Source organism: Rhodococcus sp. OK519, assembly GCF_003051005.1.
In the GTDB taxonomy this organism is placed as follows: Bacteria; Actinomycetota; Actinomycetes; order Mycobacteriales; family Mycobacteriaceae; genus Prescottella.
On the sequence record NZ_QAOW01000001.1, the window covers coordinates 510620 to 566962 of the forward strand.

At 68.7% G+C, this 56343-nt stretch carries 54 protein-coding genes (2 of these 54 only partly in view); 30 read left to right on the forward strand and 24 right to left on the reverse strand.

Translation table 11 applies throughout. The features are described from left to right. Nucleotides 1–1115, forward strand: the 3' portion of a protein-coding gene (locus tag C8K36_RS24655; protein ID WP_181319327.1) for a hypothetical protein. The gene continues 379 nt to the left of window position 1, outside the view; 1115 of the gene's 1494 nt are visible here — the last part of the coding sequence; its start codon lies off the left edge, out of view; its stop codon occupies nt 1113–1115. A 10-nt stretch (nt 1116–1125) separates the two neighbouring features. Here C8K36_RS24655 and C8K36_RS02445 read toward each other — a convergent pair whose 3' ends face one another. Then, entirely contained in the window at nt 1126–2001 is an 876-nt protein-coding gene (locus C8K36_RS02445; protein WP_107983702.1) for a hypothetical protein, read from the reverse strand. Between the two features lie 67 nt (nt 2002–2068). Here C8K36_RS02445 and glmS point away from each other — a divergent pair, with 67 nt between their 5' ends. After that, nucleotides 2069–3937, forward strand: a complete 1869-nt coding sequence (gene glmS / locus C8K36_RS02450) for a glutamine--fructose-6-phosphate transaminase (isomerizing) (RefSeq protein ID WP_107982844.1) — start codon at nt 2069–2071, stop codon at nt 3935–3937. Nucleotides 3938–3979: 42 nt separating this feature from the next. Here the strand turns inward: glmS and C8K36_RS02455 are convergent, their stop codons facing one another. Next, the gene (locus C8K36_RS02455) at nt 3980–4351 is read right to left on the reverse strand and encodes a cupredoxin domain-containing protein (protein ID WP_258194774.1); all 372 of its coding nucleotides are present in this window, start codon (nt 4349–4351) and stop codon (nt 3980–3982) included. A gap of 73 nt (nt 4352–4424) precedes the next feature. Between C8K36_RS02455 and C8K36_RS02460 the strand changes: the two genes are divergently transcribed. From C8K36_RS02460 to tsaE, 5 genes are all read left to right on the forward strand, one after another. Next, nucleotides 4425–5201, forward strand: a complete 777-nt coding sequence (locus C8K36_RS02460) for a VOC family protein (RefSeq protein ID WP_107982846.1) — start codon at nt 4425–4427, stop codon at nt 5199–5201. A gap of 2 nt (nt 5202–5203) precedes the next feature. Beyond that, on the forward strand, nt 5204–6655 hold the full coding sequence (locus tag C8K36_RS02465; protein ID WP_107982847.1) for an NAD(P)H-hydrate dehydratase: 1452 nt from the start codon (nt 5204–5206) through the stop codon (nt 6653–6655). 100 nt (nt 6656–6755) lie between these two features. Further along, nucleotides 6756–7934: an alanine racemase gene (alr, locus tag C8K36_RS02470; RefSeq protein WP_181319437.1), complete on the forward strand. Its 1179-nt coding sequence runs from the start codon at nt 6756–6758 to the stop codon at nt 7932–7934. Continuing rightward, on the forward strand, nt 7931–9025 hold the full coding sequence (locus C8K36_RS02475; protein WP_107982849.1) for an alpha/beta fold hydrolase: 1095 nt from the start codon (nt 7931–7933) through the stop codon (nt 9023–9025). The genes alr and C8K36_RS02475 overlap by 4 nt, the downstream gene beginning before the upstream one ends. Further along, entirely contained in the window at nt 9015–9524 is a 510-nt protein-coding gene (tsaE, locus tag C8K36_RS02480) for a tRNA (adenosine(37)-N6)-threonylcarbamoyltransferase complex ATPase subunit type 1 TsaE (RefSeq protein ID WP_107983703.1), read from the forward strand. The genes C8K36_RS02475 and tsaE overlap by 11 nt, the downstream gene beginning before the upstream one ends. Nucleotides 9525–9528: 4 nt before the next feature. On the opposite strand, the gene C8K36_RS02485 is transcribed toward tsaE, so the two are convergent. Then, a complete protein-coding gene (locus tag C8K36_RS02485; protein WP_107982850.1) occupies nt 9529–10407 on the reverse strand; it encodes an oxygenase MpaB family protein in 879 nt (292 codons plus the stop codon). A gap of 174 nt (nt 10408–10581) precedes the next feature. On the opposite strand from C8K36_RS02485, the gene tsaB reads away from it, so the two are divergent. Genes tsaB through tsaD form a run of 3 tightly spaced genes read left to right on the forward strand, consistent with a single transcriptional unit; the run spans nt 10582 to nt 12751 of the window. Next, nucleotides 10582–11238, forward strand: a complete 657-nt coding sequence (gene tsaB, locus C8K36_RS02490) for a tRNA (adenosine(37)-N6)-threonylcarbamoyltransferase complex dimerization subunit type 1 TsaB (protein WP_107982851.1) — start codon at nt 10582–10584, stop codon at nt 11236–11238. Then, complete coding sequence (gene rimI / locus C8K36_RS02495; protein WP_107982852.1) at nt 11235–11705, forward strand: ribosomal protein S18-alanine N-acetyltransferase; 471 nt, start codon at nt 11235–11237, stop codon at nt 11703–11705. Before tsaB ends, rimI begins: the two co-directional genes overlap by 4 nt. Nucleotides 11706–11710: 5 nt before the next feature. After that, entirely contained in the window at nt 11711–12751 is a 1041-nt protein-coding gene (gene tsaD / locus C8K36_RS02500) for a tRNA (adenosine(37)-N6)-threonylcarbamoyltransferase complex transferase subunit TsaD (protein WP_107983704.1), read from the forward strand. On the opposite strand, the gene C8K36_RS02505 is transcribed toward tsaD, so the two are convergent. After that, nucleotides 12696–14084, reverse strand: a complete 1389-nt coding sequence (locus C8K36_RS02505) for an exopolyphosphatase (RefSeq protein ID WP_107982853.1) — start codon at nt 14082–14084, stop codon at nt 12696–12698. The genes tsaD and C8K36_RS02505 overlap by 56 nt on opposite strands. 234 nt (nt 14085–14318) lie before the next feature. On the opposite strand from C8K36_RS02505, the gene C8K36_RS02510 reads away from it, so the two are divergent. Then, nucleotides 14319–14909, forward strand: coding sequence for a potassium channel family protein (locus tag C8K36_RS02510; protein ID WP_107982854.1), 591 nt, complete (start codon nt 14319–14321; stop codon nt 14907–14909). Here the strand turns inward: C8K36_RS02510 and C8K36_RS02515 are convergent. Further along, nucleotides 14906–16642: a TIGR03767 family metallophosphoesterase gene (locus C8K36_RS02515; protein ID WP_107983705.1), complete on the reverse strand. Its 1737-nt coding sequence runs from the start codon at nt 16640–16642 to the stop codon at nt 14906–14908. The two genes, C8K36_RS02510 and C8K36_RS02515, sit on opposite strands and share 4 nt — an antisense overlap. 85 nt (nt 16643–16727) lie before the next feature. Next, a complete protein-coding gene (locus C8K36_RS02520) occupies nt 16728–17324 on the reverse strand; it encodes an XRE family transcriptional regulator (RefSeq protein ID WP_107982855.1) in 597 nt (198 codons plus the stop codon). A gap of 283 nt (nt 17325–17607) precedes the next feature. Between C8K36_RS02520 and C8K36_RS02525 the strand changes: the two genes are divergently transcribed. From C8K36_RS02525 to C8K36_RS25025, 3 genes are all read left to right on the forward strand, one after another. Next, on the forward strand, nt 17608–18339 hold the full coding sequence (locus C8K36_RS02525; protein ID WP_420910852.1) for an IclR family transcriptional regulator: 732 nt from the start codon (nt 17608–17610) through the stop codon (nt 18337–18339). 49 nt (nt 18340–18388) lie between these two features. Continuing rightward, nucleotides 18389–19321: a 3-carboxyethylcatechol 2,3-dioxygenase gene (locus C8K36_RS02530; protein WP_107982856.1), complete on the forward strand. Its 933-nt coding sequence runs from the start codon at nt 18389–18391 to the stop codon at nt 19319–19321. A gap of 78 nt (nt 19322–19399) precedes the next feature. Continuing rightward, nucleotides 19400–21001 (forward strand): alpha/beta fold hydrolase, encoded by a 1602-nt coding sequence (locus C8K36_RS25025; protein ID WP_258194784.1) that lies wholly within the window; start codon nt 19400–19402, stop codon nt 20999–21001. Here C8K36_RS25025 and C8K36_RS02540 read toward each other — a convergent pair. From C8K36_RS02540 to C8K36_RS02585, 10 genes are all read right to left on the reverse strand, one after another. Next, nucleotides 20971–21972, reverse strand: a complete 1002-nt coding sequence (locus C8K36_RS02540; protein WP_107983707.1) for an endonuclease/exonuclease/phosphatase family protein — start codon at nt 21970–21972, stop codon at nt 20971–20973. The two genes, C8K36_RS25025 and C8K36_RS02540, sit on opposite strands and share 31 nt — an antisense overlap. A 36-nt stretch (nt 21973–22008) precedes the next feature. Beyond that, complete coding sequence (locus tag C8K36_RS02545) at nt 22009–22833, reverse strand: class I SAM-dependent methyltransferase (RefSeq protein ID WP_107982857.1); 825 nt, start codon at nt 22831–22833, stop codon at nt 22009–22011. Between the two features lie 156 nt (nt 22834–22989). After that, a complete protein-coding gene (locus C8K36_RS02550; RefSeq protein WP_107982858.1) occupies nt 22990–23388 on the reverse strand; it encodes a hypothetical protein in 399 nt (132 codons plus the stop codon). Then, nucleotides 23385–24986 (reverse strand): acyl-CoA synthetase, encoded by a 1602-nt coding sequence (locus C8K36_RS02555; protein ID WP_107982859.1) that lies wholly within the window; start codon nt 24984–24986, stop codon nt 23385–23387. Before C8K36_RS02555 ends, C8K36_RS02550 begins: the two co-directional genes overlap by 4 nt. After that, nucleotides 24983–25819 (reverse strand): 3-(cis-5,6-dihydroxycyclohexa-1,3-dien-1-yl)propanoate dehydrogenase, encoded by an 837-nt coding sequence (hcaB, locus tag C8K36_RS02560; protein WP_107982860.1) that lies wholly within the window; start codon nt 25817–25819, stop codon nt 24983–24985. The genes C8K36_RS02555 and hcaB overlap by 4 nt, the downstream gene beginning before the upstream one ends. Further along, nucleotides 25816–26697, reverse strand: coding sequence for an alpha/beta fold hydrolase (locus C8K36_RS02565; protein ID WP_107982861.1), 882 nt, complete (start codon nt 26695–26697; stop codon nt 25816–25818). Before C8K36_RS02565 ends, hcaB begins: the two co-directional genes overlap by 4 nt. A 49-nt stretch (nt 26698–26746) precedes the next feature. Beyond that, a complete protein-coding gene (locus C8K36_RS02570; protein ID WP_107982862.1) occupies nt 26747–27316 on the reverse strand; it encodes an aromatic-ring-hydroxylating dioxygenase subunit beta in 570 nt (189 codons plus the stop codon). A gap of 8 nt (nt 27317–27324) precedes the next feature. After that, nucleotides 27325–28551, reverse strand: coding sequence for an NAD(P)/FAD-dependent oxidoreductase (locus C8K36_RS02575; RefSeq protein WP_107982863.1), 1227 nt, complete (start codon nt 28549–28551; stop codon nt 27325–27327). A 7-nt stretch (nt 28552–28558) separates the two neighbouring features. Beyond that, nucleotides 28559–28906 (reverse strand): bifunctional 3-phenylpropionate/cinnamic acid dioxygenase ferredoxin subunit, encoded by a 348-nt coding sequence (locus C8K36_RS02580; protein ID WP_107982864.1) that lies wholly within the window; start codon nt 28904–28906, stop codon nt 28559–28561. Further along, on the reverse strand, nt 28903–30240 hold the full coding sequence (locus tag C8K36_RS02585; protein ID WP_107983708.1) for an aromatic ring-hydroxylating dioxygenase subunit alpha: 1338 nt from the start codon (nt 30238–30240) through the stop codon (nt 28903–28905). Before C8K36_RS02585 ends, C8K36_RS02580 begins: the two co-directional genes overlap by 4 nt. 259 nt (nt 30241–30499) lie before the next feature. Between C8K36_RS02585 and C8K36_RS02590 the strand changes: the two genes are divergently transcribed. The 4 genes from C8K36_RS02590 (at nt 30500) to groL (ending at nt 34131) form a co-directional block, all read left to right on the forward strand. Further along, the gene (locus C8K36_RS02590) at nt 30500–31471 is read left to right on the forward strand and encodes a zinc-binding dehydrogenase (RefSeq protein WP_107983709.1); all 972 of its coding nucleotides are present in this window, start codon (nt 30500–30502) and stop codon (nt 31469–31471) included. Beyond that, entirely contained in the window at nt 31468–31902 is a 435-nt protein-coding gene (locus C8K36_RS02595; protein WP_107982865.1) for a hotdog fold thioesterase, read from the forward strand. Before C8K36_RS02590 ends, C8K36_RS02595 begins: the two co-directional genes overlap by 4 nt. Before the next feature lie 197 nt (nt 31903–32099). Further along, nucleotides 32100–32402, forward strand: a complete 303-nt coding sequence (gene groES / locus C8K36_RS02600; protein WP_031938674.1) for a co-chaperone GroES — start codon at nt 32100–32102, stop codon at nt 32400–32402. Between the two features lie 115 nt (nt 32403–32517). After that, entirely contained in the window at nt 32518–34131 is a 1614-nt protein-coding gene (groL, locus tag C8K36_RS02605) for a chaperonin GroEL (RefSeq protein WP_107982866.1), read from the forward strand. Between the two features lie 69 nt (nt 34132–34200). Here groL and C8K36_RS02610 read toward each other — a convergent pair whose 3' ends face one another. From C8K36_RS02610 to C8K36_RS02625, 4 genes are all read right to left on the reverse strand, one after another. Next, nucleotides 34201–34905, reverse strand: coding sequence for an anti-sigma factor (locus C8K36_RS02610; protein WP_107982867.1), 705 nt, complete (start codon nt 34903–34905; stop codon nt 34201–34203). A 1-nt stretch (nt 34906) separates the two neighbouring features. After that, entirely contained in the window at nt 34907–35572 is a 666-nt protein-coding gene (locus tag C8K36_RS02615; RefSeq protein WP_107982868.1) for a sigma-70 family RNA polymerase sigma factor, read from the reverse strand. A gap of 39 nt (nt 35573–35611) precedes the next feature. Continuing rightward, nucleotides 35612–36280, reverse strand: a complete 669-nt coding sequence (locus tag C8K36_RS02620; RefSeq protein ID WP_107982869.1) for a fasciclin domain-containing protein — start codon at nt 36278–36280, stop codon at nt 35612–35614. A 142-nt stretch (nt 36281–36422) separates the two neighbouring features. Further along, the gene (locus tag C8K36_RS02625; protein WP_107983710.1) at nt 36423–36713 is read right to left on the reverse strand and encodes a WhiB family transcriptional regulator; all 291 of its coding nucleotides are present in this window, start codon (nt 36711–36713) and stop codon (nt 36423–36425) included. Between the two features lie 483 nt (nt 36714–37196). On the opposite strand from C8K36_RS02625, the gene C8K36_RS02630 reads away from it, so the two are divergent. The 3 genes from C8K36_RS02630 to C8K36_RS02640 all read left to right on the forward strand — a co-directional run bounded on the left by C8K36_RS02630 (nt 37197) and on the right by C8K36_RS02640 (nt 39663). Beyond that, the gene (locus C8K36_RS02630) at nt 37197–37991 is read left to right on the forward strand and encodes a hypothetical protein (protein ID WP_107982870.1); all 795 of its coding nucleotides are present in this window, start codon (nt 37197–37199) and stop codon (nt 37989–37991) included. Nucleotides 37992–38120: 129 nt separating this feature from the next. Next, nucleotides 38121–38699, forward strand: coding sequence for a sigma-70 family RNA polymerase sigma factor (locus C8K36_RS02635; protein ID WP_107982871.1), 579 nt, complete (start codon nt 38121–38123; stop codon nt 38697–38699). Beyond that, nucleotides 38692–39663: an anti-sigma-D factor RsdA gene (locus tag C8K36_RS02640; protein ID WP_107982872.1), complete on the forward strand. Its 972-nt coding sequence runs from the start codon at nt 38692–38694 to the stop codon at nt 39661–39663. The genes C8K36_RS02635 and C8K36_RS02640 overlap by 8 nt, the downstream gene beginning before the upstream one ends. Before the next feature lie 122 nt (nt 39664–39785). On the opposite strand, the gene C8K36_RS02645 is transcribed toward C8K36_RS02640, so the two are convergent. Then, on the reverse strand, nt 39786–40190 hold the full coding sequence (locus tag C8K36_RS02645; RefSeq protein WP_107982873.1) for a DUF5319 domain-containing protein: 405 nt from the start codon (nt 40188–40190) through the stop codon (nt 39786–39788). A gap of 195 nt (nt 40191–40385) precedes the next feature. On the opposite strand from C8K36_RS02645, the gene guaB reads away from it, so the two are divergent. The 4 genes from guaB (at nt 40386) to guaA (ending at nt 46619) form a co-directional block, all read left to right on the forward strand. Continuing rightward, on the forward strand, nt 40386–41909 hold the full coding sequence (guaB, locus tag C8K36_RS02650; protein ID WP_107982874.1) for an IMP dehydrogenase: 1524 nt from the start codon (nt 40386–40388) through the stop codon (nt 41907–41909). 30 nt (nt 41910–41939) lie between these two features. After that, nucleotides 41940–43079, forward strand: a complete 1140-nt coding sequence (locus C8K36_RS02655; RefSeq protein ID WP_107982875.1) for a GuaB3 family IMP dehydrogenase-related protein — start codon at nt 41940–41942, stop codon at nt 43077–43079. Between the two features lie 175 nt (nt 43080–43254). Beyond that, entirely contained in the window at nt 43255–45006 is a 1752-nt protein-coding gene (locus tag C8K36_RS02660; RefSeq protein WP_107982876.1) for a GMC family oxidoreductase, read from the forward strand. A gap of 41 nt (nt 45007–45047) precedes the next feature. After that, nucleotides 45048–46619: a glutamine-hydrolyzing GMP synthase gene (gene guaA, locus C8K36_RS02665; protein ID WP_107983711.1), complete on the forward strand. Its 1572-nt coding sequence runs from the start codon at nt 45048–45050 to the stop codon at nt 46617–46619. Between the two features lie 65 nt (nt 46620–46684). Here the strand turns inward: guaA and C8K36_RS02670 are convergent, their stop codons facing one another. Continuing rightward, on the reverse strand, nt 46685–46948 hold the full coding sequence (locus C8K36_RS02670) for a hypothetical protein (RefSeq protein ID WP_107982877.1): 264 nt from the start codon (nt 46946–46948) through the stop codon (nt 46685–46687). Continuing rightward, nucleotides 46941–48227, reverse strand: coding sequence for a PspC domain-containing protein (locus C8K36_RS02675; RefSeq protein WP_107982878.1), 1287 nt, complete (start codon nt 48225–48227; stop codon nt 46941–46943). The genes C8K36_RS02670 and C8K36_RS02675 overlap by 8 nt, the downstream gene beginning before the upstream one ends. Nucleotides 48228–48340: 113 nt before the next feature. Between C8K36_RS02675 and C8K36_RS02680 the strand changes: the two genes are divergently transcribed. Both C8K36_RS02680 and C8K36_RS02685 read left to right on the forward strand, forming a co-directional pair. Then, complete coding sequence (locus C8K36_RS02680; RefSeq protein WP_107982879.1) at nt 48341–49702, forward strand: PspC domain-containing protein; 1362 nt, start codon at nt 48341–48343, stop codon at nt 49700–49702. Nucleotides 49703–49711: 9 nt separating this feature from the next. Beyond that, on the forward strand, nt 49712–50386 hold the full coding sequence (locus tag C8K36_RS02685; RefSeq protein WP_107982880.1) for a response regulator: 675 nt from the start codon (nt 49712–49714) through the stop codon (nt 50384–50386). A gap of 13 nt (nt 50387–50399) precedes the next feature. Here the strand turns inward: C8K36_RS02685 and C8K36_RS02690 are convergent, their stop codons facing one another. Then, nucleotides 50400–51638 (reverse strand): serine/threonine-protein kinase, encoded by a 1239-nt coding sequence (locus C8K36_RS02690; RefSeq protein WP_107982881.1) that lies wholly within the window; start codon nt 51636–51638, stop codon nt 50400–50402. A gap of 164 nt (nt 51639–51802) precedes the next feature. On the opposite strand from C8K36_RS02690, the gene C8K36_RS02695 reads away from it, so the two are divergent. The 3 genes in view from C8K36_RS02695 to C8K36_RS02705 are tightly spaced (at most 43 nt apart) and all read left to right on the forward strand, a layout consistent with a single transcriptional unit that may run on beyond the window. Beyond that, complete coding sequence (locus C8K36_RS02695; protein ID WP_107982882.1) at nt 51803–52582, forward strand: hypothetical protein; 780 nt, start codon at nt 51803–51805, stop codon at nt 52580–52582. Nucleotides 52583–52620: 38 nt separating this feature from the next. Beyond that, a complete protein-coding gene (locus tag C8K36_RS02700; protein WP_107982883.1) occupies nt 52621–54180 on the forward strand; it encodes a DNA polymerase Y family protein in 1560 nt (519 codons plus the stop codon). Between the two features lie 43 nt (nt 54181–54223). Beyond that, nucleotides 54224–56343, forward strand: the 5' portion of a protein-coding gene (locus C8K36_RS02705) for a heavy metal translocating P-type ATPase (RefSeq protein ID WP_107982884.1). It continues 49 nt past the right edge of the window; only the first 2120 of its 2169 coding nucleotides appear in the window; the start codon lies at nt 54224–54226; the stop codon falls past the right edge of the window.

Here is a 56343-nt window from a genome sequence, read left to right on the forward strand (position 1 = left end):
TCCTGCGGGACGTGGCCGCCGGCAAGGCCGAGTGGCTCGCGAGCCTCGACGCGACTCGCGTCTGCGGCCGCACTGTGGCCGAGGTCGACGGCATCATCGAGACCGCGGTGACATTCGGTTCCGCCGCCGACGACGCCGCAGCCTGGGCGGTGGACGTGTTCCTCGCCCGGGTCCGGGACACCACCGCGCAGTTCGTCGAGCTGTGCGACGACGCGGAAGCCACCGTGGAGGAGGTCTTCCGGAATCTGGATGCCGCGTTCTGCGGCATCGACGACAGCGCCTGTCCGGCACCCACCCGTCTCGAGCAGGTGTGTTCCGGCTCGCTGCCGATACCGGCGCAGACGTGCCCGCAGTCGCCCACTCCGGCCGTGACGACCCCGGCGGCAGCGACGGCTCCCGCGGTCACCGCATCCGGCAGTCTGGCCGGGTTGGCTGCGACAGTTGCTGCAGCGTCGGCCGGCAGCGTGGCGCCCGCACCGATCATGTCGATGCCGCCCAATCCGCCGGCTCCGATGCCCGGCGTCGCGATCGGATCGGGGGGATCGCTCGCGATCGAGGGGACGGTCCGTGCAGTCGGGGCGATTGTCGGAGCGGTGGCCCAGATCGCAGTCGACATCGTCGGTGACGTGGTCGTCGAGGTGACGGAGGCCGTCCGGCAGCCAGGCAGCCTCAACCTGGACTCGGGCGCGGAGTGTGAATGCGACTGCGAGTGCAGTTGCGAGGTTGCGGCGTCCGCGCCGCCGCCGGAGACCAGTGCGCCGCCGGCGGAGGCGCCGCTGCCCGAGCCCGAGCCCACGCCCGCGGTGACCGAACCCGAACCCGAACCCGAACCTCAACCCGAGCCCGAACCTCAACCCGAGCCCGAGCCGCCGTGTCCGGAACCGCCGACACCGGCCCCGGTGCCCGCGGAGGTTCCCGAGCCGCCGGCCGACTACTGCGCACCGAGCGAGGACGGGGCCCCTGCCGCGTCACCGATCCCGGGTGCCTCGGCGTCGAACCCGGTGCGCGGCTCCAAGCCGTCGTCCACCGTGGACCCGACTCTCACCGAACTGGGACCGCAGCTCCCTCAGGCCGAGAACCCGGATGTCGCGCTCGCCGAACTGGGCGCGATGTGACGAGGCGAGGTCAGCTGCCGAGCAGCCTGCTGGCGCGGGTGCCGGCACGGTGCGCGGCGACGTCGCTGGGATCGAGGGGATGGTCGGCATCCTCGCGGACTGCGGGATGTGTGCCGGGGAAGTGGGTCTCCGTGTCCGAGAAGGCGGCGTACGACTTGTCGCCGGTGAGGCGGTGCAACAGGAACCCGGTGACCAGCGCGCGGCTGACGCGCTGGGCGTGATGCTCGGATCCGCCGATGCCGAGGAAACCGAGTAGGCGCCGACCCTCGACGAGCCCGGAATTCGATGCCTTGTCGACGACGCGCAGCAGGTGCTGGCCCCTCCAGGCGTCGTCGAGGGCGAGGCCATCGTTATTGAGGGAGTCGATGTCCTTCGCCCCGGCGAGGATCAGGCCCGCCGCCGAGACTCGGCCTGCCGCGACGGCCGCGGACGGTGACGTAGGCGCCGGGAACAGCGCGGCGACGGCCTTGATCGTCGTGTTCTGTGCGGCCGCGAGGACGGCGGCACCGGCGCCCATGCCGTGACCGGCGACAGCGATGCGTTCGGGCTGGACGCTGATCCGGCCGGGGCCCAACCGCACTCCGGTGCAGATGTCGAGCGCTGTGACGAGATCGGCGGCGAGGCCGAGATGTGAGGGCACCGGGCCGCGTTCGGTGCCGGGCGCCGCCACGACGATGCCCCACGAGGCGAGGTGTTCGAAGGTGCCCTTGTAGCTGTCGGGGCTCACCATCCAGTCGTGACCGAAGGCGACTGCGGGAAGGTTGAACCCCTCCGCGGGCGTGTAGACGACGCCGGGCTGCCCCGCGAGCGCGAGATCACCGCGCAGCACCTTGTGCGGGCCACGCTTGGACAGCTTGGATACCAGGGACTTCGGTGTCTGCGCCACGGGTGTGACGTTATCCGATCGTGGACCGAGTTCGCTCCACACGGTCACCCAAGTACCCTGGTGAACCATGTGCGGAATCGTGGGGTACGTGGGCCACCGCCAGGCTCTGGATGTCGTGGAGAAGGCGCTGCAGCGGATGGAATACCGCGGCTACGACTCCGCCGGTGTCGCGGTCCTGGACGGCGAGGGTGGCTTGGCGACCGAGCGCAAGGCGGGACGTCTCGACAATCTGAAGGCCGAGCTCGACGAGATCGGGCGGGGCTCGTTCGTCGGCACCACAGGCATGGGCCACACGCGGTGGGCGACCCACGGCAAGCCCACCGACCGCAACGCGCACCCCCACAGGGACGCGAGCGGCAGGTTCGCTGTCGTCCACAACGGCATCATCGAGAACTTCGCCCCGCTGCGCGGCGAACTCGAGGCGGCCGGTGTGGATCTGCTCAGCGACACCGACTCGGAGGTCGCCGTCCATCTCGTCGCCAAGGCGTACGAGTCCGGTGCCACGGCGGGCGACTTCCTGCAGAGCACGCTGTCGGTCCTGCGCCGTCTCGAGGGCGCGTTCACGCTGGTGTTCACTCATGCCGACCACCCCGACATGATCATCGCGGCGCGCCGGTCGACGCCTCTCGTCATCGGTGTCGGTGAAGGCGAGATGTTCGTCGGCTCCGATGTCGCGGCGTTCATCGAGCACACCCGGGACGCGGTGGAGCTGGGCCAGGACCAGGCCGTCGTGATCACCGCGGACGGCTATTCGGTCACCGACTTCTTCGGAAACGATGCGGCCGCCCAGACTCGCGCCTTCAGGATCGACTGGGACCTGCAGGCCGCAGAGAAGGGAGGCTACGACTACTTCATGCTCAAGGAGATCCAGGAGCAGCCGCAGGCCGTGGCCGACACCCTGCGCGGCCATTTCGTCGACCGGACGATCGTCCTCGACGAGCAGCGGCTGTCGGATCAGGAGTTGCGCGACGTCGACAAGGTCTTCGTCGTGGCGTGCGGCAGCGCGTACCACTCGGGCCTGCTCGCGAAGTACGCGATCGAGCACTGGACGCGGCTGCCCGTCGAGGTGGAACTCGCCAGCGAGTTCCGATACCGCGACCCGGTGCTGGACCGCTCGACGCTCGTCGTCGCCATCTCGCAGTCCGGTGAGACCGCGGACACGCTCGAGGCCGTCAAGCACGCCAAGGACCAGAAGGCCCGGGTGCTGGCGATCTGCAACACCAACGGTGCGCAGATTCCGCGCGAGGCCGACGCCGTCCTCTACACGCGGGCCGGTCCGGAGATCGCCGTGGCCTCCACCAAGGCTTTCCTCGCCCAGGTGACCGCGAACTACCTGGTGGGTCTGGCATTGGCGCAGGCGCGTGGCACGAAGTACCCGGACGAGGTGGCACGCGAGTATGCGGACCTCGCGGCGATGCCGGGCCTGGTCTCCCGCGTGCTCGAGACCGTCGAGCCGGTGCGTGCCCTGGCACGCCAGTTCGCGGACTCGTCGGCTGTGCTGTTCCTGGGTCGCCACGTCGGCTACCCGGTGGCGCTCGAGGGTGCGCTCAAGCTCAAGGAACTGGCGTACATGCATGCCGAGGGCTTCGCGGCGGGTGAGCTCAAGCACGGCCCGATCGCGCTGATCGAGGAGGGCCTGCCGGTCATCGTGGTGATGCCGTCGCCGAAGGGGCGTGCGGTGCTGCACTCGAAGCTGGTGTCGAACATCCAGGAGATCAAGGCGCGCGGTGCGACGACGATCGTCATCGCGGAGGAGGGCGACGAGGCGGTGCGGGCGCACGCCGACCACCTCATCGAGATCCCGGCGGCGCCGACGCTGCTGCAGCCGCTGCTCTCGACGGTTCCGCTGCAGGTGTTCGCGGCTGAGGTCGCGGTCGCTCGCGGGCTGGACGTCGACAAGCCGCGCAACCTCGCGAAGTCCGTCACCGTCGAATAGCCCGACGACTGCTCGGTGCGGTCGCGGTGGTCGGACAGCGAGTCAGATCACCACGACCACACCGAGCATGTCCGGGTGCAGCGAGCACGTGTAGTTGTAGGTGCCCGGTTCGGTGAACGTGAACTGCCACGTCCCGGTCTTGAGCAGCGGGCTGCGCAGGACGGGCTTCGCATTGCCGAGTCCGACGACGTCGTGGGCGACGCCTCGGTCGTCGAACACCCAGGTCACCGTCTGCCCGGCCTGGATCGTGATCGACGACGGCGAGTACGCCATGTTTTTCACCTCGACGGTGAGTTCTTTGTCCGACTTCCCCGGGCCGTCGGTCGGAGCTCCGCCTCCCGGATCGGAGGTGCAGCCGGAAAGGGTTGCAGCCAAAGCGATTCCGATGGCCATCGCGGTTGCCCGTACTCTCATGCAATTCAGCGTAGTCTGACGGCGAGTGTGTCCTCCGACACCTCCGTGACCTCGAATCGCACGAGGAGTTGCCATGCCTACCCGTGAATCCGCGCCGCTCGGTGCCCCTTGCTGGATCGATCTGCAGTCGTCCGACATCGACCGTGCCGCCGAGTTCTACGATGCTCTGTTCGGCTGGACCCACGAGGCGTCGGCGGAGGAGTACGGCGGCTATGTCATGTTCCATTCCGGCGGCAAGCCGGTGGCCGGGGCGATGCCGGGGCAGCCCGGTAATCCCTACGTGAACGTGTGGACGACCTACCTGGCGACCGCCGACGCGGATGCGACCGCCGAAGCCGTCCCGAAGGCCGGCGGCCAGGTGATGATGGAGCCGATGACGGTTCCGCAGCAGGGGCGGATGGCGATGTTCCTGGATGCGTCGGGTGGTGTGGTGGGCGCGTGGCAACCCGCCGAGCACAAGGGCTTCGGCGTGATCGGCGAGACCGGCACTCCCGCGTGGTTCGAACTGGTCAGCAAGAACTACGACGCCGCGCTGCCGTTCTACCGGGACGCCTTCGGCTGGGACCTCGCCACGCTGAGTGACACCGACGAATTCCGCTACTCCACAGGGAAGTTCGGTGGCGAGGACCTGGCGGGGATCTTCGATGCGAGCAAGGCTCTGCCTGACGAGGTTCCGTCGCACTGGCAGGTATTCGTCCAGGTAGACGACACCGACGCCGCCATCGCACGCGTCCGGGAACTCGGCGGGGCGGTCCTCACCCAGCCCTGGGACACCGAGTACGGCCGGATGGCGCAGGTGGCCGATCCGAACGGCGCGCGTTTCATGATCTCGGGCCCGGTGGCAGCCTGACGATGCGGCACTACTACACGACACAACAGGTCAAGGACGCGGAGGCGCCATTGCTCGCGAGCCTGCCCGACGGCACGCTCATGGGCCGTGCCGCCTACGGGCTGGCGCGGATCGCGGCCGACGAATTGCGGGCACGGACCGGGGGAGTGGTCGGGCGGCGTGTGACGCTGCTCGTCGGTTCCGGCGACAACGGCGGTGACGCCCTGTGGGCGGGTGCGCTCCTGCGCCGCCGGGGGGTCGCGGTCACGGCGGTACTGCTGAATCCGGAACGAGCGCACGAGGCCGGACTGGCCGCGCTGACGGCCGCGGGCGGACGGATCTCGCCGGACCCGGGCGATCCAGACTTGGCGCTCGACGGCATCGTCGGGATCTCGGGGAAGGGGCCGCTGCGTCCGGCGGCGGCCGCGATCGTCGCGAAACTCGATGCCCCGATCGTGGCGGTGGATCTGCCCAGCGGCGTCGATCCCGACACGGGGGCGGTGGACGGTCCCGCGGTGACGGCGGCGGTCACGGTCGCCTTCGGCGCGCTCAAACCGGTGCACGCTCTCGCGGCGGCGCGGTGCGGTCGCGTCGAACTGGTGACGATCGGCCTCGATCTGCCGGAACCCGATCTGCAGGCCCTCGATCCGTGGGAGGTGGGCGGGCTGTGGCCGGTTCCCCGCGCGAGCGACGACAAGTACACGCAGGGCGTCGTCGGTGTGGTGGCGGGCAGCGGACGTTATCCCGGGGCGGCGGTGCTCGCGTCGGGTGCGGCGGTGACCGCGACGGCCGGGATGGTCCGCTACGCCGGCCGGGCCGCCGCAGAGGTCCTCGGCCACTGGCCCGAGGTGGTCGCGGCACCATCGCCCGCGGACGCGGGACGGGTCCAGGCGTGGGTCGTCGGACCGGGCATCGGCACCGACGACACCGCGCTCGATGAAGTGCGGACCGTGCTCGCGTCGGATCTGCCGGTCCTGGTCGACGCCGACGGCCTCAACCTGCTGGCCGAGCACCCCGAACTCGTCAAGAACCGCACCGCTCCGACGCTGCTGACGCCGCACGCGGGCGAGTTCGAGCGACTCACCTGGGTCGCGCCCACGCCGGACCGGGTCGCGGCGACTCGGGCGCTGGCTGCGGAGTGGGGTGTGACGGTCCTGTTGAAGGGGCGGGCGACCGTCGTCGCGGATCCGACCGGCAAGGCGTTCGTCAACGACGCGGGCAGTTCGTGGGCGGCGACGGCAGGGTCGGGTGACGTCCTGTCCGGCGTGATCGGTGCGCTCCTGGCGACCGGGCTCGAGCCGGCGGTGGCGGCGGCCGTCGGTGCGCGGGCGCATTCCCTCGCGGCCAATCTGGGGGCACGGGAGGGCTCCGTCGAGACGGGCGACGCCGGCCTCGCTCCCATCTCCGCATCGACGCTGCTCGCGCATCTGCGATCGGCGATTCGGATACTTCGCTCACATGTGCCTGAATCGTGACTGGTCGGGTTGTACCCGTGCAGGCGTTTCGTCCTGACGAGTGGCAGGATCGAAGTTCGTGACTACTACCGCACAGGAGCCCGATTCCGCCCCGACCACGATGAGCGCTGCCTCTGCGGCGGATACGCCGCCACATGCGGCGGCGCCTCAGGCGGAAGCTGTGATCGACCTCGATGCGGTGGCCCACAACGTCGGTATCCTGCGCGAGCACGCGGGCGATGCCACGGTCATGGCGGTCGTCAAGGCCGACGCCTACAACCACGGTGCGGTCCCGGTCGCGCGCGCTGCGCTGGCAGCGGGGGCAGGCGAACTCGGTGTCACGACGCTCGCCGAGGGTCTCGAACTCAAGAACGCAGGCATCACGGCGCCGGTGCTGTCGTGGTTGCACACTGCGGACTCCGACTATGCCCCCGCCGTGGCCGCGGGGGTTGAACTCGGTCTTTCGTCGCCCCGGCATCTTGCCGCGGTCGCAGCGGCGGCCCGTCAGGCCGGGACGGCGGCCACCGTGACGATCAAGGTCGACACGGGGCTCAACCGCAACGGCGTCTCCCGTGAGGAGTGGACCGACTTCCTGAAGGACCTCGCCCGGGTCGAGGCGGAGGGTGCGATCAGGTTCAAGGGCGTCTTCTCGCATCTCGCACACGCCGATGAACCACACCACCCGGTCATCGACGAGCAGCGCGAGCGGTTCACGGGCGCGCTCGCGGACGCCAAGCGGCTCGGGCTGGTACCGGAGGCGGCACACCTGTCGAACTCGGCGGCCACCCTCACCCGCGCTGACCTGCGATTCGACATGGTTCGCCCCGGAATCGCGATATACGGACTGTCCCCGGTTCCGGATCTGGGGACGTTCGGCCTACGGCCGGTCATGACGTTCCGATCGAGGGTGGCTCTGGTGAAGAAGGTGGCGGCCGGAGACGGCGTTTCCTACGGGCACACGTGGGTGGCCCCACACGACACGACGGTGGCGTTGCTGCCGGTCGGGTACGCGGACGGCATCCCGCGAGCTCTGGGCGGGCGGTTCGACGTGCGGCTCGGCGCCGACCTGCGCCCCGGAATCGGCAGGGTCTGCATGGACCAGGTCGTGGTCGACCTCGGCCCGGACGGCGCCGGGGTCCGGGAAGGCGACACCGCCGTGTTCTTCGGCAACGGCGAGCACGGTGAGCCGCACGCGCAGGACTGGGCGGACGCCCTCGACACCATCCACTACGAGGTGGTGACGTCGGTGCGCGGACGCACGGTCCGAACCTATGTCGGAGGACCGGGCGGTCGATCGTGAACATCCTGAACCGGCTGGGCCTGTTCGGGGGTGTGGCGGGGGTCGCGGCCATCGGCACGCTCGCGGGACTGAACGTGGTGAAGGCCGCGACGACGCGCCGCGGGCCGGAGATCTACGCGTCCGAGGACTTCGCAGTGATGTCCCGCGACCGAAGTCGGGTCGTCGTGACCGAGGACGACGTGCCGTTGCTCGTCCGCGAGGTGGGCCCCGAGGACGCACCGTTGACCGTGATCTTCGTGCACGGATACTGCCTGCGGATGGAGTCGTGGCACTTTCAGCGGACCCAGCTCGCGGAGCGGTGGGGCGGCGCGGCGCGGATGGTGTTCTACGACCAGCGAGGGCACGGCGAGGCGGGGATACCGACCGCGGAGAGCTGCACCATCGCGCAGTTGGGCCGCGACTTGGAGGCCGTGATCGAGGCGACGGCGCCGTCGGGTCCGGTGGTACTCGTCGGGCATTCGATGGGCGGAATGACGATTCTTGCGATGGCCCGCCAGTTCCCGGAGTTGTTCGACGACAAAGTGATCGGTGTCGGACTGCTCGCGACGACAGCCGCGGGCCTGAACCAGTCGGGGCTCGGACGAAACCTCGACAATCCGGTGATCGATGCCTTCCGGCTCGCGGTGCGTACCGCGCCCGGCGTCGTGCAGCAGGCGCGCGGCGCGGCGCGGGCAATCATCTCGCCGATCCTGCGGGCGGCGTCGTACGGCACCGAGGTGAGCCCGCGGCTCGTCACGTTCTCCGAGGGCATGCTCAACGACATCTCCGTCGTGACGATCGTCAACTTCCTCGAATCCCTCGAACTGCACGACGAGTCCGAGGCGCTGCCCGTGCTGGGCGACATTCCGGCGCTGGTGCTGTGCGGTGACGCCGACATGATCATTCCGTTCACGAGTTCGAAGGCGCTCGCCGCGGCGCTGCCCCGCGCGGAGCTGGTGCGCGTGCGGGACGCGGGCCATCTCGTCGAGCTCGAATTCCCGCAGGTAACCTCCGATGCGATCGATCGGTTGGTCCGGCGCGCCGTGTCGAGACGCGAGGATCGCGTGAATTCGGCGCTGGTGGGTGGACTGGAGCGAACAGATGTCGGCTGACACGGGGACCGGGCGGGGCGAGGCGACGCTGCCGACGACCGAGGACACCGAAGCGCTGGGACGGGCGTTCGCCCGCGACCTCGGTGCGGGCGACCTCGTCGTCCTCGACGGTCCGCTCGGCGCCGGGAAGACCGCGTTGACCCGTGGCATCGCGGCCGGTCTCGGTGTCGAGGGACGCGTGACGTCGCCGACGTTCATCATTGCGCGCGAGCACCGTCCGGGAACGCGTCCGGACGGCGGAATCCCCGTCTCCCTCGTCCACGTGGACGCCTACCGTCTCGGAGAGGCCGGTGGCGGCGGCGCCGTGGACATGCACGATCAGCTCGACGCGCTCGACCTCGACACCGATCTCGCGAACGCGGTGGTCGTGGTGGAGTGGGGCGAGGGCATCGTCGAACATCTCGCCGACCGGCACCTGTTGGTGCGGTTGCGGCGGGAGCCGGAGTCGGACGTCCGCACGGCCATGTGGGAGTGGGTGTCCGGCCCCGCCGCGCGCTGATCCGTCAGCGGCGTACCCCGTCGATGCCGCGCACCTTGCGGTACGGGTGCGCGTCGACGTTCGACAGAATGTCCGCGATCAGCTTCTCGTAGGGCTTGTTGCGCCGGGCCGCGGCCATGAGCAGGCGGGTCGCCCGAGCGGCGCCGCCGAGACTCATCGGGCGGCCGGCGACCCCGAACATCGTGCGCGCCCACTCGGGCAGCAGCGCGATGATGCCGTCTTGGATCACCACCGACGACGCGACCTTGATCAGGTTGCCCTTCAGGGTCGGCTTGCGCAGTGCGACGGTGGCCTCGGCGGCGGGCAGCGTGACCGCCAGCCACTCCACCTGGGCATGGATGTAGGTGTCGAGTTCGGCGTGGGTGCCGGGCAGGGTGGCCGGGTCGATGCCGACAAGTTCGGCCGCCCGATGCTGCTCGACGACGAAGCGGTCGCGTTCGGCCGCAGTCAGGCTCGGACCGTACAGCTCGGAGCTGCGCAGGATGCCCCACACGAGAGTGTTGTGCGTCCAGGCGAGCCAGTCCGGGTCGTCGGCGATCAACGTCCGGCCGGTGCGCTCGTCGGTCCACTGAGCGTGCTTGTGCATGCGCCGCACCGCTTCGCCGGCCGCGAGCGCGTGCGCGGTGTCGCCGAAGACGGTGGTGTCGAGGTACTTGACAGTGCGCGCCGCCCGGCCGACCGGGTCACCGTAGTTGGCGGAGACCTTGCTGAACAGCGTCATCATGTCGGGGTTGAGGGTCTGGAGCAGGATGCCGCAGACGGCACCCAACGAGGACGCCGGATCGGCGAACAGGCGCCAGGTGACGCTGTCCGGGCCGAAGAGCCCGTCGTCCTGGCGAGCTGATGGGTCCTGCTGTTCGATGTTTCCGACTGCCTCGCTCAACGGTCGTCCCTTTCCTTCGGCTGTGACTGCACTGTGTGAGCCTGCCCGGAGGGGCATCGAGAGTGATCGTGCCTAAATTGGACATTTGTACCAAGCGTGACGCGCCGACGGGTTCCTGACGGATGCGGCGGCCGGTCCGGGAAGCCACTCGAAAGGCGAGTAGCCTGGTACATCGTGCTTGTGCTTGCCATCGACACCTCCACGCCCGCGGTCACCGCGGGAGTCGTGCGCTTCGACTCCGAGTCCGCAACCGGTGCCCCGCAGGCGCTGGCGACGCGGGCCACCGTCGACGCCCGCGCGCACGCGGAGGTCCTGACACCGCAGATCCTCGAATGCCTGTCCGAATCCGGGCACACCCCCGCCGATCTCGACGCCGTCGTCGTCGGAGTCGGGCCGGGGCCGTTCACCGGCCTGCGCGTGGGGATGGCGACCGGTGCCGCGTTCGGTGACGCGTTGGGCATCCCCGTGCACGGCGTGTGCAGCCTGGACGCGATCGCTGCGGACACCGCGGAGAGCCGGGACCTGTTGGTGGTCACCGATGCTCGCCGACGCGAGGTGTACTGGGCGCGCTACTCGGGCGGGCAGCGTGTCGAGGGCCCCGAGGTGATCAAGCCGTCCGAGCTCGACGGGGAACCGTCTGAGGTGATCGCCGGGTCGGCCACGCACGTGGACCTGTTCGATCTGCCGGTCCTGCCGGCGGAGACGCCGTCGCCCGCCGGGCTGGTGGCCGTCGCGGCTCAGGTGTTGCGCGTCGGGGTGGACCCGGAGCCGCTGGTCCCCATGTACCTGCGGCGGCCGGACGCGGTTGAGTTGGCGGACCGCCGCAAATGAGCTTTCGCATCGTCCCGCTCGCCGTCACCGACGCTGACCGGTGCGCGGAACTCGAGCGGATCCTGTTCCCGGGTGACGATCCGTGGAGCGCGCAGGCCTTCCGCTCGGAGCTGGCGGGTGGCCACAACCACTACTTCGCGGCACGTGACGACGCCGGCGCCCTGATCGGGTATGCCGGAGTTGCGTTGCTCGGGACGAGCGCCACCCCGGAGGCCGAGGTGCACACGATCGGTGTCGATCCGGCGGCGCAGCGCGGTGGCATCGGCGGCGCGCTGCTCGCCGAGTTGCTCCGGGTCGCAGACAAGTGGGGCGGCCCGCTGTTCCTCGAGGTCCGCACCGACAACCAGCCGGCGATCGCGCTGTACGAGCGTGAGGGCTTCGAGATCGTCGGCACCAGAAAGCGGTACTACCAGCCGAGCGGCGCCGACGCATTCACGATGCGCCGCCCGGCACCGGGTGAGGAGTGACGGCCATGATCGTGATGGGTATCGAGAGTTCGTGCGACGAGACGGGTGTCGGCATCGTCCGCTGGCACGCGGACGGCCGGTGCGAGTTGCTCGCCGACGAGGTCGCGTCGAGCGTCGACCAGCATGCCCGCTACGGAGGCGTGGTTCCGGAGGTGGCGTCGCGCGCGCACCTCGAGGCGATCGTGCCTACCATGAAGCGGGCGCTCGCGACCGCCGGGATCGACAGGCCCGACGCGATCGCGGTGACGATCGGCCCGGGACTGGCCGGCGCGCTGCTGGTCGGTGTGGCCGCGGCCAAGGCGTACGCGGCGGCATGGGGTGTTCCGTTCTACGCGATCAATCATCTCGGCGGCCACGTCGCGGTCGACACCATCGAGCACGGCCCGATGCCCCCGTGCGTCGCGCTGCTGGTTTCGGGTGGGCACACGCACCTGTTGCACGTGGAGGAATTGGGCCGCAAGCCGATCGTGGAACTCGGCACCACCGTCGACGACGCCGCGGGTGAGGCGTTCGACAAGGTCGCTCGCCTGCTGGGCCTCGGCTTCCCCGGCGGCCCCGCGCTCGATCGTCTTGCCCAGCAGGGTGATCGGTCCGCCATCACGTTCCCGCGCGGCATGACCGGGTCGCGGGACGCGCGTCACGACTTCTCGTTCTCGGGCCTCAAGACGGCGGTCGCGCGGTTCGTCGAGGCGAAGCAGCGTGCAGGCGAAGAAGTTCCGGTCGCCGATGTCGCCGCTGGCTTCCAGGAGTCGGTCGCGGACGTGCTGACGATGAAGGCCGTGCGCGCCGCGCGGGACGTCGGGGTCGACACTCTCGTGCTCGGCGGCGGTGCGACGGCGAACTCGCGGATCCGCTCGCTCGCGGAGGAGCGTTGTGCCGCAGCAGGTCTCACGCTACGTGTGCCGAGCCCGCGGCTGTGTACCGACAACGGAGTGATGATCGCGGCACTCGGCGCGCACCTCATTGCAGGCGGCGCTCAGCCGTCAGCGCTCACCTCGGCGACGAATCCGGGACTTCCGGTGTCGGTGAGCCAGATTCCGGGCTGACCTCGGGGGCAACTGCCTCGGGAGTGACTGCCTCGGGAGTGACTTCGGGAGTGACTTCGGGAGTAGTGACCTCGTCGGTCGACCCCGTGTCGGGATCGGCTCCGGGCGTCGAGGGCCCGTCGGTGCTCGGCGGGGAAATGCTCGGAAGATCCGGAATCCACGTAGGCAGTTCGGGCCACTTCGGCGGGATCCACGGCAGGTCGTCCGACGGCGTGGTCGTGGTGGTCGGCGGCGGCGGCGGCGGGGTCGTCGTTGTTGTCGCTGTCGGTTCGGGTGTCGGCGACGTCGTCGTGGTCGGTGCCTCGTACGTCGGGGCGTATGTGTAGGTGTACGTACTCGGATCCGGTGTGCGGTAGCCGTACGTCGGGACCGGGGACTGCGTGGCCGGCACCGGGACGGTTGTCGTCGGATACGGATCGTTCGACGGAATGGCGGTTTCCTCCGGCGCCGTCGCGGGCGGCTCGGGAGGATCGGTCGTGGGTGTCTCGATGACCTGACTACCGGTCGGGGAGTAGTTCTCCTCGCTGGTCGGCACCATCTCCTTGACGCCGTAGCCGAGCATCAGTCCACCGACTACGAGAGCGGCCACGAGTGCGCCGGGAATCCGGCCGCCGGAACCGGTGACCACCGGAAACTTCTGGCGCTCGGGCGATCCCGCCAGCAGCGCCGCGCCCTTGGCGGTCACGGCTTCGGGTTCGGTGACCTCGATGGTCGCCCCGTCGAACGTGGCTTCGATCGCGGAGGCGATTCCGGGTAACCGGGCGCCGCCGCCGACCAGCACCACGGCTTCGGGGCTGCGCAGCGAACGCGCGCGGACGTCCTCGATGAACTCCGCCACGCGAGAAGCGGTCTCGTCGTCCTGCTCGTCGACTGCTGCGTCGGAGCTGACGGACGCGGTGCGGTCGCGGAGGAATACGGTGCCGTCGGCCTGCCCGACGATCGTGACGGTGACGCCGGACGCGCCGATATCGACGACGGCGATGACGCCGTACTTCGCGACCAGCCCGGTGCTTCGCAGATAGCTGAGAGCCGCAGCAATTTCGGGGATCAGACGGATCGCCCGCCGCTGAGTCTTCGCCGCGGAGCGAACCGCAGCGGCCTGTGTCTCGGTGCGGTACGCGACTGCGATCGCGTCCGGTTCGATGCGGCGGTCCGGGACCTGGGTGGTCATGAGTCCGATCGCGGACAGTGCCAGATCCCCCGGATCGGTTTGGGTGCCGAGGTCGGCGGAGATCGTCCGGTACTCGATGTCTTGCACGCCCGTGTCGTCGGAGGAGACGAGTGCACTGCACACCCCGGCTGCTCCGGTGGAGATTCCGAGTGAGTTTCGCATTGTCCACCTCCTGCTTTCGGTGTTCGAGTTCGCTCGTGTTCCGTGCTGTCGGCGTCGGAAACTGAGATAATTCGTTGCCAGCCCGACGCGTCGTTATCCGAACGTTACCCAATGTCGTCCGGTGGCGCTCGGCGCAGAAGTGTCGTCGCAGGTCGGCTCGGACATTCGCGGTGGATCGGACCGCGACATAACGGGATCGACGGCTGCTGAAAACGACTTCGGAAGCGAGGGTTCATGTCCGACCCGGTCCGCCTGATCGATCTCGACCGTCACGAGCGGCGCCGGACGCTGCGGAAGGCTCTGCTGAGATCGGCGGGGAGCGTCGTGGTGTTGGTGACCGCGTACTTTGCGCTGCCGATGGATCGCCTGTCGAATGGGGGCGCTGTCGTGGTGCTCACGGGCGGGGCCGTGGCCGTCGTGGCGCTGTGTGCGTGGCAGGTCCGTCAGATCATGCATTCGCCCATCCCGGCGCTGCGGTCGGCGGAAGCCCTCGCCGTGACGTTGCCGGTCTACCTGTTGGGATCGGCGACCACGGCTTTCTTACTGTCGCAGATGGATACGGGGGCATTCAACGAATCCCTCACCCGGATCGACGCCCTCTACTTCACGCTCACCGTCTTCGCGACCGTGGGCTTCGGGGACATCGCGGCCGTGACCCAGCCGGCACGTGCGGTGGTGACAGTGATGATCGTCGGCAACCTGGTGATGCTCGCAGTGGGTGTCAAACTGCTGACGCAGGCCGTCAAGTGGCGCAGAGCACGGCAGGACACGCAGGAGGCCGGTGGCGGCGAGACGCCACCACCGGCCTCCGGTGACCGTTCCTAACGCAGTGTGGCCAAGACCAGTTCGACGTTGTGATCAGGCGAGCCGCCGAGCAGCTTCGGGTCCGCGTGAATGTCGTTGAACGAGAACTCGCGGTACATCGAGGCCAGGCCGGCGGGGGAGAAGTCGTCGTAGTCCGCCTGGTACGGGCTGTCGGCCTCGATCAGCGTCGCCAGGAGCGAGACGGTGCCGTCGTGGTTGTCGACGACCTCGATGATCCGGCCCTGCTGGGGAAAGTCGATGTGCGACGCCGTGTTGATCTCCCAGAAGCCCTGATCGGGAGTCTGGCCGACCTGCGGCGTGATCCGGTTCTCGTGGGTGTGGCCGTTGACCCAGGCGAGGACGTTCGGGAAGCGGTGCAGCAGATCCACCAGTTGTGCGCCCTTGATGCGCGGCTCGAGCGGGCGCTCGGGATCCGGCAGCGTGTTCGCCATCGTCGTGCTGGTGTGATGGCTGAACAGGACGAAGTAGGTGTCGGTGCGACTCTGCGTGACGAGGGCGCCATTGGTGTCGTAGTACTTGCTGCTGCCTTGCAGCAGAGTCTGTTCGATCCACCGGAACTGGGCCTCGCCGAGCGAGCCGTCGACGAAGCCGGCGCGGTTGGTCGAGTCCATGCTGATGCCGATGACGCCCGGCGAGATCTCGAAGGTGTAGTAACCGATTCCGGTCTCGTCGGCGTCCGGTGCGAAGCCGTGGCCCACCGGTCCCGGTCCCGCGTTGGCGGGATCGAGGTGCGCGCCGATGAATTCGCGCGGCGTGAACGGATGGCGGCGTGCGTCGGGCGTTACGGTGCGCGGCGGGGTCGTGATCGCCGAGAGCAGGTTGAGCACCGCGGTCGGGTCGGAACTGAGAGCGCTCGAGATGCGGGCTGCCTGGTCCGAGGAGTCGGGGACCTCGAACTTCTTGTTGCCCGTGTACATCTGCTCGAGGAAGGGGATGCCGCTCGGAAGCGTGCCCTCGACCGAGTCGTCGTGGTTGCCGAAGACGCAGTACCACTTGGTGTTCAGACCGGGGCTGACGACGGGCTGCAGGGCCGCGGACAGCAGGCCGGGGACCTCCGGGAACCCGGTCTTCTTGTAGATGTCCTGGATCGACGACTCGGGGTTCCAGTACAGGTCGGCGCCTGAGTTCTGCACGCCCTCGTAGCGGGTGGGGTCCCCGGTGTTGGCGACGATGGTGCCGCCGTTGAGAGCGGTCAGGAACCAGCCCAGCTCGACGAATTCCTTGTTGTCGGTGTTGTCGCCGGTGGTGACGACGGCGTCGAAGTCGCGCTGAGTGTGCGGTCCCTTGCGCAGCGAGTTGACGCGATCGATGAGGGACACCAGGCCCTGAGCCGTCATCGTCTCCTGCGGGCGGAACGCGGCGCCCTGGAAGGGATGGACGTACTCGAATCGAACCGGCGACTGGGCGTCGAGCACGTGGACGTCGGTGAGCTGGACCATCGAAGCCAGTGCGGTGCGACGGTCCTCGCGTCCGGACTGCGGCGCAGCCAGATCGGTACGGACGACGAGAGGCCAGCCCGGACCCGCGGTCAGTCGACGGTAGCCGCTCGAGCCGAGCGGCACGGCCACGGACTCGAGGGTGGTTCCTGCGATCGACGCCGGCAGCGGGGCGGCCGCGTAGGCCTGCGCTGCGAGCGGATTCCACGAGCGGTTGCCGACGAGCGGCAGTCCCGCGATTCCGAGCGCGCCGATACCGGCGGCGCCCAGGAAGGTGCGCCGACCCATTCCATTCATCTGCTGTTCACCCACGGCGGAAACTGTAGGCGACAATCTGTCCCATACGGTCCGTTTGCCGCCGATTCGACGAAAGTGTCGCCTGTCAGGCCGAGTCTTCGGCGAGCGGTCCGAACTGAGGGACCTGTGGCATCGTCGTGACGACATGCACGGTGGCTTCGGCGGTCGCCGCAGTGAGCACCCACGGGACATCGCTCGGGAACTGTACGAAGTCGCCGACGCCGAGGTCGGCGAGCTCGTTGGCCGGGCCGACTCGGACCTTGCCGCTGATGACGTACGCGTGGACGAGGGTCCCTGCGGAATCTGCCGGGCGCGCCAGTTCGTCGGGGTCGGCGTTCGGCACGGCCCCGAGACGCATGATGCTGGTGCGGACGTAACCGGAGCCGTAGATCTGGTCGAGAATCTTGGTCGAGCCGGCGCCGGGCTTGTCGTTCCAGGTGCCTTCGCCTGCGCGGATCACGAAGACGCGGGTGCCCCACTCGGTGACGAGGCGGCGCAGGGGCACGTCGAGCGCTTCGGCGATCGCGTCGATCGTCTCCACTGTGGGATTGCCTACACCCTGCTCGATCTTCGAGAGGGTCTGTTTCGACAGGTTCGCTCGCTTGGCGAGGTCGCCCATGCTCATCTGGCGCTCGTTGCGGAACCGCTGCACATTGCGTGCGATCAGCCCGTTGCTGTCCACGGACCCTCCATTCGGTCGGAGTGCTCGACCTCGTCCGGCGGCGTCGAATGAGCTGAATGCTCCACACGATTAAAGCGGACCCCGACGAGGTGTCACTTTTAATATGCATTTCGTCAATCTTGACATGCAAACGGCAGGTGGGCACACTCGGACACGGCGTTGGGTCGCGCCGGAGATGTCCGATTCGCAGAGTGAAGTGGTGGAATCGATGGGTGTGCAGGAGTTAGCCGATCTGTCTCGTTCGGGTTCCGGCCGCGACGGCCGCGCGGCCGTCGACAAGGCAATGAGTCTGCTCACCAGCTTCGGCCAGGAGGCGTACTCCGGGGTCGGTGTGAGCGAGCTCGCGCGACGCTCGGGACTGAGTAAGTCGACCGCCTTCCGGATCCTCGGAATGCTCGAACGCAACCATGCCGTAGAGCGCGTCGGGAGCGACTACAGACTCGGCTCCGAACTCCACAATCTCGGTGGCAGGGTGTACGCGCCGCAGCACTCCACGGTTCGCGACGTCCTCACTCCGTTCCTCGCCGATCTGTATGAGGCCACCCGTCAGACGGTCCATCTCGCCGTGCTGCACGGGTCGGATGTCCTCTACATCAACAAGCTCTACGGCCACCGGACCGTCGCCTCGCCGTCTCGGGTCGGTGGACGTGCGCCCGCACATTGCACTGCGGTCGGTAAGGCGCTTCTCGCCTATTCGGGTCAGGATGCGGAGGACCTGATCGGGTCGCAGTTGGCTGCTCGAACGCGCCACACGGTCACCGACATCGATCGTTTGCGAATCGAGCTGTCCCAGGTCCGCAGGACCGGAGTCGCGTTCGACCGGGAGGAGACGCGCGAGGGGCTCGTGTGTGTCGGCGGCGTCGTGACCGGTGCCGGGGGTCGCCCTGTCGCGGCGTTCTCGGTCTCGGGTCAGGCGGCTCGGTACTCGCCGGCGAGCGCCGAACCGGCACTGCGTCGCGTCTGCCTGGCGGCGTCGCGCGTCCTGAGCGTGTCCCAGGTCGCTCTCGCGTCGTAGTGACGTCCCCACGAACTCCCGGAAATCATTCAGGCCGAAGGAGCCTCACATGCCCGTTGCGCTGGTTGCGCTGTCCCATTCACCTCTGATCGGGCTCAACGATCCGGCGCAGGAGGTGCTCGACGAGGTCGATCACGCCATTGCCGGGGCACGGAAGTTCATCGAGGAGTTCGACCCCGAGTTGGTCGTGCTCTTCGCGCCGGACCACTACAACGGCTTCTTCTACGGAAAGATGCCTCCTTTCGCGATCGCGACAGGTGCGGTCGCTGTGGGCGACTTCGGTTCCGCCGAGGGCGAGATCCTGGTCGACAACGAGGCAGCGAACACGATCGCCGAGGGCGTGCTCGAGCGCGACATCGACCTGACGATCTCGGCCCGCATGGTCGTCGACCACGGATTCGTCCAGCCGCTGGAGATGCTGTTCGGCGGCATCCAGTCGGTGCCGACCGTCCCGGTGTTCGTCAACGGTGTGGCGGCGCCGCTCGGACCGGTGCGCCGCATCCGTCAGTTCGGCAAGGCGCTGGGCGAGGCAGCCGCCCGCCTCGACAAGCGTGTCCTGTTCCTCGCGTCGGGTGGTCTGTCGCACGATCCGCCGGTGCCGATCCTGGCGGGCGCCCCACCGCGCGTTGCCGAGGCCCTCATCCTCGGCAACCCGCCCACCCCGGAGCAGCGTGCCCGCGGCGAACAGCGTGTCGTGCAGTCCGGCATCGATCTGGCAGCCGGCACCTCGACCCGCAAGCCGCTGAACCCAGAGTGGGACAACGAGGTTCTCGACATCGTCGCGGCCGGAGACATCGAGCAGTTCGACGGCTGGACCAACGAGTTCTTCGAGGCCAACGGCGGCGGATCGTCGCATGAGGTGCGTACGTGGATCGCAGCGTACGGGGCTCTGGCGGCATCCGGATCCTACGAACTCCACTCGCGCTACTACCGCGCCATCCCCGAATGGGTGGCGGGATTCGCAGTGACCACCGCGAAGTAGTTCTCTCTCTTCGGCATCGGGCCGGGCATCTGTCGGGGATGCCCGGCCCTTGTCGTTCCCGGTGGCGGAGTGCTACCCATGAAGGACGCCTCAGGGGGAGGAGACGACATGGTGACGTCGACGTACCGCGCAGGATCTGGTGACCCGCTGCTGTTGTTGCACGGCTTCACGTTGTCGCACCACGTGTGGCACCGCGTGGTCGACGATCTGGCCGCGGACTACGACGTGCTCGCACTCACGATGCCCGGTCACTGGGGCGGTCCCCGGCTGAGGTGGCGTGATCTGGGGATCGCCGGCATCGCCGACGGCATCGAACGGGAACTCGACGCGATCGGTTGGGACACCTGTCATGTCGCCGGGAACTCGCTGGGCGGTCAGGTCGCGTTCGAACTGGCGCGGCGCGGCCGTGCCAGTTCGGTTGCGGGAGTCAATCCGGGTGGCGGGTGGAAGCGGTTCTCCTCCACAGAGTTCCGGACGGGTGCCGGCTTCGTCCTGCAGTTTCCGCTCATGGCGCTCGCTCGCGTGCTCGGGGACCGGGCCGCCGCCAGTCGGTTCTTCCAACGCCCCGTCATCGCGAACTGCAGCCACGACGTCTCCGCGGTCGATCCCGAAGACGCGACGAACACCATTCGGGCCGTGTCGCATTGCGCGGTGTACCTGCCGATCCTGCTCGCCCAGCGGCAAATCCTGCTGGTGGATGCATTCGTGGCACTGCTGCACGGAGAGTCCGCACTACCATGCACGTGCGCGAAGGCCGATTGTCCCAAACGAGGGGCCGCATCCATGCCGTCGCGGCGGAAACCTCTGGTGCAGATCACCGTCGACATCGCCACTCTGCTCGGACTCACCGCATCGCCCGCCCACCTGGACGGACACGGGCCGATCGACCCGGCGTTGGCGCAGATGCTGGCCGAGGACGCGACCTGGCAGGCGATGCTCACCGAGATGGTCGATCTGGCAACCGAACTCGGGTTGACGGCAGGGCCGGACGCAGAGCTGGATCCGGAGCAGGCCGGGCGGGGCGGTCCAGCCGACGAAGCCGACGAAGTGGCACCGCGCCGGCAGGGACTCCAGGTATTCCGTGCTCGTGGATCCCGGCACCGCGGTGGCGGGGTGCCGCGCAGCCTTCCGCGGCAGGGTCCGAGATCGGGGCCACCGCCATGCGGAGCGGGCAGGACGATCTCAGCGATGGAGAAGGCGCTCGATGCAGACCCGGCGATGAGGGATGGACGCAGACAGAACGGGCACGGTGGGCTGACGACCCCGCCCGACGGGGCGTTGTCGTACCGTCCGGACGCGGCCACGGCGGCGATGGTCCGTACCCGCGACGCGCACTGCCGATTCCCGGGATGTTCCGTGCCCGCGGCGCGCTGTCAGCTCGACCACGTCGTCCCGTTCTCCCATCGGGATCCCGAATCGGGTGGGTGGACGATCGTGTCGAACCTGCAGTGCCTGTGCCAGTTCCACCACAACCTGAAGACCATGAGCCGCGTCGGCGCAGCGATGCTCGGCGGTGGGGTGTTGGCGTGGACGAGCCGTTACGGCACCACAACAGTGACGCTGCCCGGAGGTGCCGTAGCGCGCGTAACGTCGGGGACACTCGTGCCTCGACTGACCCGCAGACGCGAGCGCCGGCGAATCACCGTGGACTACTGCGGCGAAGAACCGCCGCCGTTCTGATCGGTGCTCAGTTGCACGTCGGCGATCAGTCCGTGGTGGTCCGAGCCGACGACATCGATGCGCTCGATCGATGTGGCCTGCGCACCCTTGGTGAGGATGTGATCGATGCCGACGATCGCCGGATAACGCTTGTCCGTGGGATATGTCGGCAGAATGCCGGCGCCCAACTGATCTGCCGCGTCGACGTACCCGCTGTGCCGCAGATCCCGGAACTTGCGGTGCGCGTAGGTGGCATTGAAGTCGCCGCTCACGATCACGTTGTCCTGTGCAGCAGCGGAATCCATCGAATCGCGAAGGCGCTCGAAGTCCTCGGTCCAGTCGGCCGCGGGTGCGATGTAGGCCGGCACGGGATGCACGTCGTACAGCACCACCGGCCGCGCGAGCCCGGCATCCAACTCGACCATTAGATTCGTCAGCGCCATCCCGTCGACCATCCGGCCGTTCGACAGCGGCAGCCGGCTGTAGATGCCCGCCCCGTTGCCTCCGGAGCGTGGTTCCAGGAAGGTGTGCGGCAGAATCTCGTCCAGGCCGGCGGCCTCGAATGCCTGCACGGACTCCTCGGTCAATTCCTGCAGAGTGAGCACATCGACACCCCGATCGCGCACCTCCCGCACCAGTGCCGCCGGATCCGCGGAGCCGATCATGATGTTGGACTGCATCACCCGAAGCGACGGGCCCTGCGGTTGGGGACCGTCATTCGATGCCCCGCCCACCCACAGCGGCCCGAACGCCCACGCGCCCAGCGCCATCACCGACACGGAGATCCCGAGCAGAATCCACTGCCGCGACGCGGCGGTGACGATCGCACCCACGAGCGTCACCGCCAACAGCAGCGGCGCGAACGAGGCCGCCACGATGACCACGTTGTTGGAGGCTCCCGAGCGGAACGCGACGAGCGCGGCCAGTCCCGCGATGATCCCGGCACCGCCGACCACCGCCGCTGTCCGGCGAATCGTGGTCCTGCCGCTCATCGGATCCCCCTCCGTCATCGATCGAGAAGCCGCAGTTTATCCGTTTCGTCTGGTCCCGACCGGTGAAGACAGGCGAGCGTGGGTGAATCGGACCAGCTTCATCGGCTGCAATGCGTCGGATCGGTCCCAGAATCCGGCGGGCACGGAATCCGACTCTCCGACGGACTCGACGGTGGACCACCCCGCCGTGTCGAGCCAGTCTCCGAGAGCAGTGCGTGAGGGGGTGCAACGCCACGGCTCACCCTGCGCGCCGACCGCTGCGCCGACTGCTCGCGCGTATTCGGCGCCGCGGTCGTCTCGATCGGTCGGCGGGACGATGTGGTCGAACACCAACTCCGATCCTGGTGCGAGTGAACCGAGCGATTCGAATGTCCGCCGCACGGCGTCCGGATCGAGGTACATCGACACCCCTAGCCACGAGACGAATACCGGGGCGTCCGGGCGCAGTCCGGCGCGCAACAGTTCCGGAACCGGGTCGCTCGCCGCGAGGTCCACCGGCACGGGCGTGCCTCGGTCGTGAAGATCCGCAAGGAGCGACGACCGCCAGGCCAGTACCCCGGGCAGATCGACGTGCCAGACATTGCACGAATCCGGCACCCGCCACGCCGACGTGTCCAAGCCGGCGCCGAGGACGACGTACTGCCGAGAACGCGAAGCATTCAGCAGTCGCTCCGTGTACGCACTGCGGGCGGCGGTGGACAAGCGGGCCGCAGCCAGGACGGGTTCGCCGGGGTGGGCCAGGTGGAAGTCGAGCGGCGACGGACTGCCCGCGGCCTCGCACAGGCGTCGCGCGATCTCGTCGACGATCAGATGCGGGGGAGAGTCCACGATCGCGTGGGCGGCTCGGGCGGCGGCGGACATGAGGGCCGATGGGCTCGGCGTAACAGGTGTGTTCACCTCAACTAATTACCAGAGAAGCCGTCGGCCGTAGGGGAGGCTCGCCGCTGCAAGGCCCGAAAACGACTGAAGGACGGCCGGATTCGGGCGAATCGGGCCGTCCTTCGTGGGCCGGCGTACTCAGAGGGGTAGGTCGTCGACCGCGGTCGGTGCGTCCGCAACCCAGCCCGGTTCCCGCACCAGGAGTGAGAGTTCGGTGACCGCACCGCGCTCGCCGGGGACGTCGACGTCGACGACATACCGGAATCCGGCGTCCTCGGCGAGGCCGATGGCCTCGAGGTCACCCGCCGGGGCCGGCAGCACAATCCGCCGGCACTGCGGATTCTCGGTCAGGATTCGTCCTGCGAGATCGCGGAGAACGGCGGCGTCGTGCAGACCCCGTAGGTCGAGTTCCAGGTCGGCGATGCCCGCGGGATATGCACTGCCGAGGGGCCCGCGCACAGCGAACCGTGCGCGGACCTCACGCGAGGTGCCACCGTCGTCGGCGGCGTAGGTCAGTGGCCAACCCGGGATGCTCATCGGCTCAGCGAGCCGTGGCCGGCAGCTGCGAGCTTGCGCAGCGAAACCTTGTCGAGCTTGCCGGAACCGTTGCGCGGCAGCGTGTCCAGAACGAGGATCTCCTTGGGGAGCTTGTAGCGCGCGAGTCGCTCGCCCGTGAAGTCGCGGATCTCCTCGAGCGTCGGATCGGTGTCGGTGGACACCACCAGGACGGCGACGACGATCTCGCCCCACTTGGCATCGGGTGCTCCGACGACGGCCGCGTCCGTGACACCCGGGTACTCGACGAGCACCCGCTCGACCTCGGCCGGGTAGATGTTCTCACCGCCCGAGATGATCATGTCCTTGATGCGGTCGACGATGTAGAGGAAGCCCTCCTCGTCGAGGCAGCCCAGATCGCCCGAATGGAACCAGTCTTCCGCGTCGAACGCGGCATCGGTGGCGGCCTGGTTGGCCCAGTAGCCGGGGGTCACGTTCGGTCCGCGCACGCAGATCTCACCGGCCGCATCGGGTTCGGTGACCGTCGCGCCCGTCGCCGGATCGACGATCTTGATCTCGGTGAACGGCATCGGCAGACCCGCCGACGACGCCCGCTCGAGGGTTCGCTCGGGCGGCAACGACGTCGCGAAGGGCGCGGTCTCGGTGAGGCCCCACGCCTGCTGCAGCGCGACGCCGTGGTGGCCGTACTCCTTGACGAGGCTCGGCGGCACGGGCGCACCCGCGACGATGGCCGAGCGCAACTGCGACAGGTCCGCATCGGCGAACCCCGGCAGCTGGGCGACGGCCGAGAACATGGCCGGCACCGCGAAGATGGTGTTGACCTTGTACTCGGTCAGGTCGGCGAGGGTGCGCGCCGGATCGAACGTGCGCCGCACCAGCGTCGCACCGCCGCGAGCGAGGCTGCGCAGCGTGAACGAGTTGAGGCACCCGATGTGGAACAGCGGAGCAACCGCGAGGTTGACGTCACGGCGACTGGTGTCGACCACCGAGTCCACGTTGAACGAGTTCCACCAGATGTTGCCGTGCGTGAGCATGACGCCCTTGGGCCGTCCGGTCGTGCCCGACGTGTACATCAGCGCGGCCAGGTCGTCCGCGAACCGGGGGATCGGGTTGAGCTCGACGCCCAGGGCCGCCCCGCGCGCCAGAGCGTCGGTCAGACGCTCCCAGCGCTCGTTCGGTTCGTCGGTCAGCGGCACCGCGTCGTCGTTGTCCACGGCGAGCATCCGCGAGGGCAGACCGGACGGATCGATCTCGTCGACGACCGACATGTGGCAGGGCTCGACGATCAGGACACGAGGTCCGAAATCGCCGAGCTGGTAGGCGATCTCGGCGGCGGCGAGACGGAAGTTGATCGGCACGAACACCCCGCCCACCCACGCGGACGCGAGGTAGGTCGCGAGGAATGTCGGGCTGTTGAGGCCCAGGTAGGCCACCCGGTCACCGCGACGGACGCCCGACGCCTGCAGGGCCAGTGCCACGTCGTGTACGCGTGCGGTGAAATCGCGGTAGCTGAGCTCGTGGCCCTCGTAGATCAGCGCCGTGTTGGCGCCGTGCAGCCGGCCCAGCTGCTGCAGCGCACGGGCGGGGCTGATGTTCACGGGGTTCTTCTCGGTGCTCACAGGTCGTCTCCGCCCGCCGAGGTGCGGAACCCACGCGCGGCAATGCCGCCGTCGACGGGAATGATTGCACCGGTGATGTTGGAGCTGTTGACCGACGAGGCCAGCAGTACGTACGGCGCCGTGAAGTCGGCAGGGTCGACGCTCGCATCGTGCAGCGGCAGCAGTGGATTGCTGCCTGTCGTGGTGCTGCGGGCGAACGACGCCTCGATGGAGCGGTCTGCCATTCCCATCGATTCGGGGCCGCGCAGGTCGGTGCGCATGCCGCCGGCAGCGACACCGTTGACGCGGACCTTCGGGGCCAGCTCGTACGCCAGTTCGAGCACGAGTCCGCGGCAGGCGTGCTTGCTCGCGGTGTACAGCGGACCGCCTCCGTTCGGATAGAAGGCCGAGTTCGACAGCGTCATCACGACGCTGCCACGGGTCTTCACCAGTTCACGCCACGACGCCTCGACGGCCAGCAGGTAGCCCTTGACGTTGATGGCGAACAGTTCGTCGAACGCCGCCGCCAACGACTCGCCGTCGAAGCGGGTGATCGAGCGCTGGTAGTCCCAGATTCCGGCATTGGGCACCAGGGTGTCGAGTTTACCGAAGCGTGCGACGGCTTCCGAGACGGCGCGATGCTGGTCGGCACTCGACCGCACGTCCGCTTCCACCGTGTGGACGCGGTCGGCGCGATCGCCGGCAGCCTCCACCAGCTCCGCCAGCTTGGCGGGGTCGCGGTCCGCGACGACGACCGAGGCGCCCTCGTCGAGGAACCGCTCGGCAACGGCTCGGCCCAGCCCGGAGCCGCCGCCGGTGATGAGGGCAACGTTGCCCTCGAGCCAGCCGGTCACTGATCCTCCGTACAGTCCGCGAGGAAGTCGGTGACGAGCCGCTCGAACTCCTTCTGGCGCTCGACCTGGACCCAGTGGCCGCACTTGCTGAACGCGTGCAGCTGTACGTCCGGGATCTGCTTGAGCATCAGCTGCGATCCCTCGAACGTGATGGTGCGGTCCTCGGTGCCCCACAGCAGCAGCGTCGGAGCCTTGATCTTGTGGGCATCACGCCACAGCGGATCCATGCCGTGACGACGCGCGAACGCGGCGTTGTAGCGGTGGTAGAACTCGATGTGGCTCTCGTCCAGCGACGCCTCGTAACGGGCCTCGATGTTCGCGTCGTCGAACTGCTTGGGGTCGGCGACCATGGTGCGGACGAAGTCCTTCATCTTCTTCACGCTCGGGCCGCCGGCGTTGTAGTAGCGGAACATCGCCTTCTGGCCCTCGGTCGGCGTCGGTCCGAACGGCAGCCAGCCGCCACCCGGAGCCATCAGCACCAGCCGGGTCACGCGATGCGGGATCGCCAGTGCGAGGGCGATCGCGGCCGCGCCACCGAGGCTGTTGCCCATCAGGTGGAATTCGTCGATGCCCATCTCGTCGAGCGTCTGGATCAGCGCATCGACGGTGATCTGCGTGATGCTGCGCTCCTGGAGGTCCTCCTCCGTGGGGCGGTAGCTGCCGCCGAAGCCCGGCTGGTCGGGCAGCACGACGCGGAAGTGCGGCGTCAGGGCCGGCAGGTTCTGGCTGTAGTTGGCGATCGCCGACGCGCCCGGCCCGCCGCCGTGCAGCATCACCAGGACGGGGCCGTCGCCGGCCTCGCTCACCTTGATGGTGCCCAGCGAGGTCTGCACCTCGCGACTGGTCAGGGCTGTCTCCGCCGCTGCATTCGTGGTCACTGTTCACGCGCTCCTGTGTCTGGGAAGAGTCGGTGTCTGAAGGGGGCGATCAGAAGAAGGTGCTGATGTTCTTGGCCAGCAACACGTTCTGGTCGAGGAGGATCGTGCGGCGGGCGACCACCAGGTCCCCGTTCTCGGTCTCGCGGAGGATGTCCTCGCGCCCGCCCGAGTAGATGTCGACCTCGTGCTGGAGCCGGTTGCGGTAGACGAGGAAGTTCGATCGTGCGTACCACTGGCCGATCTCGCGCTCGTCGTCGTCGGTGTGCCGGACGATGACGTTGCTCACGAGGTGCCGGGTGCGCGACGGCGGATCCTCGGCCCACGCCATACCGGAGTCGAAGCGGCGGATACGCCAAGCCAGGCTCGCGCGGGTCTCGTCGAAGAAGGCGGCTTCGCCGCGCGCGGCCACCGCGAGCGACTGCTGACGGCGCAGCCGGTTCGTCCGCGTGGGGGCCCAGTAGTGCAGGTCCTCGGCGAGCAGGTCGAGCCAGTCCGTGAACCGGCCGTCGTCGAGAAGCTCGGCTTCGTGGAAGTACATCTGCTGGACGCGGAAGTGGGTGTCGGCGTCAGCGGCCTTCCGCTGTGCGGCGCCTGCCGCCGAAGTGGTGTCGGTTGCCATGAGTCAAGTCATCCTTTGGCGAGCTTGCGCAGGTTCACGGTCGGATCGGCCAAGGCGGCCGGATCGACGGGGAGAGCGCGGTCGATGATGATGCGCGCGGCCCGCACTGCGGGGCCGCCGTCGATGAACGCAGCTCCGACCAGGGTGTTGCCCCGGACCCGGAACGCCATCTGCGGGCGGGTGGCATCGTCGGGGTGCGGCCGGATCACGGTCTCGCCCTCGGCGGTCATCGATCCGACGCCCTGCACGTGGATGCCGTGCCGGTCGGACCAGAACCAGCCCGCGCACTCCGGGTCGGGCTCCTGGCCCAGGACCCGGGCGGCAACCGCGCGTCCGTTCAGTTGTGCTGCTTCCCAGTGCTCCTCGCGCCGATGCAGCGTGCCGTCGGCATCGCGTACCCGCGCGACGTCGCCGGCCGCGAAGACCGCCGGGTGGCTCGTGCGAAAGTTCTCGTCGACGAGGACGCCGCCGTCGATGTCGAGACCCGCTGTCTCCGCCAGTTCGGTCGACGGGATGGAACCGATGCCGACCAGGACCGCATCGGCGGGGAGCTCGTCGCCGGTCGAGAGGATCACGCTCACGCCGTCGGCGCTCTCGCGGATCTCACTCACGCCCTCGGTGTGCACCGCGATGCCGTGTTCGGCGTGCTGGTCGTGCAGGTAGCGCGCCATCTCAGGACCCACCGCGGGAACGATCGGCGGATCCAGGGGATCGACCAGTGTGACGGTCACGCCGAGCTGCAATGCCGCCGAGGCGGTTTCGGCGCCGATGAGGCCTGCGCCGATGACGACCAGTCGTGCGCCCGGCACGAGGCGTGCCTTGAGCGCGCGGGCGTCGTCGATGGTGCGCAGCAGGTGCACCTGCGGCAGATCGCCGCCGGGGATCGGCAGCGGCCGGGCGCCGGCACCGGTGGTCAGGATCGTCACGTCCGTGTCCAGACGGGATCCGTCGGCGAGTTCGACGACGCCCTCGTCGGGCTTCAAGGCCGTCACCGAGGTGCCGGTGCGCAGCGTGATCTGCTGCATGACATACCAATCCGGCTTCGCCAGGGCGAGATCCGACTCGTCGGCGGTGCCGAACATGAACGCCTTGGACAGTGGCGGTCGGTCGTACGGTGCGGGGCCGCCGTCGACGAGGGTGATCTCACCCGCGAAGCCGCGGGATCGGAGTTCGCCGGCGGCACTGACACCGGCGAGTCCGCCGCCGACGACGACGATGCGCTCAGGAGTGGTCATCGATGTGTCACTCCGCGGCAGCCTGGCCGGGGTACAGCCAGATCTCGTCGTCGGTGATCTCGACCTTGTGGGCCGCGACGTCTTCGGTGGCCGGCATGGAGAGTACCGAGCCCGTGCGCAGGCAGAACTTGCCCGAGTGCAGCGGGCACTCCACCTGGCCGCCCTCGATCCAGCCGTCCGCGAGGGAGGCCTCGCCGTGGCTGCAGCGATCGTTGAGCGCGAAGTACTCGCCGTCGTCGTGGAAGACCGCGATGGGCTCGCCCGTGCCGGTCTGCTCGGCGTCGACGACCAGCGCCTCGCCGTCCTCGATGTCGCCGACCGCGCCGACCTTGATCTTGGTGATGGTCTCGCTCACTTCGCACCCTTTTCGTGCCATGCCGGTGTGTTCATCAGTTCTGCCCAGCGCCGGTAGAAACCGCGGCCGGCAGCATCGCTGTACAGCTCGCTCGTCTTACCGGGGTAGACGCCGTCCTCGCGCTCGCTGCCCAGGCCCATCTGGTAGTTGAGCGGCACATTGTTGGTGATGAAACCGCCTGCGATGGACTGGCATTCGCTCCAGTTCTCTCCGTCGTCCTGCTCGAAGATGCCGCTGGGACCGAAGGTGCGCAGGTTGTAGAGACGCTGCGCCTCACGCACGTCCTCGGGCATCGACTTGTCGACGATCGTCCACGCCCAGACCTCCATCTTGTCCGGACCCTTCGGGTGCCAGACGCGGATGCTGCCGTTGACGGGCAGGTACGAGAAGTTGGGGAAGACCGTCGCATGGCCGGTGGTCATCGGACCCTCGACGCGCTCGTCGCCGAGACGCTCACGCAGGAAGTCGTAGTCGTAGTAATCGTGGACGGCCTGCGCGTCGAAGCGGCTGCGCGGATGCGTCGGGAACCCGGCGCCGTGACCCATCGGATCGCTGAACTGACGGCCCGGGGTGTTGACGATCTCCGACTTCGGTCCGCGGCCGGTGGGGGAGAGCACCATCAGCGCCGACGCGTGCGACATGTTGACGTGGTACCAGTCGGTGGCGAACTGCTCGGCCGCCAGCTTCCAGTTTCCGTCGAGCACCCACTTGTGGATGCCGCCGACGGCGACGGTGCCCTCGGGATCGCGGTCGAGCATCGCGTCCATGTAGTAGGTCATGCCGCCGAGTGCTTCCTTCAGTGGCGGGGCGGCAGGGTTCCACGTGGCGAAGATCAGTCCGTGGTAGGTCTCGAGCTGTGCGACCTCGACCAGGCCCCAATCCTTCTTGTCGAAGCTCTCCGGGTAGCCGGCCTCGTTCGGGACACTCACCAGCTGACCGGCGGTGTCGAAGCTCCAGCCGTGGTACGTGCAGGTGAAGTTCTTGGTGGCGCCGAAATCGGCGCGGCACACCCGGGCGCCGCGGTGGCGGCACGAATTGAGGAACGCACGGATCGTGCGGTCCTTGCCCATCGAGACGATGACCGGATCCTCACCCATGTAGGTGGTGAGGAACTCGCCCGGCTTCGAGATCTGGGACGTGTGGCCCAGGAACAGCCAGCTCGGCGCGAAGATGCGACGCAGCTCCTGCTGGTAGATCGACTGGTCGGTGAAGACCGCGCGGTCGACGTAGCCGTTGTCCGTGTCGACCATCGTCGACACGTCGACGAACTTGGTGAGGGCGGCCGGCCGCTGGATCGAGCCCGTCGTCGGGCTGCCTCCATCGGAGGTACACATGAGTCGTCTCCCTTGAACTTCGGCGATGCGGACGGTGCCCGTCGGGCAGGCCCGGCGGCCTACATCGAGGTGCGGAGACCTCGGCGTCGGCTGGTCTGCGTACAGGAGACCGTCGCGGCCACTTCCGATGCCAGCGGTCGTGCCGAGGTACGGAACACGCGCTCGCGTGGGATGTATCGCCAGGTCGAACATGGGTATTCGAACAGCCCTATCGCAGCCGTCGCACCCGACGGCTGTGTCCGACAGCACAGGAGACTCCATGCTCGCAGCCGTCGCCGTCGCCCAGAACGCGGCCGACCCGCTGAGTGGACTCGAACTCCGCGAGGTTCCCGACCCCGCCGTCCCCGACGGCTGGGCGAGGGTCGAGGTTCGGTCGTCCGCTCTCAACATGCACGACGTGTGGACGCTGCGCGGTGTCGGCCACCCGGCCGACCGGATCCCGATGATCCTCGGCTGTGACGCCGCGGGTGTCGACGAGGACGGCAACGAGGTGATCGTCTATCCCGTGATCGCCGACCCCGACGGCGGTATGGGCGACGAGACGCTCGACCCGGGCCGCGCACTGCTGTCGGAGCAGCACGACGGAGCGTTCGCCGAGTACCTCGTCGTGCCGCGCCGCAATCTGATCCCGAAGCCGGAGTGGCTGTCGTTCGACGAGGCCGCATGCCTGCCCGTCGCATGGACGACGGCCTACCGGATGCTGTTCACGCAGGCCCAGATCAAGGCCGGCGACCGCGTGCTGGTGCAGGGAGCCGGTGGTGGCGTCGCGACGGCCGCAATCAGCCTGGCCGCCGCCGCAGGAGCGAGGGTCTACGCCGCGAGCCGCAGCGCAGAGAAGCGCGCGACGGCCCTCGAGCTGGGTGCGCACGCCGCGATCGAGGCCGGTGCGCGTCTGCCCGAGAAGGTCGATGTCGTCATCGAGACCGTCGGCGAGGCGACATGGGCGCACTCGATGCGCGCACTGCGTCCGGGCGGCACGATCGTCATCGCCGGTGCGACGTCCGGGTCCAACCCGCCGGCGGATCTGACCCGGATCTTCTACCTGCAGCAGCGCATCCTGGGCTCGACCGGTTGCACCCGCGGCGAGCTGGTGTCGATGCTGCGGATGATGGAGGCCACCGGTCTGCGCCCCAAGATCGACCGCGTGATTCCGTTGCAGGACATCCACTCCGGCTTCCAGGCCATGATCGACGGCGACGTCAACGGCAAGGTCGTGGTGAAGGTCTCGTGAGCATCTGGATCGGTGATCCGTCTGTCGAGACCGTGAACAGCAAGGGTGTCGACACGCTCAACGAGAATCTCGGCATCGAGCTGACCGAGTTCACCGAGAACTCCCTGAAGGGCCGGATGCCGGTCGACGAGCGGACCAAGCAGCCCGCCGGAGTGCTGCACGGTGGCGCATCGGTGGCGTTCGCGGAGACGCTCGCGAGCTGGGCGTCGATCTTCGCGGTCGACCGCAGCACGTTCCATTGCGTCGGCATGGAAATCAATGCCAACCATGTGCGCCCCGTGAGTTCGGGATGGGTGTACGGCGAGGCGACGCCGCTCGCCTTGGGGCGCAAGGCGCACGTGTGGGAGATCAAGATCGTGAACGACGAGGGCAAGCTCGTGTGCGTGTCCCGCTGCACCATGGCGGTGCTGGAGATGCCGTCGCAGTACTGACGACCGACACGTCGGGTGCCAGCGCTCAGGTATGCCTTGAGTGCTGGCACTCGCATGTATAGAGTGCTAGTCGACACTGAGCGAGTCCCGGCACCCGCGACGACGGGGCGCGTGAAGAGTCACTGTGGTGACTGAATTGATCGTGGTCCGAGGAACAGCCTCGGGCCCAACGAACCCCTGAAAGTGGAGGGCTCATCGTGGCGAGCGTGAACATCAAGCCGCTCGAGGACAAGATCCTCGTCCAGGCCAACGAGGCCGAGACGACGACTGCCTCCGGCCTCGTCATCCCCGACACGGCGAAGGAGAAGCCCCAGGAGGGCACCGTCGTCGCAGTTGGTCCCGGTCGCTGGGACGAGGATGGCGAGAAGCGCATCCCCCTGGACGTCCAGGAGGGCGACACCGTCATCTACAGCAAGTACGGCGGAACCGAGATCAAGTACGCCGGCCAGGAGTACCTGATCCTGTCGGCTCGCGACGTTCTGGCTGTCGTCTCCAAGTAAGCCTCACGCATCCCGCCCCGGAGTTCCGTATCGGACCCGGGGCGGCGTGCGTTCCGGTGCAACCTGAGAAGTCCGTTTCGGGACGAAGCCCTGAAGTGCAGGAGAAGCTGAATCGATGTCCAAGCAAATTGAATTCAACGAGAAGGCCCGGCGCGCGCTCGAGCGCGGCGTCGACCAGCTCGCCGACGCAGTCAAGGTCACCATCGGCCCGCGCGGTCGGCACGTCGTGCTCGCCAAGGCATTCGGTGGCCCCACCGTCACCAACGACGGTGTGAGCATCGCGCGCGAGATCGAGCTCGAGGATCCGTTCGAGAACCTCGGCGCACAGCTCGTCAAGAGCGTCGCCACCAAGACCAACGATGTCGCCGGCGATGGCACCACCACCGCCACCGTGCTCGCGCAGGCCCTCGTCAAGGCGGGCCTGAAGAACGTGGCCGCAGGCGCCAACCCGATCTCGCTCGGCGTGGGCATCAGCAAGGCTGCGGACGCGGTCTCCGAGGCACTGCTCGCCGCCGCGACCCCCGTCGAGGGCAAGTCCGCCATCGCGCAGGTCGCCACCGTCTCGTCGCGTGACGAGGAAATCGGTGACCTCGTCGGCGAGGCCATGACTCGCGTCGGCGTCGACGGTGTCGTCACCGTCGAGGAGTCCTCGACCCTGCACACCGAACTCGTCGTCACCGAGGGCGTGCAGTTCGACAAGGGCTTCCTGTCGCCCTACTTCATCACCGACATCGACGCGCAGCGGGCCGTGTTCGACGATGCGCTGATCCTGCTGTACCGCGAGAAGATCGGCTCGCTGCCGGAGTTCCTGCCGCTGCTCGAGAAGATCGCCGAGTCCGGCAAGCCGGTCCTGATCATCGCCGAGGACATCGAGGGCGAGGCCCTGTCGACCCTCGTGGTGAACTCGATCCGCAAGACGATCAAGGCCGTCGCCGTCAAGGCACCGTTCTTCGGTGACCGCCGCAAGGCGTTCCTCGAGGACCTCGCCGTCGTCACCGCGGGCTCCGTCATCACCTCCGACATGGGCATCACGCTCAAGGAGGCGGGCCTGGACCTGCTGGGTTCCGCGCGTCGGGTCGTCGTCACCAAGGACGAGACCACGATCGTCGACGGCGCCGGCACCGAGGCCGACATCGAGACCCGTGTCGCACAGCTCAAGCGCGAGATCGAGAACACCGACTCCGACTGGGATCGCGAGAAGCTCGAGGAGCGCCTCGCGAAGCTGGCCGGCGGCGTCGCCGTCATCAAGGTCGGCGCGGCCACCGAGACCGACCTCAAGGAGCGCAAGTTCCGTGTCGAGGACGCGGTCAACGCTGCCAAGGCTGCGGTCGAGGAGGGCATCGTCCCCGGTGGCGGTTCTGCACTCGTGCAGGCCGGCCGGGGCCTCACCGAGCTCGCCGCGTCTCTGTCAGGTGACGAGGCCACCGGTGTCGAGGTCGTGCGCACGGCGCTCGAGGCCCCGCTCTACTGGATCGCCAGCAACGCCGGCCTCGACGGTGCCGTCGTGGTCAGCAAGGTGTCCGAGGCCCCCACAGGTCACGGGTTCAACGCTGCGACCCTCACCTACGGCGACCTGCTCGCCGACGGTGTCGTCGACCCCGTCAAGGTGACCCGCTCCGCGGTCGTCAACGCTGCGTCGGTCGCTCGTATGATCCTCACCACCGAGAGCGCTGTCGTCGAGAAGCCCGCTCAGGCAGTCGCGGACGCCGGACACGGCCACGCTCACTGAGTCAGCCGGCACCGCCGAAACGCGAAGGCCCCCGGACGTCACCGTCCGGGGGCCTTCGCGTTTCGAGAATCAGGTGAGGGGAATCGCGGCGAACATCGTTCCCGTCGGGTAGGTGGACCCGCCCGGTGGTTCCACCGTGAAGCCCAACTTCGTCGCGCCGTCGAGACCCTCGAGCACCGCGGTCGTGGTGGGAGCGACCTGGTCGGGCGCCATCGTGCCCGCCGGTACCGGTTCGGATCCCCGGACTAGCCACATCTGGTAGACGGTATCGGGCTGGGGCGGGGCGACGCCGTTCATCACGAGCATCGCGGCGTTCGTGTCCTTCGAGTACATCGCCGTCGCGGTGCCGCCGCCCGGGATCGCCGTCGACGACGACTGCATGTCGGGCGAGTCGAGGATCTGGGCTGTCACCGACGGTGCGGGCGGGGCCTCGGTGACCTGGCGACCGATCACGACCCCGCCGACGAGGATCACGATCGCCGCGGCCACCGATGTCATCGCGATCTGCCAGCGGCGCTTGCCGTTTCGGCGCTGAGCGAGTTCGTCGCCGGACACCTGTCTGAGCAGGTCACGGCGCAGCGACGACGGTGGGGTGACGGCGACGAGCGAACTCGCCGCAGCCATCGTCTCGCGGGCCAGGCGGACCGCCGTGTCGAATTGTGCGCGGGTGTCGTCGTCGGCGTCGGCCAACTTCGAGTCCAACGCGTGGCGCTCGTCGTCGTCGAGAGCGTGCAGGGCGTACGCGTGCGCCCACTCGATCAGGTCGTCATCCATCTCACATCACCCCCAGACATCCTCTGAGTCTTGCCAATCCGTCTCTGATTCGGGTCTTCACGGTGGGAACCGCGACTCCCAGTTCGCTCGCGACCTCACGATAGGTTCGGCCACCGTAGTACGCGAGCGTGACGGATTGGCGTTGGATCTGGGTGAGTGCCTCGAGGCAGTCGAGCACCGCCTGACGTTCGAAGCGGTGCGCAACCTCCTCCGTCACCTGATCGAATTCGTCCGTGCGGTTGGCGGTCTCGTAGACGATCTCGCGGTCGGTGTGCGACTGCTCGGAGCGCACGCGGTCCACGGCCCGACGATGGGCGAGGGTCATCAGCCACGACAGCGGTGATCCGCGATCGGGATCGAATGTGCCTGCCGACTTCCACACCTGGAGGTAGACCTCCTGTGTCGTCTCCTCCGAGAAGCCCGGGTCGCGGAGCACTCGCAGGACGAGTCCGTACACGCGCGGGCCGGTGCGATCGTAGAAGGTGGCGAATGCAGCCGCGTCGCCGCGCGCGGTTCGTGTCAGAAGCCCACGCAACTCGTCGGACTCGGCGCGCCGGGCGGCGACCAGTCGGGAGTTGTCCGCAGGGCACGACTCATCGCCACCGGGGGATCCGGCCGAACTCACACGTGCTCGCTCGGGTGCATAGAGGACAACCGTAGCGTCCATCGGCCGGATCCTCCCGGATTGGGGTGATTGACGTGCGTACTACTGCGGCATGAGGACCGAGTCGATCAGGTAGACCGTGGCATTCGCGGTCTGCACGCCGCCGCACACCACGCCGGCCTGATCGACCTTCAGGTTGTCGCCCGAGCCCGTCACCGTGACGTCGGCCCCCTCGACCGTCGTGTGTGTGCCGTCGACCTCGCTGGGCGGCAACTGTCCGGGAACCACGTGGTACGTCAGGATCTTCGTGAGCAGCGCGTCGTCGGTCTTCAACTGCTCGACGGTGGCGGGGTCGAGTTTCGCGAACGCCGCATCGGTGGGGGCGAACACGGTGAACTGGCCGCCGTTGAGGGTGTCGACGAGATTCACGTCCGGATTCAGCTGGCCGGACACCGCGGCGGTGAGCGTCGTGAGCATCGGATTGTTCGACGCGGCGACCGCGACCGGGTCCTGCGCCATGCCCGAGACCGAGCCGGGGCCGTCGGGGACCGTGGCCGCGTACTCGGCGCAACCCGGACCCACAAGGTTGCCGGCAGGGGCGGCCGAGCCGGAGGTCATCATGCCCGACTCGCTCGGCATCGACGAGGACATCGACGGCGTCGACGACGTCGTGCTGTTCGACGAGTCGTCGGAAGAGCAGCCGACCACTCCGAGCAACGCGATCGAGGCGGTAGCGGCGCCGACGAGGACGCGGGACGTCTTGGTGTTCATGGGATTGCCTTCCTGCGGGGTGTTCCGTGCACTGTCGATAAGTGCTTCGGAGCGGTGCGGCAGGAGGATGGGTCGTAATTCCCCGGACGCGACACAGCCCGGGGACCGCGTGATGCGGTCCCCGGGCTGCGCGGTACTCGGATCAGGCGATGCGTCGCCGTGACTGGCGGTTCAGGATCTCGCGCTCGGCCTCCGACATCCCGCCCCAGATGCCGTACGGCTCGCACACTGCCAGTGCGTGGTTCCGGCACTGCGCGAGGACCGGGCAGCGCCGGCACATTTCCTTCGCGTGGCTCTCCCTCTGAGCCCGGGCGCGTCCACGTTCCCCGTCCGGGTGGAAGAACACCGCGGAGTCGACGCCTCGACACAGCCCCCGCATCTGCCAATCCCAGATGTCGGCATTGGGGCCGGGTAGGTGGTTTGGAACAGGCATCAGTACTCCTCTGTCAGCAGGCTCGCGGTGAAGCTGCGAGCGGCCCGCCACCCCCCGGGTGGACGAGACCAATGAATCGGTCATGCCCAGCAACCGTAAAGGTGTCGACGAAATCACGTCAACACTTTCAGCCAGTGGCGATTTCCATATCTTCGGAGCGAAGAATTAACGCTCTGGACATTTACATCCGTGACGGCGTGTGATTACGTCCTGGTTGGGGGTGCGACGGCGTTCCCGCACGTTGCCGTGCGTGTCACCTGAACGGTCGTCCTGAATCTTCTCGCTCACCGGGTTACTCCCGGGTATTGTTCGGCCATTCTCGTTAACCGCGCCGCCACATATTCTTCAAAATTGAAGTAGGCCACTCCGGGCAAACTGGGATCGTGGTGCAGGAATGGTGTTTAACGGTCGTCCAGTTGGAGAATTGTCAACTTTTTTGCGGGCGCTCACGAGTAGCGATCGAGGCAGTGGGAAGATCGCCGGATGCTGCTCGACGTCGCCTTCGGGTCCACGCCCGGCCTCACTCCACTGCCCGACACGGCCGATCCGACGGGACGCTGGTTGCGTGCGGTCGCACTCGGTGGGCAGGGCCGGTACGCCCAGGCGCGGGCAGTGCTCGAGGACATACAGCGCACGCCGGGCATCGATCGCGCGCTGGCGTCGTCGGCGGCGAGCACGCGCGCCTCGCTGCTGCGACAACTCGGCCGCCATGCGGTCGCTGCCGGACACGACGGCGCCGCACTGGCGCTCGTCGGAACCGGTGACCCCGGCGGCCTCCGGTGGCACGAGGCTCGCTGCGACGCGCTGACAGGTCTCGCGGCCGACGCCCTGGGGTGCGGCAGGCTCGCGCTCGGTGAACGGCTACTCCAGCGGTGCGCCGGCTATCTGGCCGATGTGGGCGACGAGGGCGCCCTGTGGCGCCAGCACGTTCGTCTGGACTGGGTGAGCGCCGAGATCGCGCTGGCGTCCGGGGACTTCGTGACCGCGACGAGGCACACCGATGCGGCCGTCGCGCGGTCCGCGGACAGCCCGTCTGTGCGCCATCGCATCAAGTCGGCGCTGCTGTCGGCGGCCGCTGCGACCGGTCTGGCGACACCCGATCGCGCGATCGAGACGGCCGAGGGAGTGCTCGCAGAAAGTGGCACCCACGGATTGCTACCGCTCCGATGGGCGGCGGCGATGCTGCTCGACGGTGTCCGGCCGGATCCGGCAGTGCGGGTGGTGCGCGACGAGTGCGCGGCAGAGATCGCCCGCCGCGGCGGGCGGTTCGCGAATTGACTGTCGGATATTGCGACGATGCGTTGTCCGGTCGGGCTCTGTCGTTAGAGTGACAGATGTTCCGCTGTGAGGTGGAAGCACACCCGGCTGGGGGGACGTGCCACTGTAACGCCAGGATTCGCTCTGACGATGTCTAACACGGGTGAGGAGTTGAACTCCGCAGTCGCCGCTGCCGCGCAAGGTGACCGGAGCGCTCTGTCCCAGGTCCTGGCCAGTATTCGCCCATTGGTCGTGCGGTATTGCCGGGCCCGGGTGGGCGCTGCCGAACGCGGTCAGCTGTCTGCGGACGACGTGGCACAAGAGGTGTGCCTCGCGGTGATGACGGCATTGCCCCGGTATCAAGACCAGGGCCGGCCGTTCATGGCGTTCGTCTACGGAATCGCTGCGCACAAGGTTGCCGACGCACACCGAAACGCCGCGCGTAACAAATCCGATCCTGTTGCTGAAGTACCAGATGTCGTATCCGCGGATGACAGCCCCGAAGAACGGGCTCTCAGCTCGGAGACGAGCCGACAGGTGAACGCACTGCTGCAAACGCTTCCCGAGAAGCACCGCGAGATCCTCGTCCTCCGGCTCGTCGTCGGACTGTCCGCCGAGGAGACGGCGGCGGCAGTCGGTAGTACTGCCGGTGCGGTGCGCGTGGCTCAACACCGGGCTCTCGCGAAGTTGAAGAAGGAAGTGACGAAAGCAGGTGAGAGACATGGCTAGGGGAAACAGTGGCGAGCCGGGCGACCCCCACGCTGATCTCGCCGGAAACGGCATGCCGATCGATGTCGGTGCGGTGCGTCGCGACGACGCCCTGATCGACGCGATCTCCAGCGATGGGCCCGTTGCGACGGACAGCCCGGAGGAGTATCAGATCGCGGCACTTCTCTCGAACTGGCGCGCAGAGATCCTCGCGCAGCCGATGCCGGCCGAACCGGACCTCGACGACATCGTCGCGCGAGTCCAGGCCGAACTCGGCGCCCGGGAAGCTCTGGTCACCCGCACTCGCTCGGGTCGCAGCCACCTGCGTCTGCTCCGGCCGATCGCTGCCGCCGCGGCCGTCGTCGCGATCGCGATGGGCGGCATGACGATCTTCTCGTACAACGCCGAGCCCGGCGATCCGCTGTGGGGCGTCAAACAGGTCGTCTTCACCGAGCGCGCCGCGTCGACCGTCGCCAAGATCGACACCACGTCCAGCCTCGAGGAAGCCGAACGGCTCATCGCCTCCGGTGACGCTGCCGGTGCGAAGGCCAAGCTCGACTCCGCGGGCGCCCGCGCCAGCGCGGTCAACGAGGCCGGGACCCGGGACGAGCTCAACGTGTGGCGTGAGCGACTGCTCACCGAGTTGGACAAGTCCGTGCCGCCGCTGGTGCCGCTCGTTCCGGCTGTGCCGATCCTGCCGCCGGGTACCGCCGTCGATTCCTCGACGCCCGGCTCGGGGCAGCAGATGTCGTCGATGTCGTCGCCGCAGTCCACTCCGAATCCTGGTGTGATGGGTTCGATCCCGGGCAGCTCGACCGCACCGTCGTCGTCGGCAGCGGCATCCACCACGCCCACCCCGTCGGAGACCTCGTCGTCCGGCACGCCCTCACCGACCCCGACCACGACGACGCCACCCGTGACGTCGACCACGAAGGCGTCGAGCGGCTCTCTGGGCGGGCAGCCGCCACTCACGCCCTCCCCCTGACACGAACGACGACTACGGCCCGGCAAGTTTCCTTGCCGGGCCGTAGTCGTCGGTGAAGTTGTCGGCGGGCCGCAATATCGAACCCAGAGATCGAATTCAGAGATCGAACCCAGAGATCGAATTCAGAGATCGAAGCTGTCGCCGTGGAGTGCGTCGTTCATCGACGCGTCCGCATAGCCGCGGCAGTAGTCCCACGTGACGTACGCATCCGGGGACGGATCGTAGGCCGGCTCGTGCGGACGGACCGTGCCGTCGACGAGCAGCTGGAGAAGATTCGCGCGCAGCATGTCCCAGTCGTGGTAATGGTCCTGCTGGCAGTCGTCGCAGCACACCACGAGTCCGCGGATTCCGCGATGGCCCAGGAGGGCCTCGTACACCGCGAGATCCGCAAGGTCTTCCTCCACTGCGAGACGCTCGTGGGGGTCGAGCGGCTGACCCGGCTCGATCGCATCGAGCGCAGCGGACGGGTCGGCGGGGTCACCAGCGAAGGGGTCCGGGGGAAGGCCGGGAGGCAGTTGATCGCGCACAACACCACGGTACGCAGGTCAGTCCGGTCTGCGCTAGCTGATAGCGGCCCGGTGAGTCGCCGAGAGGGCTCGGGCGCCGCCCCGAACAAGTCGGTATCGGCGAGCCGATACCATGGACGGCGGGCGAGGGAATAGTTTCCGGCGCCCGTACCTTCTTCCTTTACCGATCGACGCTTCATGGAGGGCCCGAGCCGCATGAGTAGTTCCGCAGGGCACGTGCACACCGGGGGAGACGACCCGAACAAGGTTGCGATGCTGGGTCTCACCTTCGACGACGTGCTGCTGCTGCCCGCGGCATCGGACGTCGTCCCCAATCAGGTCGACACCTCGACGCAGCTGACGCGCGAGATCCGTCTCAACGTGCCGCTCGTCAGTTCGGCGATGGACACCGTCACCGAGGCGCGCATGGCCATCGCCATGGCGCGCGCGGGTGGCATGGGCGTCCTGCATCGCAACTCGTCCGTCGAGGCGCAGGCCGGACAGGTCGAGACCGTCAAGCGCTCCGAGGCCGGCATGGTCACCGATCCGGTCACCTGCAGGCCCACCGACACGATCGCCGACGTCGAGGCGACGTGCGCACGCTTCCGCATCTCCGGTCTCCCGGTCGCGAACGACGCAGGCGAACTGGTCGGCATCATCACGAACCGCGACATGCAGTTCGAGGTCGACCAGAACCGTCAGGTCGCCGAGGTCATGACCAAGGCGCCGCTGATCACCGCGCGTGAGGGCGTCACCGCCGAGGTCGCCCTCGGTCTGCTGCGCCGCCACAAGATCGAGAAGCTGCCCATCGTCGACGGCCAGGGCAAGCTCACCGGTCTCATCACGGTCAAGGACTTCGTCAAGACCGAGCAGTACCCGAACGCCACCAAGGACCGCGACGGACGCCTGCTCGTCGGTGCCGCGGTCGGCGTCGGCGACGACGCCTGGACGCGCGCGATGGCGCTGACCGAGGCCGGCGCGGACGTTCTCATCGTCGACAGCGCGCACGGTCACTCGCGCGGGGTGCTCGAGATGATCACCAAGCTCAAGGGTGAGATCGGTGACCGTGTCCAGCTCATCGGCGGCAACGTCGCGACCCGTGCCGGTGCGCTCGCGCTGGTCGAGGCCGGCGCGGACGCCGTCAAGGTCGGTGTCGGCCCCGGCTCGATCTGCACCACCCGCGTCATCGCCGGTGTCGGCGCCCCGCAGATCACCGCGATCCTCGAGGCCACGGCGGCATGTAAGCCGCTCGGTGTCCCGGTCATCGCCGACGGCGGCCTGCAGTTCTCCGGTGACGTCGCCAAGGCTCTCGCGGCCGGCGCATCCGCCGCGATGCTCGGATCGCTCCTGGCCGGTACGGCCGAGTCCCCGGGCGAGCTGATCCTGGTCGGCGGCAAGCAGTTCAAGAGCTACCGCGGCATGGGCTCGCTCGGCGCCATGCAGAGCCGTGGTCAGGGCAAGTCCTACTCCAAGGACCGCTACTTCCAGGACGACGTGCTCGCCGAGGACAAGCTCGTTCCCGAGGGCATCGAAGGCCGGGTGCCGTTCCGTGGACCGCTCGCACAGGTCATCCACCAGCTCACCGGTGGTCTGCGCGCGTCGATGGGATACACCGGCTCCGCCACGATCGAGCAGCTCCAGGAAGCGCAGTTCGTCCAGATCACTGCGGCCGGCCTCAAGGAAAGCCATCCGCACGACATCACCATGACGGTCGAAGCGCCCAACTACGCTGCCCGCTAAGCACACCTAACAATCGAGAAAGGGGCGCGCGTGCGCGACCTCGTCGAAATCGGCATGGGCAGGACTGCCCGACGCACCTACGAGTTGGACGACATCAACATCGTTCCCTCTCGCCGGACCCGTTCCTCCAAGGAGGTGTCGACGGCCTGGCAGATCGATGCGTACCGCTTCGACATCCCGGTGCTGGCTCATCCGACCGACGCGCTGGTGTCGCCGTCGTTCGCGATCGAGCTCGGCAAGGCAGGTGGCCTCGGTGTCATCAACGGTGAGGGTCTGTGGGGTCGGCACGCCGACATCGAGCAGAAGCTGACCGAGCTGGCCGAGATGGCGGAGAAGGAAGTCGATCCGGACGCCGCCGTCGCGCGTCTGCAGGAACTGCACGCCGCGCCGCTCCAGCCCGAGCTGCTGGCCGCTGCCGTCGCGCAGGTTCGCGATGCCGGTGTCACCACGGCTGTCCGGGTCAGCCCGCAGAACGCTCGCGCGCTCACCCCGGCGCTGGTCAAGGCCGGCATCGACCTGCTGGTCATTCACGGCACCATCATCTCGGCCGAGCACGTCGCCCACGGGGACAGCGAGCCGCTGAACCTCAAGACGTTCATCTCCGAGCTGGACGTCCCGGTCATCGCCGGTGGCGTGAGCGATCACCGCACCGCGCTGCACCTGATGCGCACCGGCGCGGCCGGCGTCATCGTGGGCTACGGCTCCACCGAGGGCGCCACCACCACCCGTGAGGTGCTCGGCATCGGCGTGCCGATGGCGACGGCGATCGCCGACGCCGCCGCCGCCCGCCGTGACTACCTCGACGAGACCGGTGGCCGCTACGTGCACGTCATCGCGGACGGCGACATCACCACGTCGGGTGACTTCGCGAAGGCCATCGCGTGCGGTGCCGACGCGGCGGTCATCGGTGCACCCCTCGCGGTGGCGCAGGAGGCTCCGGGTGGCGGCTGGTTCTGGCCGTCTGCAGCGGCGCACCCGTCGATGCCGCGCGGTTCGCTGTTGCCGGTGTCGTACGGCGAGCGTCCCAGCCTGGACCAGGTTCTCAACGGACCGTCGGACGACCCGTACGGCTCGCTCAACTTCGTCGGCGGCCTGCGCCGCTCGATGGCGAAGTCGGGCTACTCCGACCTCAAGGAGTTCCAGAAGGTGGGTCTGAGCGTCCGCGCCTGACCTCGGATCTCGGCGAGTGGCCCGGCACTTCGGTGCCGGGCCACTCGTGTCTTTCGGGGAACCGGGCACCTTTGGTGGAACCGGTAGTTACATTCAGGGCACCCTTGTGGCTCGAGTCACAGGATTGCGGTGCATACTGGCGAGTAACAATCCGGTTCATGGTGGAGGTGTCCCAATGGGCAAGCAGCGCGCAACCGACTACGACGTGCTCATCGTCGGCTCCGGATTCGGTGGCAGCGTCACCGCGCTCCGGCTCGTCGAGAAGGGCTACAAGGTCGGTGTGCTCGAGGCCGGACGCCGCTACGCCGACGCCGACTTCGCCAAGACCTCGTGGGATCTCAAGCGGTTTCTGTGGGCGCCCGCTCTCGGCTGCTACGGCATCCAGCGCGTCCACCTGCTGCGCGACGTCCTGATCCTCGCCGGTGCGGGCGTCGGCGGCGGCTCGCTCAACTACGCGAACACGCTGTACAAGCCGCCGGCGTCGTTCTTCCAGGATCCGCAGTGGAGCGGCATCACCGACTGGGACGCCGAACTGACGCCGCACTACGAGCAGGCCCGCAAGATGCTCGGTGTCGTCCAGAATCCGCACATGACGCCCGCCGACGAGGTCATCAAGTCGGTCGCCGAGGACATGGGTGTCGGCGAGACGTTCATCCAGACCCCGGTCGGGGTGTTCTTCGGTGAGCCCGGCGAGACCGTCCCGGACCCGTACTTCGGCGGCGCCGGCCCGGCCCGAACCGGCTGCATCGAGTGCGGCGAGTGCATGACCGGCTGCCGCCACGGCGCCAAGAACACGCTGATCAAGAACTACCTCGGCCTCGCCGAGAAGGCGGGCGCGACGATCGTCCCGATGACGACCGTCGAGTCGCTGCACGAGCGGTCGGACGGCACGTGGGACGTCGTGACCCGGCGCACCGGCGCGAAGGTCCGCAAGAACCACAAGTCGTACACCGCGAAGTTCGTCGTCGTCGCGGCCGGCACGTGGGGCACTCAGCATCTGCTGCACAAGATGAAGGACACCGGCGCGCTGCCGAAGCTGTCGCATCGGCTGGGCGAGCTCACCCGCACCAACTCGGAGTCGATCGTCGGTGCGGGCAAGTACAAGGTCGACCCGACGATGGATCTCACGCACGGCGTCGCGATCACGTCGTCGTTCCACCCCACCGCGGACACCCACGTCGAGCCGGTGCGGTACGGCAAGGGCTCCAACGCAATGGGCCTGCTCCAGACACTGATGACCGACGGCGGCGGCACCACCCCGCGTTGGGTCAAGCTATTGAAGGTGATCGCCGCGAATCCGGGGCAGATGCTGCGCATGCTGACCGTCAGGAACTGGAGCGAGCGGACCATCATCGCGCTCGTCATGCAGAACCTCGACAACTCGATCACCACGTACACCAAGCGCGGCGTCCTCGGTCGCCGCAAGGTCACCAGCAAGCAGGGCCACGGCGAGCCGAACCCGACGTGGATCCCGGCCGGCAACGAGGCCACCCGTCGGATCGCCGACAAGATCGACGGCGTCGCCGGAGGCACCTGGGGTGAGGTGTTCAACATCCCGCTCACCGCGCACTTCCTCGGCGGCTGCACCATCGGGTCGGATGCCGACCACGGTGTGATCGACCCCTACCACCGCGTGTACGGGTACCCGACGCTCAGCGTGGTCGACGGTGCCTCGGTGTCGGCCAACCTGGGTGTGAACCCGTCACTGACGATCAGTGCGCAGGCGGAGCGGGCGGCGGCGCTGTGGCCCAACAAGGGCGAGCAGGACAACCGGCCCGCTCAGGGCGCACCCTACGAGCGGCTGGCGCCGGTCGCGCCCAATATGCCGGTCGTCCCCGCGGGTGCGCCCGCCGCGCTGACCCTGCCGATCGTCGAGATCCGTGGAGGTCAGAAGGAGGACTCGGAGGCGGGTAGCGGGGTCGCCTAGGCCGGGGTAGGCGTCGGAGCTGCGCATATTAGACTGTGCAGGTGTCAGAAACCCAGCAGAACAGGCCGGTTCTCGTCGTCGACTTCGGAGCCCAGTACGCGCAGCTGATCGCTCGCCGCGTACGTGAGGCGAAGGTCTACTCGGAAGTGGTGCCGCACACCACGACCGTCGAGGAGATTGCGGCGAAGAAGCCGCTCGCGGTCGTCCTGTCGGGTGGCCCGTCCAGCGTGTACGAGGAGGGGGCGCCGAAGCTCGACGCCGCCCTGTTCGACCTGGGTATCCCGGTCTTCGGTATCTGCTACGGCTTCCAGGCGATGGCCGATGCGCTCGGTGGCACGGTCGCGCACACCGGCGCCCGCGAGTACGGCCGCACCGAGATGTCGGTCAGCGGCGGCGTTCTGCACGACGGCCTGCCCGCGATGCAGCCGGTGTGGATGAGCCACGGCGACGGCGTCACCGCCGCGCCCGAGGGCTTCGAGGTCACCGCGTCCAGCTCCGGTGCCCCGGTCGCGGCCTTCGAGGATCGCGCCCGCAAGCTCGCCGGTGTCCAGTACCACCCCGAGGTCATGCACTCCCCGCACGGCCAGCAGGTACTCAGCCGTTTCCTGCACGAGATCGCCGGCATTCCCGGTGCGTGGACTGCCGCGAACATTGCCGAGTCGCTCATCGAGCAGGTGCGCGAGCAGGTCGGCGACGGCAAGGCCATCTGCGGTCTGTCCGGTGGCGTCGACTCCGCCGTCGCGGCCGCGCTGGTGCAGCGTGCCATCGGCGATCGTCTCACCTGTGTGTTCGTCGACCACGGTCTGATGCGCGCCGGCGAGCGCCAGCAGGTCGAGAAGGACTTCGTCGCCGCCACGGGCGCCCGCCTGATCACCGTCGATGCTGCCGACACGTTCCTGCGCGAACTGGCGGGCGTGTCCGACCCGGAGACCAAGCGCAAGATCATCGGCCGCGAGTTCATCCGCAGCTTCGAGGGCGCGGTGTCCGAGGTGCTCGGAGAGAGTGCCGCGCACGGCGAGACCGTCGACTTCCTCGTGCAGGGCACCCTGTACCCGGATGTCGTCGAGTCCGGCGGCGGCACCGGCACCGCGAACATCAAGAGCCACCACAACGTCGGCGGCCTGCCCGAGGACCTGCAGTTCAAGCTCGTCGAGCCGCTGCGTCTGCTGTTCAAGGACGAGGTGCGCGCCGTCGGCCGCGAACTCGGCCTGCCCGAGGAAATCGTCGGACGCCAGCCGTTCCCCGGACCGGGTCTGGGCATCCGCATCATCGGTGAGGTCAACCAGGAGCGTCTCGACATCCTGCGCCACGCGGATTCCATTGCACGCGAGGAGCTCACGTCCGCAGGGCTGGACGGCCAGATCTGGCAGTGCCCCGTCGTGCTGCTCGCGGACGTCCGCAGCGTCGGCGTGCAGGGCGACGGCCGCACCTACGGTCACCCGATCGTGCTGCGCCCCGTCTCCAGCGAGGACGCCATGACCGCCGACTGGACCCGCTTGCCGTACGAGGTGCTCGAGCGCATCTCCACCCGCATCACCAACGAGGTCGCTGACGTCAACCGCGTCGTACTCGACGTCACCAGCAAGCCGCCGGGAACGATCGAGTGGGAGTGATCCCGCACTGACAGACGACAGCGCCCCGGCCACCACACAGGCCGGGGCGCTGTCGTTTCGTGCGGCTAGCGCCGCCGGCCGGGCGAGAACACCAGCACTGCACCGATCGCGACGGCCACGATCACGAAGACCCACCGGAGTTCGACGTTCGTGAAGAACTCGAGCGAGAACGGTCCGACCAGAGCCCACACGCTGGCGAACAGTGCGGCCAGTCCTGCGAGGAGCAGGCCGACCGAGGGGCGCCGGGATGTCGTGGTGGTCGGGTCATCGGTGTCGTCCAAGGGGATACCCGAGTTGGGGATGTCCGAGTTGTCGGCGAACTCAGCCATGCTGCACCTCCACACTTGCCATGGTTCCGTGGGCCTTGACGGTCAGCACGGGACTGTCGTCCGCGGCGTCGGTGCCGCGATGGATTCCGGTGTCGAGACAGCGGTTCGAGTCGCCCAATGTGACCGTGCAGATGTTCTCGACGCTCATCGCGGGCGGCACGATCACTCTGAATTCACCGAGCGTCGCGTCCACCTCGACGGTCTTGTTCTCCGTGAGCTGCATTCCGGTGAGGTCGAGGGTGAAGTTTCCGAACCCGCCGGAGTACGAAGGCTGGAGCTCGGCTGCTGTTGTCGGCCGCCATGTCCGTTCGCCTGACGCGTCGAAGTTCAATGGCCCGATCAACGATGCGAGGACGACGAAGCCGACCAGCGGGAACGTCACCACGAGCAGCCCGTAGCCGCGGCGGAGGAACGCACCGACAAGCAGGCCGACGGCGATCACGGCGAGGGAGATCGCGCCGATCCGGGCGGGGGACAACCACTCTGCGCCGACTGCGGCCGACACCGCCGCCGCTGCTGCGGCGGCCAGGACCGCAAGGCCGATGACGACCGACGTGAAGCGGCTGCGCGGCTTGCGTGGCACGTCCGCCGGCGGCTCCGGTGTGCGGGCGGGCTCGGGCAGGTCCCACGCGAACGGTGCGACGCCGAGTGGATCCCAGGCGGGGGGAGTGGGCTCCGTCCGTGCGTCGCCCGTGGCATCGAATTGCGGTGCGGGGGAGGATGGTTCGTACCGGTCGGGCAGTCGGGTGTACGGGCTGTACGCAGGTGGCGGGTAGGCGCCGGCCTGTGCGGTCTGGAACGGCGTGACCGGGTAGTTCGGAACGGCCTGCGCGACGCTCGCCGGAAGAGCTGGAGGTACCGGCTGCCGCTGGTACAGCAGCCACAGCCCGCCGAGCATGAGGGCGAAGCTGAGCACCACGGAGCCGCCCATGCCGAACCCGATGGGGCCGATAGTGCTGAGCGCGATCGCGAGCGCGACCACCAGCACCACGGTCTTGGTTCCGGACTGCGAGCTACGGCCGCGGCCGAGGAGCGATTCGGCGGGCGATACCTGGTCGCCGGGCTTGCTGAGGAGCAGCCAACCGGCGATGTACAGGATGATGCCGGCGCCGCCGAAGATCGTGGACACGACGAACGCGACCCGCACCAGGACGGGATCGACGCTGTAGCGCTGGCCGATGCCGGCCGCGACGCCGGCGATGTGCCCCTGCTGCGGCAGCCGGAGCGGACGGGTGCGCCACAGGTCGTGAAGCTGGTCGGAGAAGCTCCCAGTGGTCATGCATCCATCGTTGCGGTCGCGGCACTGTTCGCACATCGGGAACTACCCTGATCTTTCCCTGAACCCGAGTCCCGGCCGGGCCCGGAGCCCCCGAATCTCAGGGTCGGCCCCTGATGCCCGACGCGCGCGACCGTGCCAGGATCGAGACTGTGCAACCTGTGGTCGACCCGAGCCCGGCCGTGAGCCCCGCGCCTGCGGTGGCTCCTGCCTCCGTGGACGAAGCTCTCCACCCGAAGCTGCAACGCCGGGTCGGGGGCCGCATCGTGGGGGGTGTCGCCGGCGGTATCGCCGATCATCTGGACGTCGACGTGTTCAAGGTGCGCATCGCGTTCACGCTGCTCGCGGCGCTGGCCGGTGCCGGCATCGTCACCTACGGGCTGCTCTGGATCTTCACTCCGCCCGGCACCGACACCGAGAGGCCGAGTGCCGCCGAGCGTCGGCGTGCCCTGGGCCTGGCGGTCATGGGGCTCGCGTTGAGCGCCGGTCTGGCCCTGATGATCAGCGGGACGGCGGCGTCGGTGATCACGCCGTTCGTCGTGGTGTCGGTGGGCGCCGCGCTGGTGTGGAGGGAGTTCGATACCGACGGCTCGCGGTCGGTGCTGGGGCTGCCTCGCCGGCCGACGGTACTCACGTGGGCGCGCGTCGTGGGCGGGGTGACGCTCATCGTGGCCGGTCTCGGCGTCGTGATCCTCGCGCAGGTCGACCTCGACGCGCTGCGGTCGTCGCTGCTGGCCGTCGTCGTCACGCTGATCGGTGCGGGCCTGCTGACGGTGCCGCTGTGGCTGCGGCTGTGGCGGGCGCTGGGGGAGGAACGAGCCGCCCGCATCCGCAACGACGAGCGCGAGGAGATCGCGTCGCACCTGCACGATTCGGTGCTGCAGACACTCGCGCTCATCCAGAAGCAGGCCGAGTCGCCGCAGGAGGTGACCCGGCTCGCGAGGGGGCAGGAACGCGAGTTGCGGCGGTGGCTGTTCGGTGGTGGAGAGACCGCGCACACCAGTCTGTCGGAGGCGCTGCAGACCATCGCGGGTGAGGTCGAGGATCACCACGGGGTGACGGTGCGGCCCGTGACGGTCGGCGACGTCGAACTCGAGACCGAGGGCGGTGACGGGACCGGGCTGTCGCGGGAGTGCTTCACGGCACTGCTCGGTGCGACCCGGGAGTCGCTCGTCAACTCCGCCAAACACTCGGGGGTGTCGAGCATCGACCTGTACGCCGAGACCGAACGCGACCAGGTGAGCGTGTTCGTGCGGGACCGCGGCGTCGGCTTCGATCCCGACTCTGTGCCCGAGGACCGGCAGGGTCTGGCCAAGTCGATTCGTGCGCGGGTCGAACGCCGGGGCGGCCGGGTGGAGGTCCGGTCCACGGTGGGCAAAGGCACCGAGGTGCGGATCCACATGCCGCGTCCGGTGTCGGGCGACGGTGACGACGGCCGTGCCGAGGACGCCGTGAGCGAGGCCGAACCCATGTCCTAGGGTGGGGCCGTGACGACCTCGGCATCGACCTCGCCCGCGCTCGACAAGTTCCGTGTCTTCCTCGTGGACGATCACGCGGTGTTCCGCGCCGGTGTGCGGGCCGAACTCGGCAGGGAGACCGACATGGAGGTCGTCGGGGAGGCCGGCGGCGTTGCCGAGGCGATCGCCGGTATCAACGCGCTGCGCCCGCAGGTGGTGCTGCTCGACGTGCACATGCCCGACGGTGGCGGTGTCGCGGTGCTGGGCGGAATCGAGTCCGGCCCGGTGTGCTTGGCGCTCAGCGTGTCCGATGCTGCGGAGGACGTCATCGCCGTGATCCGGGCAGGTGCACGCGGCTACGTCACGAAGACGATCTCGGGTGCGGAACTGGCCGACGGTGTTCGTCGGGTCGCCGGGGGCGACGCGGTGTTCAGTCCGCGTCTTGCGGGGTTCGTCCTGGACTCGTTCACGGGAAGGTCGAGCGCGCCCGAACCCCCGCTGGATCCGGAACTGGATTCGCTCACTCCGCGGGAACTCGAGGTGCTGCGTCTACTCGCCCGCGGCTACACCTACCGCGAGATCGCGGAGGAACTGGTGATCTCGGTGAAGACCGTCGAGACGCACGCGTCGAATGTGCTGCGAAAGACGCAGCAGTCCAACCGGAATGCGCTCACCCGCTGGGCGCACCGCCGCCGCATCGACTGACGGTCGGGGCGCGTCAGGCCAGCAGCGCGACGATGAGCACCACGACGAAGGCCAGCACGATGACGCCGAGCATGACGGCCATTGCCAGGGGTGCCGCCGCGACGATCCGACCGCGCAGATCCGTCGGGGCCTGCGGGCTGGTCAAACCTTCGGTCAACTGCCGCAGCCATGCCCGGCTCGTGGGCCGGGGAACCGATGAGAGCGGTGTGTTCGACTGCACTGCAGGCAGTTCCGTGGCGGTCGTGACCCCGAGGCGTCGGCGCGGGAGGGGCGCGGGGGCGGAACGGTACGCCCAGTTCGGGATCGCGCCGCCGTCCGCCTTGATCGGCGCGCCGATCAGAGGCGCGGCGACGTCGGGTCCCATGTCGGCGTCGGAGCCCAGTGCGACGGTCGCGAGAGCGTCACGTGCCTGCGCCATCGTGGGGCGGCGGGCAGGGTCGGGTTCGAGCATGTGGAGGAGCGTGTCGGTGAGCGGCCCGCTGAGGCTCGGCCGGTAGATCTCGGCCTTCGCCACCCGGTGCAGCAGCGCGATCGGGTCGCTGTCGAGACCGAACGGAGGCTGCCCCTCGACCACGGTGTACAGCGTGGCGCCGAGGGAGAAGACGTCGCTGGCCTCGGTGGGGTCGTCGCCGCGGGCTACCTCGGGGGCGAAGTAGGCGGGCGTCCCGGTGATGACGCCGGGCTTGCCGCTGGGGGCGTCACCCTTCGCGCGCGCGATCCCGAAGTCGCTGATCTTGACGATGCCGAGTGCGTCGCCGCGATCGGCGACGAGGATGTTGCCGGGCTTGATGTCGCGGTGCAGGATGCCGGCGGCATGGGCATCGGTGAGCGCCGCGGCGATCTGCGCGCCGATCTGCGCCACCTGGAGCGGTGGCAGGGTGTCGACGAAACTCATGGCCTCGGCGAGGCTGCGTGAGGGCAGGTACTCCATGACCAGCCAGGGCTCGTCGGACTCGACGGCCACGTCGTACATCGCGATCGCGTGCTCGTGGGACAACTGCGCGGCATTCCGTCCCTCGCGTAGCGCTCGCTGCCGGACCTCGCGAGCCGCGGCGTCGTCCATGCCGGCGGTGGAGGTGACCTGTTTCACGGCGACCTTGCGGTCGAGCAGGGTGTCGTGGGCGAGCCATACCGCGCCCATTCCGCCGCCGCCGAGTTTGGAACGCAGCCGGTACCTACCTGCCATCAGGTAGTCCGGTCCGACGACCGCCCGGCTTCGTCGGGGCTGTTCGGAGCGTTCCTGCTGAGTCACGTACTCGAGGTTAGTGGATCCGCGGGCCTTGTCTTGACGTCCTGGCGTGAGGGCGCTTTACTTGAAGGAATTCGAAAACATGTTCGAATATGAATCGAGTGCTCGCGTCTTCCCCGCGCGTGCCGAGAACCTGAAGAACCAGCGTGTGCACCCGGGGAGCATCCATGACCGAACCAGCCCGACTGTCCGCGCCGCCACCGGACGAGTCCGCCCCGTTGGTGGGGCTGACGCGGCAGCAGCGCCTGGAGTATCTGCGCCGCCGGATCGCGGCGGTGCCGGCCCGTGGAGAGGTGTCGGACGGCCGCGGGCTGCTGGGCGAGGAGGGGGCGGACGGGATCCTGCCCGTGCCCGGGCCGTTGGCCGCGCTCCTGCCTCGAGGTGGGCTCACTCGTGGATCGGTGGTCTCGTTCTCCGGCGCGACGTCGCTGTTGCTGGGGCTGCTGGCCTCGGTGACATCGGACGGCGGGCATGCGGCCGTGATCGGGCACCCGCGACTCGGTCTGCTCGCGGCCACCGAGATGGGTGCCGAGTTGCGACGGATGGCGTTCGTTCCGAATCCGGGGCCGGATCCGGTGGAGGTCGCCGCGGTGCTGCTCGACGGCATGGACCTGGTGGTACTGGGGTTGGGTGGTGTCTCGGTGCCGCCGTCACGGGCGCGGGCCGTGGTGGCCCGGGCCCGGAGCAAGCAGTCCACGCTGGTCGTGACCGGCGGGGACTGGGGAGGCGCCGAGGTTCGATTGGATGCGCGGGTGCGCGGCTACGACGGGGTCGGGTGCGGAGCCGACGCCGGGCACGGCAGATTGCGATCGGTCCGGTTGGCGGTGCGGGCCCAGGGCAGGTCGTTCCAGCCGCGGACCGCGTGCCTCGACGTGCGGTCTGCGCAGGGGCGTGTCGAGTGGGTGCCCGAGACGGTTGCGCTCGCGTCGGAAGCGGTCGCCCGGTGAGTTCGAGTGTGCCGAGTTCGAGTGTGCGGAGTTCGAGTGTGCCGAGTTCGCGTGTGCTGGCGGTGTGGTGCCCGGACTGGCCCGCTGTGGCAGCGGCCGCTGTCGCGGATCTGCCGGCCACCCGGCCGGTGGCGGTATTCCTGGCCAACAGGGTTGTCGCGTGTTCGGCACAGGCCCGGGCGGAAGGGGTGCGTCGTGGGCTGCGTCGCCGTGAGGCTCAGGCGAGATGTCCGGAACTTCATGTGGCGCAGTCGGACCCGGAGCGTGATGCCCGACTGTTCGAGTCCGTCGCGGCGGCCGTCGACGAGGCGGCCCCCGGTATCGAGGTGCTGCGCCCCGGGCTGCTGGTGCTGGCGGCGCGGGGCGCGATCCGCTACTTCGGCTCCGAGGAGGCCGCCGCCGAGCGACTCGTCGACGCGGTCGCGGCGGCGGGCGCCGAATGCCAGATCGGCATCGCCGACGAACTGTCCACCGCGGTGATCGCCGCACGGCACGCCGTGCTGGTGCCGGCCGAGGGTGGCGCCCGGTTCCTCGCGCCGCTGCCGATCGCCGAGATCGCGGCCGAGCCCAGTCTGTCGGCACCCGATCGCGCCGATCTGGTCGATCTGCTGCGCCGGCTCGGGCTGCGCACCGTCGGGGCCTTCGCCACGCTGTCCGCGGTGGATGTGGCCTCGCGGTTCGGCGCCGATGCCGTGCGTGCGCACCGGACCGCGCGCGCCGAGCCCGAGCGGCCGCCGTCGGCGCGGGTGCTGCCCCCGGATCTCGAGGTGGAACAGCAGTGCGATCCCCCGATCGACCGAGTCGACTCCGCAGCCTTCGCGGGGCGCGCGCTGGCCGAACGGTTGCACGTCAAGCTCGCGGCCGCGGCGGTGGCGTGTACGCGACTGCAGGTGTCGGCGAGCACGGGCAACGGTGAGCACCTGAGTCGGACGTGGCGGTGCGCCGAACCGTTGACCCCGGAGGGCACCGCAGACCGGGTCCGTTGGCAACTGGACGGTTGGCTCACCGGGCGCAGCGAGTCCCGTCCCACGGCCGGGATCACGGTACTGCGTCTGGAACCGGTGGAAGTGGTGGCTGCCGGCGCCCTGCAACTGGGATTGTGGGGCGGGGTCGGTGAGGAGGACGAGCGTGCGCGGCGGGCGCTGGTCCGGGTGCAGGGACTGCTCGGCGGCGAGTCGGTCCAGGTTGGCGTGCTCAGCGGCGGGCGTGGGCCGATGGATCGAATCACGTTGGTGCCGTTGGGTGACGAGTTGGTTCCCGCGGCCGATCCGTCGGCGCCGTGGCCCGGACGGCTGCCCGAACCGGCGCCGTCCACGGTGCTGCCGAACATTCCGACGGTGTCGCTCGAGGATCGTTCGGGCGGCCCGGTGGACGTGACCGATCGGGGCGAGTTCAGCGCCACACCCGCGCGGTTGCGCTGGGGGAGTCGAGACTGGGACGTGCAGGGCTGGGCGGGTCCGTGGTCGGTCGACGAGCGGTGGTGGGACGCCTCGGTGGGACGGGCGGCGTCCCGCGCACAGGTGCTGCTCGCCGATTCGCGGGCGTTGCTTCTCGTCTGCGAGGGAGGAAGGTGGGGAGTGGAGGGCATCTACGAGTAGCCGCAACATCCTTTGCGCGATACCCGTAGGGGGTATACGTTCGATGAGTATGAAGCCAGGTGAAGAAGCAGTCCATGGGCACCATGTGGCCGAGTCACCCGGAAATTCGGGTCACGAAGGACACTCGGGTCACGGCGAGCATTCGGGCCACGCAGGTCACGGTGATCATGCCGACCACGTCGGTCAGTTCCGGCGCCTGTTCTGGATCATGCTGATCCTCTCCGTCCCGGTGGTGGGCGCGAACATGATGTTCGCCGACCTTGTCGGATACGACCTTCCGGACAACCCTGCGGTGGAATGGATTTCGCCACTGCTGGGCACGGTCATGTTCGTGTGGGGCGGACGGCCCTTCCTGACCGGAGCGGTCAGCGAGGTCCGTTCTCGTCAGCCCGGCATGATGCTGCTGATCGCGCTCGCGATCACTGTCGCGTTCGTGTCGTCGTGGGGTTCGAGTCTCGGCATCCTCGGTCACGATCTCGACTTCTGGTGGGAGTTGGCCCTCCTCATCGTGATCATGCTGCTCGGTCACTGGATCGAGATGCGGTCGCTGGGGCAGGCGTCGAGCGCGCTCGACTCGCTCGCCGCCCTACTGCCCGACGAGGCCGAACGCATCGGCGACGACGGCGCCGTCACCACCGTCTCGACGTCCGACCTGGCGGCCGGCGACATCGTCATGGTCCGCCCGGGCGGGCGCATCCCGGCGGACGGCCGGATCGTCGAGGGCGCCGGTGACCTGGACGAATCCATGATCACCGGCGAGTCGCGGACAGTGCGCCGGGAACTGGGCGACGCGGTCGTCGCGGGCACGGTGTCGACGGACTCGGCGCTGCGCGTCGAGATCACCGCGGTCGGCGACGACACCGCGCTGGCCGGCATTCAACGTCTGGTCGCCGAGGCGCAGAACTCGTCGTCGCGGGCGCAGGTCCTCGCCGACCGGGCCGCCGCGATGCTGTTCTGGTTCGCTCTGGGCGCCGCGGTGATCACGCTGCTGGTGTGGTCGATCTTCGGCACACCGGACGAGGCGATCACCCGCACCATCACGGTCCTGGTCATCGCGTGTCCGCACGCGCTGGGCCTGGCGATTCCGCTGGTCGTGTCGATTGCGACCGAGCGCGCCGCGCGGGCCGGGGTGCTCATCACCGATCGCCGGGCACTCGAGGCGATGCGCACCGTCGACGTCGTGCTGTTCGACAAGACCGGCACCCTCACCAAGGGTGAACCGGCGCTGGTCGCGGTCGGTGCGGTCGGTGCGGTCGGTGCGGTCGGTGCGGTCGGTGAGGTCGGCGACGCCGAGGGGGCGGACGAAGACGTGATCGCGCTCGCCGCCGCGGTGGAACGCGACAGCGAACATCCACTGGGACGCGCGATCGTCGCGGCCGCCGAGCACCGGGAACTGCGGATCCCGCAGGCCACGGAGTTTCAGGCGCGCAACGGTGTCGGTGTCACCGCGACCGTCGACGGCGCGACGGTGAGCGTCGGCGGGCCGGGCATGCTCGACAGCCACGGCGCGTCCGCGCTGCCCGAGAGTGAGGAGTGGGCGGCCCAGGGATCGACGGTGCTGCACGTGCTGCGGGACGGGCGCGTGATCGGCGCGGTAGCGCTGGCCGACGAGATCCGACCCGAGTCGCGCGACGCGATCGAGGCGCTTCATGCCCGCGGGGTGAAGGTCGTGATGCTCACCGGAGATGCGCAGACCGTCGCGCGGGCGGTCGGCGACGATCTCGGCATCGATGACGTGATCGCCGGGGTGCTGCCGCAGGACAAGGGCGCCAAGGTCAAGGAACTGCAGGCCGCGGGACATCGGGTCGCGATGGTGGGTGACGGCGTCAACGACGCGCCCGCGCTCGCGCAGGCCGACGTCGGGATCGCGATCGGCGCCGGCACCGACGTCGCGATCGCGTCGGCCGGGGTGGTTCTGGTCGGCGACGATCCCCGCGCGGTCGCATCGGTGATCGAGTTGTCGCATGCGACCTACCGGAAGATGGTGCAGAACCTGGCGTGGGCGGCGGGCTACAACGTGATCTCCGTGCCGCTCGCGGCCGGTGTCCTGGCCCCGGTCGGGTTCGTGCTGCCGATGGAAGTGGGCGCGATTCTGATGTCGGCGTCGACGGTGGTGGTCGCGGCCAACGCGCAGTTGCTGCGCAGACTGAACCTCGCGCCGCA

Excerpts from the sequence above, each read along its gene's own strand:
- glmS (WP_107982844.1), top strand. The coding sequence starts at position 2,069 with ATGTGCGGAATCGTGGGGTACGTGGGCCACCGCCAGGCTCTGGATGTC.
- C8K36_RS02455 (WP_258194774.1), bottom strand. The coding sequence starts at position 4,351 with ATGAGAGTACGGGCAACCGCGATGGCCATCGGAATCGCTTTGGCTGCA.
- C8K36_RS02460 (WP_107982846.1), top strand. The coding sequence starts at position 4,425 with ATGCCTACCCGTGAATCCGCGCCGCTCGGTGCCCCTTGCTGGATCGAT.
- C8K36_RS02465 (WP_107982847.1), top strand. The coding sequence starts at position 5,204 with ATGCGGCACTACTACACGACACAACAGGTCAAGGACGCGGAGGCGCCA.
- alr (WP_181319437.1), top strand. The coding sequence starts at position 6,756 with ATGAGCGCTGCCTCTGCGGCGGATACGCCGCCACATGCGGCGGCGCCT.
- tsaE (WP_107983703.1), top strand. The coding sequence starts at position 9,015 with ATGTCGGCTGACACGGGGACCGGGCGGGGCGAGGCGACGCTGCCGACG.
- rimI (WP_107982852.1), top strand. The coding sequence starts at position 11,235 with ATGAGCTTTCGCATCGTCCCGCTCGCCGTCACCGACGCTGACCGGTGC.
- tsaD (WP_107983704.1), top strand. The coding sequence starts at position 11,711 with ATGATCGTGATGGGTATCGAGAGTTCGTGCGACGAGACGGGTGTCGGC.
- C8K36_RS02505 (WP_107982853.1), bottom strand. The coding sequence starts at position 14,084 with ATGCGAAACTCACTCGGAATCTCCACCGGAGCAGCCGGGGTGTGCAGT.
- C8K36_RS02510 (WP_107982854.1), top strand. The coding sequence starts at position 14,319 with ATGTCCGACCCGGTCCGCCTGATCGATCTCGACCGTCACGAGCGGCGC.
- C8K36_RS02515 (WP_107983705.1), bottom strand. The coding sequence starts at position 16,642 with ATGAATGGAATGGGTCGGCGCACCTTCCTGGGCGCCGCCGGTATCGGC.
- C8K36_RS02525 (WP_420910852.1), top strand. The coding sequence starts at position 17,608 with ATGAGTCTGCTCACCAGCTTCGGCCAGGAGGCGTACTCCGGGGTCGGT.
- C8K36_RS02530 (WP_107982856.1), top strand. The coding sequence starts at position 18,389 with ATGCCCGTTGCGCTGGTTGCGCTGTCCCATTCACCTCTGATCGGGCTC.
- C8K36_RS25025 (WP_258194784.1), top strand. The coding sequence starts at position 19,400 with ATGAAGGACGCCTCAGGGGGAGGAGACGACATGGTGACGTCGACGTAC.
- C8K36_RS02540 (WP_107983707.1), bottom strand. The coding sequence starts at position 21,972 with ATGAGCGGCAGGACCACGATTCGCCGGACAGCGGCGGTGGTCGGCGGT.
- C8K36_RS02545 (WP_107982857.1), bottom strand. The coding sequence starts at position 22,833 with ATGTCCGCCGCCGCCCGAGCCGCCCACGCGATCGTGGACTCTCCCCCG.
- C8K36_RS02550 (WP_107982858.1), bottom strand. The coding sequence starts at position 23,388 with ATGAGCATCCCGGGTTGGCCACTGACCTACGCCGCCGACGACGGTGGC.
- C8K36_RS02570 (WP_107982862.1), bottom strand. The coding sequence starts at position 27,316 with ATGGCAACCGACACCACTTCGGCGGCAGGCGCCGCACAGCGGAAGGCC.
- C8K36_RS02575 (WP_107982863.1), bottom strand. The coding sequence starts at position 28,551 with ATGACCACTCCTGAGCGCATCGTCGTCGTCGGCGGCGGACTCGCCGGT.
- C8K36_RS02585 (WP_107983708.1), bottom strand. The coding sequence starts at position 30,240 with ATGTGTACCTCCGATGGAGGCAGCCCGACGACGGGCTCGATCCAGCGG.
- C8K36_RS02590 (WP_107983709.1), top strand. The coding sequence starts at position 30,500 with ATGCTCGCAGCCGTCGCCGTCGCCCAGAACGCGGCCGACCCGCTGAGT.
- groL (WP_107982866.1), top strand. The coding sequence starts at position 32,518 with ATGTCCAAGCAAATTGAATTCAACGAGAAGGCCCGGCGCGCGCTCGAG.
- C8K36_RS02610 (WP_107982867.1), bottom strand. The coding sequence starts at position 34,905 with ATGGATGACGACCTGATCGAGTGGGCGCACGCGTACGCCCTGCACGCT.
- C8K36_RS02615 (WP_107982868.1), bottom strand. The coding sequence starts at position 35,572 with ATGGACGCTACGGTTGTCCTCTATGCACCCGAGCGAGCACGTGTGAGT.
- C8K36_RS02620 (WP_107982869.1), bottom strand. The coding sequence starts at position 36,280 with ATGAACACCAAGACGTCCCGCGTCCTCGTCGGCGCCGCTACCGCCTCG.
- C8K36_RS02625 (WP_107983710.1), bottom strand. The coding sequence starts at position 36,713 with ATGCCTGTTCCAAACCACCTACCCGGCCCCAATGCCGACATCTGGGAT.
- C8K36_RS02630 (WP_107982870.1), top strand. The coding sequence starts at position 37,197 with ATGCTGCTCGACGTCGCCTTCGGGTCCACGCCCGGCCTCACTCCACTG.
- C8K36_RS02635 (WP_107982871.1), top strand. The coding sequence starts at position 38,121 with ATGTCTAACACGGGTGAGGAGTTGAACTCCGCAGTCGCCGCTGCCGCG.
- C8K36_RS02640 (WP_107982872.1), top strand. The coding sequence starts at position 38,692 with ATGGCTAGGGGAAACAGTGGCGAGCCGGGCGACCCCCACGCTGATCTC.
- guaB (WP_107982874.1), top strand. The coding sequence starts at position 40,386 with ATGAGTAGTTCCGCAGGGCACGTGCACACCGGGGGAGACGACCCGAAC.
- C8K36_RS02660 (WP_107982876.1), top strand. The coding sequence starts at position 43,255 with ATGGGCAAGCAGCGCGCAACCGACTACGACGTGCTCATCGTCGGCTCC.
- C8K36_RS02670 (WP_107982877.1), bottom strand. The coding sequence starts at position 46,948 with ATGGCTGAGTTCGCCGACAACTCGGACATCCCCAACTCGGGTATCCCC.
- C8K36_RS02675 (WP_107982878.1), bottom strand. The coding sequence starts at position 48,227 with ATGACCACTGGGAGCTTCTCCGACCAGCTTCACGACCTGTGGCGCACC.
- C8K36_RS02680 (WP_107982879.1), top strand. The coding sequence starts at position 48,341 with ATGCCCGACGCGCGCGACCGTGCCAGGATCGAGACTGTGCAACCTGTG.
- C8K36_RS02695 (WP_107982882.1), top strand. The coding sequence starts at position 51,803 with ATGACCGAACCAGCCCGACTGTCCGCGCCGCCACCGGACGAGTCCGCC.